The sequence below is a fragment of the Moorena sp. SIO3I6 genome (assembly GCF_010672095.1).
In genome coordinates, this window is record NZ_JAAHHU010000044.1 from 1 (window position 1) to 45,432 (window position 45,432).

The 45,432-nt window shown below is 42.8% G+C and carries 38 protein-coding genes and 1 pseudogene; 17 read left to right on the forward strand and 22 right to left on the reverse strand.

Features of this window, described 5'->3' with window-relative positions:
* On the forward strand, positions 1–215 hold a 215-nt coding region (locus F6K49_RS15025), incomplete at its 5' end, for a DUF697 domain-containing protein (protein WP_293097912.1).
* A gap of 435 nt (positions 216–650) precedes the next feature.
* On the opposite strand, the gene F6K49_RS15030 is transcribed toward F6K49_RS15025, so the two are convergent.
* The 3 genes from F6K49_RS15030 to F6K49_RS15040 form a co-directional block, all read right to left on the reverse strand.
* Entirely contained in the window at positions 651–1,967 is a 1,317-nt protein-coding gene (locus tag F6K49_RS15030; protein ID WP_366514187.1) for a TMEM143 family protein, read from the reverse strand.
* A 948-nt stretch (positions 1,968–2,915) separates the two neighbouring features.
* Positions 2,916–4,532 carry an iron uptake porin gene (locus tag F6K49_RS15035; protein WP_293097915.1) on the reverse strand — a complete coding sequence of 539 codons (1,617 nt, stop codon included), beginning with the start codon at positions 4,530–4,532 and terminating at the stop codon, positions 2,916–2,918.
* Between the two features lie 134 nt (positions 4,533–4,666).
* Positions 4,667–6,346, reverse strand: a complete 1,680-nt coding sequence (locus F6K49_RS15040; protein ID WP_293097918.1) for an ATP-binding protein — start codon at positions 6,344–6,346, stop codon at positions 4,667–4,669.
* 647 nt (positions 6,347–6,993) lie between these two features.
* Between F6K49_RS15040 and urtA the strand changes: the two genes are divergently transcribed.
* The 5 genes and pseudogenes from urtA to urtD form a co-directional block, all read left to right on the forward strand.
* Positions 6,994–8,283 carry an urea ABC transporter substrate-binding protein gene (gene urtA, locus F6K49_RS15045; protein ID WP_293097920.1) on the forward strand — a complete coding sequence of 430 codons (1,290 nt, stop codon included), beginning with the start codon at positions 6,994–6,996 and terminating at the stop codon, positions 8,281–8,283.
* Positions 8,284–8,470: 187 nt separating this feature from the next.
* Entirely contained in the window at positions 8,471–9,640 is a 1,170-nt protein-coding gene (locus F6K49_RS15050) for a branched-chain amino acid ABC transporter permease (protein ID WP_293097922.1), read from the forward strand.
* A gap of 160 nt (positions 9,641–9,800) precedes the next feature.
* Positions 9,801–10,967, forward strand: a complete 1,167-nt coding sequence (gene urtC / locus F6K49_RS15055) for an urea ABC transporter permease subunit UrtC (RefSeq protein ID WP_293023541.1) — start codon at positions 9,801–9,803, stop codon at positions 10,965–10,967.
* Positions 10,968–10,974: 7 nt separating this feature from the next.
* Positions 10,975–11,136, forward strand: coding sequence for a hypothetical protein (locus F6K49_RS15060; protein ID WP_293097924.1), 162 nt, complete (start codon positions 10,975–10,977; stop codon positions 11,134–11,136).
* A gap of 439 nt (positions 11,137–11,575) precedes the next feature.
* A pseudogene (gene urtD / locus F6K49_RS53385) lies at positions 11,576–12,313 on the forward strand (urea ABC transporter ATP-binding protein UrtD); the annotation flags it as partial.
* Positions 12,314–12,723: 410 nt separating this feature from the next.
* On the opposite strand, the gene F6K49_RS15070 reads toward urtD, so the two are convergent.
* On the reverse strand, positions 12,724–12,882 hold the full coding sequence (locus F6K49_RS15070; RefSeq protein ID WP_293064081.1) for a hypothetical protein: 159 nt from the start codon (positions 12,880–12,882) through the stop codon (positions 12,724–12,726).
* A 369-nt stretch (positions 12,883–13,251) separates the two neighbouring features.
* Here F6K49_RS15070 and urtE point away from each other — a divergent pair, with 369 nt between their 5' ends.
* A complete protein-coding gene (gene urtE / locus F6K49_RS15075; protein ID WP_293044592.1) occupies positions 13,252–13,953 on the forward strand; it encodes an urea ABC transporter ATP-binding subunit UrtE in 702 nt (233 codons plus the stop codon).
* Here urtE and F6K49_RS15080 read toward each other — a convergent pair.
* Entirely contained in the window at positions 13,932–14,096 is a 165-nt protein-coding gene (locus F6K49_RS15080; protein ID WP_293055749.1) for a hypothetical protein, read from the reverse strand. The genes urtE and F6K49_RS15080 overlap by 22 nt on opposite strands.
* 162 nt (positions 14,097–14,258) lie before the next feature.
* Between F6K49_RS15080 and F6K49_RS15085 the strand changes: the two genes are divergently transcribed.
* The gene (locus F6K49_RS15085; RefSeq protein WP_293044590.1) at positions 14,259–14,483 is read left to right on the forward strand and encodes a hypothetical protein; all 225 of its coding nucleotides are present in this window, start codon (positions 14,259–14,261) and stop codon (positions 14,481–14,483) included.
* A gap of 151 nt (positions 14,484–14,634) precedes the next feature.
* Here F6K49_RS15085 and F6K49_RS15090 read toward each other — a convergent pair whose 3' ends face one another.
* Positions 14,635–14,886: a UPF0175 family protein gene (locus F6K49_RS15090; RefSeq protein ID WP_293097926.1), complete on the reverse strand. Its 252-nt coding sequence runs from the start codon at positions 14,884–14,886 to the stop codon at positions 14,635–14,637.
* A gap of 290 nt (positions 14,887–15,176) precedes the next feature.
* Between F6K49_RS15090 and F6K49_RS15095 the strand changes: the two genes are divergently transcribed.
* Complete coding sequence (locus tag F6K49_RS15095; RefSeq protein WP_293097928.1) at positions 15,177–17,855, forward strand: COR domain-containing protein; 2,679 nt, start codon at positions 15,177–15,179, stop codon at positions 17,853–17,855.
* Between the two features lie 326 nt (positions 17,856–18,181).
* Positions 18,182–18,406, forward strand: a complete 225-nt coding sequence (locus F6K49_RS15100; RefSeq protein ID WP_293029159.1) for a hypothetical protein — start codon at positions 18,182–18,184, stop codon at positions 18,404–18,406.
* A 597-nt stretch (positions 18,407–19,003) separates the two neighbouring features.
* On the opposite strand, the gene F6K49_RS15105 is transcribed toward F6K49_RS15100, so the two are convergent.
* The 3 genes from F6K49_RS15105 to F6K49_RS15115 form a co-directional block, all read right to left on the reverse strand.
* Positions 19,004–19,216: a hypothetical protein gene (locus F6K49_RS15105; protein ID WP_158069537.1), complete on the reverse strand. Its 213-nt coding sequence runs from the start codon at positions 19,214–19,216 to the stop codon at positions 19,004–19,006.
* 817 nt (positions 19,217–20,033) lie between these two features.
* Entirely contained in the window at positions 20,034–21,461 is a 1,428-nt protein-coding gene (gene iscB / locus F6K49_RS15110) for an RNA-guided endonuclease IscB (RefSeq protein WP_366514189.1), read from the reverse strand.
* Between the two features lie 221 nt (positions 21,462–21,682).
* Positions 21,683–22,078 (reverse strand): glycosyltransferase, encoded by a 396-nt coding sequence (locus tag F6K49_RS15115; protein WP_293097930.1) that lies wholly within the window; start codon positions 22,076–22,078, stop codon positions 21,683–21,685.
* Positions 22,079–22,587: 509 nt separating this feature from the next.
* On the opposite strand from F6K49_RS15115, the gene F6K49_RS15120 reads away from it, so the two are divergent.
* Positions 22,588–23,430 carry a sulfite exporter TauE/SafE family protein gene (locus tag F6K49_RS15120; protein WP_293097933.1) on the forward strand — a complete coding sequence of 281 codons (843 nt, stop codon included), beginning with the start codon at positions 22,588–22,590 and terminating at the stop codon, positions 23,428–23,430.
* A 91-nt stretch (positions 23,431–23,521) separates the two neighbouring features.
* On the opposite strand, the gene F6K49_RS15125 is transcribed toward F6K49_RS15120, so the two are convergent.
* The 5 genes from F6K49_RS15125 to F6K49_RS15145 form a co-directional block, all read right to left on the reverse strand.
* A complete protein-coding gene (locus tag F6K49_RS15125; protein ID WP_293097935.1) occupies positions 23,522–24,079 on the reverse strand; it encodes a Uma2 family endonuclease in 558 nt (185 codons plus the stop codon).
* Between the two features lie 331 nt (positions 24,080–24,410).
* Positions 24,411–24,794, reverse strand: coding sequence for a DUF6516 family protein (locus F6K49_RS15130; protein ID WP_293029174.1), 384 nt, complete (start codon positions 24,792–24,794; stop codon positions 24,411–24,413).
* Positions 24,784–25,077, reverse strand: coding sequence for a hypothetical protein (locus F6K49_RS15135; RefSeq protein ID WP_293029176.1), 294 nt, complete (start codon positions 25,075–25,077; stop codon positions 24,784–24,786). The genes F6K49_RS15130 and F6K49_RS15135 overlap by 11 nt, the downstream gene beginning before the upstream one ends.
* An 82-nt stretch (positions 25,078–25,159) precedes the next feature.
* Positions 25,160–26,275, reverse strand: a complete 1,116-nt coding sequence (locus tag F6K49_RS15140; protein ID WP_293097937.1) for a glycosyltransferase — start codon at positions 26,273–26,275, stop codon at positions 25,160–25,162.
* Between the two features lie 123 nt (positions 26,276–26,398).
* Positions 26,399–26,551 (reverse strand): hypothetical protein, encoded by a 153-nt coding sequence (locus F6K49_RS15145; RefSeq protein WP_293097939.1) that lies wholly within the window; start codon positions 26,549–26,551, stop codon positions 26,399–26,401.
* Between the two features lie 2 nt (positions 26,552–26,553).
* Here F6K49_RS15145 and F6K49_RS15150 point away from each other — a divergent pair, with 2 nt between their 5' ends.
* The gene (locus F6K49_RS15150; protein ID WP_293097941.1) at positions 26,554–27,954 is read left to right on the forward strand and encodes a hypothetical protein; all 1,401 of its coding nucleotides are present in this window, start codon (positions 26,554–26,556) and stop codon (positions 27,952–27,954) included.
* Between the two features lie 201 nt (positions 27,955–28,155).
* Positions 28,156–29,190 (forward strand): sulfotransferase, encoded by a 1,035-nt coding sequence (locus tag F6K49_RS15155; protein ID WP_293097943.1) that lies wholly within the window; start codon positions 28,156–28,158, stop codon positions 29,188–29,190.
* Positions 29,191–29,302: 112 nt separating this feature from the next.
* Here F6K49_RS15155 and F6K49_RS15160 read toward each other — a convergent pair whose 3' ends face one another.
* Both F6K49_RS15160 and F6K49_RS15165 read right to left on the reverse strand, forming a co-directional pair.
* Positions 29,303–29,878 (reverse strand): DUF4276 family protein, encoded by a 576-nt coding sequence (locus tag F6K49_RS15160; protein WP_293097945.1) that lies wholly within the window; start codon positions 29,876–29,878, stop codon positions 29,303–29,305.
* The gene (locus F6K49_RS15165; protein ID WP_293097947.1) at positions 29,878–31,062 is read right to left on the reverse strand and encodes an AAA family ATPase; all 1,185 of its coding nucleotides are present in this window, start codon (positions 31,060–31,062) and stop codon (positions 29,878–29,880) included. Before F6K49_RS15165 ends, F6K49_RS15160 begins: the two co-directional genes overlap by 1 nt.
* A 510-nt stretch (positions 31,063–31,572) precedes the next feature.
* Here F6K49_RS15165 and F6K49_RS15170 point away from each other — a divergent pair.
* On the forward strand, positions 31,573–32,775 hold the full coding sequence (locus tag F6K49_RS15170) for a glycosyltransferase (protein ID WP_293097949.1): 1,203 nt from the start codon (positions 31,573–31,575) through the stop codon (positions 32,773–32,775).
* A 173-nt stretch (positions 32,776–32,948) separates the two neighbouring features.
* On the opposite strand, the gene F6K49_RS15175 is transcribed toward F6K49_RS15170, so the two are convergent.
* From F6K49_RS15175 to F6K49_RS15185, 3 genes are all read right to left on the reverse strand, one after another.
* The gene (locus F6K49_RS15175; RefSeq protein WP_293097952.1) at positions 32,949–35,192 is read right to left on the reverse strand and encodes an alpha/beta fold hydrolase; all 2,244 of its coding nucleotides are present in this window, start codon (positions 35,190–35,192) and stop codon (positions 32,949–32,951) included.
* Positions 35,193–36,708: 1,516 nt separating this feature from the next.
* On the reverse strand, positions 36,709–36,897 hold the full coding sequence (locus F6K49_RS15180) for a hypothetical protein (RefSeq protein ID WP_293097955.1): 189 nt from the start codon (positions 36,895–36,897) through the stop codon (positions 36,709–36,711).
* Between the two features lie 104 nt (positions 36,898–37,001).
* Positions 37,002–37,214, reverse strand: a complete 213-nt coding sequence (locus tag F6K49_RS15185; RefSeq protein WP_293097958.1) for a hypothetical protein — start codon at positions 37,212–37,214, stop codon at positions 37,002–37,004.
* 1,531 nt (positions 37,215–38,745) lie between these two features.
* Here F6K49_RS15185 and F6K49_RS15190 point away from each other — a divergent pair.
* Complete coding sequence (locus F6K49_RS15190) at positions 38,746–39,897, forward strand: DUF1972 domain-containing protein (RefSeq protein WP_293021589.1); 1,152 nt, start codon at positions 38,746–38,748, stop codon at positions 39,895–39,897.
* Positions 39,898–40,058: 161 nt separating this feature from the next.
* On the opposite strand, the gene aroA is transcribed toward F6K49_RS15190, so the two are convergent.
* Positions 40,059–41,411 (reverse strand): 3-phosphoshikimate 1-carboxyvinyltransferase, encoded by a 1,353-nt coding sequence (gene aroA / locus F6K49_RS15195; protein ID WP_293097974.1) that lies wholly within the window; start codon positions 41,409–41,411, stop codon positions 40,059–40,061.
* 146 nt (positions 41,412–41,557) lie between these two features.
* The gene (locus F6K49_RS15200; protein WP_293021591.1) at positions 41,558–41,947 is read right to left on the reverse strand and encodes a hypothetical protein; all 390 of its coding nucleotides are present in this window, start codon (positions 41,945–41,947) and stop codon (positions 41,558–41,560) included.
* A 140-nt stretch (positions 41,948–42,087) separates the two neighbouring features.
* Here F6K49_RS15200 and queA point away from each other — a divergent pair, with 140 nt between their 5' ends.
* A complete protein-coding gene (queA, locus tag F6K49_RS15205; protein WP_293097961.1) occupies positions 42,088–43,296 on the forward strand; it encodes a tRNA preQ1(34) S-adenosylmethionine ribosyltransferase-isomerase QueA in 1,209 nt (402 codons plus the stop codon).
* Between the two features lie 263 nt (positions 43,297–43,559).
* Positions 43,560–44,345, forward strand: a complete 786-nt coding sequence (locus F6K49_RS15210) for a Uma2 family endonuclease (RefSeq protein ID WP_293064035.1) — start codon at positions 43,560–43,562, stop codon at positions 44,343–44,345.
* 122 nt (positions 44,346–44,467) lie between these two features.
* On the opposite strand, the gene F6K49_RS15215 is transcribed toward F6K49_RS15210, so the two are convergent.
* On the reverse strand, positions 44,468–45,432 hold a 965-nt coding region (locus F6K49_RS15215), incomplete at its 5' end, for an efflux RND transporter permease subunit (RefSeq protein WP_293097965.1).

Sequence of the window (45,432 nt, forward strand, 5' to 3'; positions counted from 1 at the left end):
TGGGTGCCTTTGCTGGGGCAGCAATTACCCAAGCTGGAATTGCGGGTTATGGGGCTTATGCTGTTGGTCAAGCGGCACAGGTTTATCTCGAACAAGGTTGCTCTTTCGGACCACTAGGAGCAAGTACTGTCATTAAAGAAATTCTAGACCGGGTGGAGCCAGACACTATTGTTTTCCGTCTGCGGCAAGAATTGGAAAGACAGCTAGGAGAGTGATAAAACTTAATTCCTTAACCTTTTCCATAATTTTACCTAAATTTTATACCTGGTAAGTTTTTTACCGGACTCGTAGATTGGGCATGTGTAGATATTCAGTAGATATTCAACAGAGAAAAATCACTGCCAGCCCATCGCGATTCAGGAGAAGACCCATGTTCAAAAGACTAATTCAAGCCGCCATACTCACTTTATTGCTTCACCTAATTGCAAACCTGACACCACCAGACTCTCAACAGCCTGTCAATTTGTCACCCTCAGACGTGAAACTTGTCTATGTCTTGAGCTAGACCATCTGTCAGTTTTCCAAAGGGATTTTTATGGGGGTTGTGGGCTGGATAATTATCCATGGTTCATTATCCATGGTTCATTAGTGTTCATTAGTACAGTTGCCATGAACCATGAACCATGAATCTTAGAGGAGACTAAAAATGGTTAACCAAATGCATTATCCCAAACATAATCGATCAAGGTTTTAGCCTCCTGTAGAGGTAACACTTGACAACGACCTTGGTGATCATAGGTCAGCAGAGGGATTGGACATCTAGTCCCTTGTTCTAGGTTATCCTTTAGAATTTTGCCCTGTATCTCTTCCAGGTTACGCAGGCAATTATTGATATCAAAGTCAATTTTGGTGTCAAAATTATCATCCATCCATGCTTCAATTTGGTCATCCAACTCTTTAGGGTTAAGCAGCTTTTTACTAGTTAATAAGTGATAATAAACCAGAATAATTTCCTTACATTCTTCCTCTTCAGCGTCATCAATCAAAGACTTAAACACACCAGCATTAATGGCCAAATTTTTGAATAAAAGGGTCTCGGTAACAATTTTTTGAAATTTAATCTGCTTATTTTGATAACTTGTGTACTGCTTAAAGGCAAATCCCCCGAAGGCGATCACCACAGATAAAGTAGTGAGCAGTACAGCCATAATATCATGGGATTTTTCCTGATCAATTCTGAAGCTTTCGACCCCCAGAGCGAACAAAATTATCCCCAAGATAAAGATAAGTTGGGGAAGAACTTTGACCAGAAGAGGAATGGCAGCTCCAATGGCAGGTACACCAAATAATAGGCGGTCTTTCCAGGTCATTCCTATTTTAACATTTGGAAATAGGAATTCTAGATCAAATTTGGGAATATTGCCATAGAGATAAACATACATTTTTCCGGGAACAAAGTTAAGACGTTTGTTTTTTTTAGTCTTTTTTGAATCAAAATAAGATTTATCTTTGAATTTAATCAATAAAACGACTCGTTCATAGATTTCAATTTTTTGTTCAGTTTTTTGTAAAAGTTTGTTCAAAAAATGAATTTTAGCTCTCTCTCCTCTACCATAGCAAACCATTTCCTCAAAGTCATCAAAATCTATATCAGTCTTTAGTTCAATCAATGACTGTTCTGACACAGCTTGTTCCAGGAGGTTTTTCGGTAAGGGAAAGTAATTGGCACTTTTCAGGAGAGTTGTCAAGGTCGATATCAATTTAGCTTCCATCTGACTCTTCTGATCTGGAGTCAGTGCCTTGATCGACTTGGTGTCAGCATCAGGATTAAAGGGAGCAAAGTTATCCTTTAAATTCTCCAGGGTTTGATGGAACTGAAAATGATAATAGGCTGACAGAATTTCACAAAAATCCCGAAACTTCTGGGAGTTGGTAGGGTCAAGTTTTCCATCTTGAAGACAAAGTTCGATCAGATCGGTTCGACGGTAAGGGATAAAGGCTTCCCGGTCTTGATATATAGCCATCATTGTGCCACTAAACTGCTGTATAGTTCACATTAATAAAATTATGTTGGTTAGAGCATGAGCACCGGTTAACTAACAAATCGACTGGAGCTATAGTTATAGAGTTACCAGCCAATCCTGGAAAGGTAACAACTCGCCAGGACTAAAATTGATATTTTTTTAAATCAGTGGTCTAGGCTAGAAGCTTCCGAAAAGTTGTTCAGCCTTAGGATTGGAATTGTCTAGGATTGCTTAAGCGATGAGTAACTACTATCATCAAAATAACCCACAACCGCCAGACCAGGTTAGTCTGGGTTAGCTTATGATCTAACCAGCTGAGCTGTTTCCAGCTTTTCGATTGGGAAGTTATGTCAGAATTGATATCGGTAATTCGTTGACTTTTGTTAAGTTGATCCAACATTAATTGCTGGCTCGGTTTTTTGATTGTGATCATGTTGCTACGAACTTATCCTTTTCCCCTAAGCATGATCAGGGATGGCTACACCAGCCAAGTCGGCTTGGTGGGGATTAGGGTGAAAAGGATATCTGGATTTAAGTGATTCATTTATAGTAGAACCAAGGGTAAGCAGCTTAAACAGCAACAACAAAAATCTTAAAAAAGCTTAATACCCGGTATTGATTGACAAATGAGGAAGATTATGCATAGAGGACTTTGAAGCGATAGCAATTTTTGAGCGCAATTTCTTAGACAGTGAGCGCTCACTCCCTTATTAGTCAAAAGAATTGAAGTAATTTAATAATAAATAAATGTAAGCATTCAGCTATCAGCTATCAGCCTATGCGCGTAGCCCATAGGCTTACCAATAATCTGCTGATACCGAGCCCGGTTAAGTTCTTATAATTTTTGGCTTTTCGTGACTTTAAAGTTGATAATTTTCAATTTTCAATTTTTAAGTCACAGCCATGAGCTCTACCGTATTATAAGTAATTAACCGGACTTGGGATCAGGTCTTAGAATTTGAACGTAGTTCTCAGAGCACCAATCACGACATCCTCGTTATCACTGTCTCCAAAGGGAGCAGCAATCCAGATTAATCCGGGAGTAATCGAGATATTATCATTTACCTGATACTTGTAGAAGCCTTCAACATGAATGGCGGTATCATCATCACCACCAACATAAGGCTCAGAACCAGCGATTATACCAAGTAAGTTACCTTCTTTGCCAAAGTCTGGTAATGCTAGTCCTAGACCGTAGTACCAAATCTCAGCATCACCATTGCCACCAGAAGCTTGTTCAGCATCGGTGTAGCCACCATAGGCATTAATTACTAAATTGGGAGAGAATCGAAAAGAGGCTTCTACGCCGTAGGAGTTAGTGTTGGCCGTTACATCTCCTCCCTCACCAAAGGGTGCCCTGGCGTTTTCAGTTCCGACACCTGTATCAAAGATAGCGTTGCCATCATCAAAGTCATTGAAGTAGGCACGAACGTAGGTGAAGGCTAACTGGAAGCTGTCGCTAGGGGAAAATGTCAGCTGACCTAAGGCAGAAAACTCACCATTGAATAAACCCTGACCTTCAGAGGGGTCAAAGGAATTGCCACCAAAGTAACCTGCACTCAATACTACCGCATCGGCGAGGCTAAAGTTGATGCCTAGTCCACCACCTGCGCCTAAACCAATTTTATAGATGGGGCTAGATTCAGCATAGCTGGAAAGAACACCGCTAGCGCCAGTGAAGTCATCCAGGTAGGGGCTGACGGTGGGGACGAAATCTTGCCAAAGGGGAAAGGCAGCTGGCAGATAAACATCAATATTATCCCCAATCGGGAAGTAGTAGGCTAGCCAACCAATACCCAGATCGTTGCCGCTGTCAAAGCTGTAAGTAAAGGCACCTTGGTCTGTGCCATCAAAGGTAGCTGCATTACCGGCATCCAGACGGGTGTAGAGCGCATCTTTACCGGTGAAACTGGAGACAAACGCTAAACGTACCCGGTCTTGGAACACGACTTGGTTGTCACTGTCTTCACCAAAGGCGTTGGCAATAGAGAAGACCACTTCCCCTTCTAGCTTGGTGGTGGTAGAAAACTGATGGTCTTCTAAAAATGCCACCCGTCCTTCTAAGTTATCGACTCGTGCACCGAGAGTAGCCAATTCTGATTCAAACTCCTGAATCAGCCGTTGCAGGGTTTCTAAGTCTTCACGAGTGATAAAATCAGCGGTAGACGCAGCAATTAAACGCTCAATTTGGTTCAAGCAAGCATTTAAACCAGCGGCAAATTCATACCGGGTTGTTGCCCGATTCCCACGAAACGTGCGATTGGGGTATCCTGCAATACAACCGTAGCGCTCTACTAAACTCCGTAGCGCTTCATAAGCCCAGTCTCCAGGAGATACATCACGCAGTTGGGAAACACTGGTGACTTGACCCATGGAAGCTGACTCTTGTTTACTCTGTTTGATGAGTTTATCAACCGACACCTGCTTTGATTGTGCAGGCATTTGCGACCGGTTTACTGAATCAATGATTTCTGAAACCTCTTGTGCGATCGCAACCTCAGATGCTGCCCATTGGGATACCAACATCAATGGACTCATCAGCAACATCGAGCGTAATTGTTTATTCATTGTTCTCACTCACACCTGTCATCAGTCTAATGGATGAAAGTAACAAAGCTCTGACCAGGTGTTTGTAGTCTTTGATACAAAATATTACTTATATAGTTGACTCGTGACAGTACTCTGTCAGCACCTAGGCACAACTATATTGGCAAACTAATGACAAACTCGGCTCCCTGACCAGGTTCTGAAGCCACCTCAATTTTCCCCCGATGGTGGGTAATAATTTGGTAGCTAATGGCCAGTCCCAAGCCAGTTCCCTTACCTGGGTCTTTGGTAGTGAAAAATGGGTCAAAGATCCGGTCTTTAATTGCTGCGGCAATCCCAGGGCCATTGTCAGCGATTCGGATAACTACCCAGTTTTGGTCAACTAGCTCAGTTTGAATCCGAATGGTGAAGACTGGGGATGGGCAAGATTCGACACTCTTGTGTTCTATAGCATCAAGGGCATTTTCCAAGATACTCATAAATACCTGATTCAGTTGAGCTGGGTAGCAATCCACCAAAGGTAAATCCCCATACTGCTTGATCACCTCAATCCCTGGCTTGAGACGGTTGCTGAGCAGAACGAGGGTATTGTCAATTCCTTCATGGATGTTAACCGGTTTGATCTTGGCTTCATCCAATCGGGAAAAATTCCTCATCGAAAGCACAATTTCACGAATGCGCTCAGCTCCCCCTTTCATGGAAGCGATGATTTTAGGCAAGTCTTGGGCCAAAAATTCCAGATCAATCTCTTCTAGCTGATTTTGAATCTCTGGGTCAGGGTTGGGATAATACTGCTGATAGAGTTCCACCAGAGAGAGTAAATCCTCAATATAATCACTGGCAAAGAACAGATTGCCGTAGATAAAGTTGATCGGATTGTTCATTTCATGGGCAATACCAGCCACCATAGTACCCAAACTGGACATTTTTTCGTTTTGAATCAGCTGGATTTCCGTTTGCTGGAGTTCGTGGGTGTAGTCAGCCATACCGTGAATCAGCTGATTGAGAGAAGTCGCTAAGACACCCACTTCATCTCGGGTCGTGACTGGTGCTTGCAGGGTGAAGTTAGACTCCTGTTTGACCTGTTCGGTGATCTCAGTCAGGCTTTTGAGTCGCTGTGCGATCGCATTACTGGTATGAATAGCTAATAGGATTGCGATCGCAACTGAGAGGATCATACTGCTGACGATGATCCCAAAGCACAACTGATCACCACGGTTGAGGGTGCTCAACCCTTGCTGCTGTTTAACTTGAGCTGCTCTAATCAGCTGGTCTGACTTCTCAAAAAAGCTTTCTAGGGCAGTGGTTAATTCAGGATTGTTCTGTTCCAACAGTTGCCTTTGGGCAAGTTTAAGCTGATCATCGGGTGCGACCCATGGTGAATTTAATTCGCCAAGGTCAAGGGCACCTAAGGGTAAGTTTCCAGGCTCGATTTCTGGCAACAGGGATTGAATCAGAGTGTTGTAGGCATCAATAATGATCCTGTAGGTCTTCAGTAAATCCAGTAACTGATTGGTATTCGTATGAGAACAGGTATCAAACTCTGTGACAAACTCTTCCGCTTCCAACAGCAGTTGCTGAGCTTGGTCAATTTTCTTTTGAACCAGCTGTAGGTCTTCCATGGGAACAGCAACAGGAGGTGCGACCCGAACGCGCACCTTTAGGGAATTTAATTCGCCAAGGTCAAGGGCACCTAAGTAGGGATAGGAACGTAGGTCTAAAATCGCGATTTGTAAATTTTTCAGGAGATGTTCTTGTTTTTGGGAACGAGTGAGTTCAGCCAGTGCTGCCTTTTGGTAATGCTGGCCAATCCCTAATCCAGTCGTTGTTCCCAAAATTGCCAAACCAATGGAGAGTGCATACCCAACAAAAACTTTCTGCCTAATGCTTGCACTGGCTAGGAATTGATTGATCCAGCTGATTCTGGATGCCCCTGAGTTAGGGTGACATCCAGTGTGAAATCCTTGGAAATTCTCCCCTGACAAAGCTTAAATCTCGCCAAATGTTAGCCCATGAGTCGAAGCGTGTTTATTAATACACCTAATGGTCAATCTGTACAGTGACTTACAAGACAACAGTAAGTTTATAAGTTGAGCAATAAAACATGAATAGGTGATGCCTAATGACTTCAACATGCTATTTTTAGGCAAAACTATGCTTTTTTCGAAGTTATTGAACCATAGTAACAGGTACTGGCTTCGCTTGCTCTCTCTTGCTTTTGTAAAGGAGGTTTTGCTTATCCAGACTGTAAAGAGTTCATTAACAGAATGTGAATACTTAATGCTCACCATGGGTAGATCTGATCCAAAAAAATGTTAAAAAATGTTAAAAAATGTCAATCTTTCATGAACTGCTGGAAAATTTAGCTTGTTTGTATCCTACTTAACAGTTTACTTGCCATCCTAGGTCTAATATCACACCCTAGCTTCGCAATTTTTTCAATGAGGCTACACCTAAATTTGGTAGAGGATGGTACGAAAGTATGGTAAGTGGATTAGGACGACGTAAATTTCTGCTTTATAGCTCGGCGGCATTGGGAACCAGTCTTCTGTTGAAGGCTTGCGCTGACCCCGAGGCTACTTCAGAGGCTAGTGCTGGTGGGGAAGACACGATCAAAGTGGGTATTCTCCACTCCCTGACTGGCACCATGGCAATTAGTGAGACTACTGTGGTGGAAGCTGAAAAGCTTGCTATCAAGGAGATTAATGACGCCGGGGGAGTATTAGGCAAGAAAATTGTGCCTATTGTTGAGGATGGTGCGTCTGACTGGCCAACCTTTGCTGAGAAAGCTGCCAAACTGATTGATAAGGATCAAGTCGTTACTATTTTTGGTTGCTGGACATCCGCTAGCCGTAAGGCTGTGCTACCAGTGTTTGAATCCAAAGACCATATGCTGTGGTATCCTGTGCAGTACGAAGGGCAGGAATGTTCCAAGAATATTTTCTACACAGGTGCTGCACCAAATCAGCAGATTGAGCCAGCAGTAGAGTGGTTGCTGAAAAACAAGGGCAAAAAGTTTTTCTTAGTGGGCTCGGATTATGTTTTCCCTCGCACCGCTAACACAATTATTAAGGAGCAACTTAAAGCTCTGGGTGGAGAGACCGTGGGCGAGGATTACCTTCCCCTTGGTAATACAGAAGTTACCCCGATCATTTCTAAGATTAAAGCCGCCCTACCAAATGGTGGCGTAATCTTCAACAGTCTCAACGGGGATAGTAACGTCGCTTTCTTCAAACAACTCAAGGGTGCTGGACTCACTCCAGATAAATATCCCACGATGTCGGTGAGTATTGCAGAAGAGGAAGTCCGGCAGATTGGTCCAGAATTTCTCATTGGTCACTACGCGGCCTGGAACTACTTCCAATCCGTCGATAGCCTTGATAATAAGCAGTTTGTGGAAGCCTTCAAAGCCGAGTATGGCGAAGACCGGGTAACCAACGACCCCATGGAAGCGGCTTACATTATGGTTTACCTATGGAAGCAGGCGGTAGAGCAAGCTGGAACTACTGACCTAGAGCCTGTGCGCAAAGCTGCTATCGGTCAAAAATTTGGCGCACCAGAAGGACCAGTAGAGATGTATCCGAATCATCACATTTCCAAGACAGTGCGCATTGGTGAAATCCAAGCCGATGGTCAGTTCAAAATTGTCTCATCCACTCCTAAACCCGTTCCTCCCATCCCCTGGAATCAATATGTAGCGGAAACGAAAGGGTATGGGTGTGACTGGAGCGATCCCAATAAGGGAGGAAAGTACAAAAAGGAGAAAGCATAAGTGATCAAGGATGAATTATGACCTATGAAGTAAACTACTTAGCATTTAAAATCGAGTTTTGTTAGTTGAGTGTTGAGTGCTTAATGTAAACTTCAAAAACATAAAAATAAAGTAGTTTTCACCATTCATAATTCATCCTCAATAATTCATCATTTATCCTTCATAATTCATAGTTAATTATTAAATTGTGCTGCCACTTTTAGAAGGAATTTTTAACGGGATTAGTATTGGCTCCGTGCTACTGATTGCTGCCCTAGGACTAGCGGTTGTCTTTGGACTGATGGGCGTGATTAATCTTGCTCACGGCGAGTTAATGATGTTGGGCGCTTATACAACTTATGTTGTCCAAAATACCTTTAAAGCCTTTTTAGGGGATTCGTTGTTTAATGTCTATATATTTTTTGCCCTGCCCATAGCTTTTCTGGTGGCAGCGTTGGTAGGACTGGTATTAGAGAGGGGGGTGATTCGTTATCTATATGGGCGACCGTTGGAAACCCTTCTCGCTACTTGGGGGGTAAGTTTGATATTGCGGCAGTTTGTCCGCAGTGTAAATTGGGTATTGGTGATTGGGATTGGGGTATTTTGCCTGGTGTTTTTTGGGTCAAGGTGGGTTCTAAGCCGTCGTTTAGATTGGCAGAGAATTCGCAATTGGGCGATCGCTTTGATGGTATTCTTATCATTAGGAATTGCCATCGTAACTGGGGTGTTGTTAGGACAAACGGGTCAACGGGCAATTACTCGACCTTGGTTTAGTGCCAGAAATGTAGACGTGACTCCACCAGCATGGCTTCAAGGGGGATTTCCCATTGGTAACTTCCAATTGCCCTATGCCCGGATCTTTATCATTATTTTGACGATTATTTGTCTATTGGGAACCTACTGGTTCTTAAATCGCTCCAGTTGGGGATTAAGGATTCGAGCTGTTACCCAAAATCGCAGTATGAGTGCTTGCTTAGGTATCCCTACAGAAACGGTAGATGCGTTAACATTTGCCCTAGGTTCTGGTTTAGCTGGTGTAGCAGGTTGTGCGATTACATTACTAGGTTCTGTTGGTCCCAATACTGGTCAAAATTATATCGTCGATACCTTTATGGTGGTAGTAGTTGGCGGTGTCGGAAACTTATTCGGAAGCATAATAGCCGCCCTCGCAATTGGTACACTTACCTATCTGATTGGTTCGGGAAGCATAGCCTTTATGTTGATGCCAGTAGAGTTCCTGAAACCGGTAACGGACTTCTTTACCTTCTTTGCGACCACCAGTATGGCAAAAGTTATGGTCTTTGCTTTAATTATTACCTTTTTACAAGTGAGACCTTCAGGAATATTCCCACAAAAAGGACGCACGGCAGAATTATAGCGTTTCTCGTACTTATGAGGTACATTCAAGTTGATTCCCCCGATTCCCTACTCCCTACTCCCTACTCCCTACTCCCTACTCCCTACTCCCTGCTCCCTGCTCCCTTTGCTAAAGTACCTCACTAAATTGAGAACTGCTATAGTTGCTATTTTCATAAATTATGACGTATGTATCTAGAACACAAGCCATTAAAAAGCAGCGGCGACGAAAGTTAATCATAGAAATAGTAGCAATCGTAGCAATTGCTCTAGTTTTCGCGTTATTAATGCCAGCGATTTTGCCGGATTTTCGCCTCAAGCTGTTGGGGCGTTTTTTGTCATTATCTATTGTCGCGATTGGGATTGACCTGATTTGGGGGTATACCGGACTGCTGAGTCTAGGACATGGTATATTTTTTGCGTTGGGGGGCTATGCCTTTGCTATGCACCTCAAACTGCAATTACCAGAAGGAGAAATACCGGAATTCTTCACCCTCTATGGAGTGAAAGAACTCCCATTCTTCTGGCAGCCATTTTATTCGTTTCCTTTCACCCTAATTGCTATTGTTTTAATTCCCAGTATCGTGGCAGGATTGCTGGGTTATCTGGTATTTCGTAACCGGATTAAAGGGGTTTATTTCTCGATTTTAACCCAAGCCGCACTGCTGGTTTTATTCAATTTTTTCAATGGGCAGCAAAAGCTAATTAATGGTACTAATGGGTTGAAAACTGATACAGAAACCCTGTTTGGGATGTTAGTAAGTTCCAAACAAGCTCAGTTAGCTTTCTACGAAATTAGTATCCTGTGTGTGGTTCTGATCTACTTATTGTGCCGTTGGTTAACCAGTGGACGTTTTGGTCGGTTGTTAATTGCCATACGGGATGATGAGAATCGGGTGCGTTTCTCTGGCTACGATCCTACCGGATTCAAAGTCCTGGTATTTGCGGTTTCTGGGGGAATCGCTGGAGTGGCTGGAGCGCTTTATACCGTACAATCAGGGATTGTTACCCCCAGCTATATGGAAGTAGCGTTTTCCATTGAGATGGTGATTTGGGTGGCTGTGGGAGGACGAGCAACTCTAGTGGGAGCAATTCTGGGTACTTTATTAGTCAGACTAGCTCAAACCTTGTTGAGTGAGCAATTTCCTGAAGTTTGGCTATTTTTCCAGGGCGCGCTGTTCCTAATTGTAGTGACAGTACTGCCTAATGGTATTGTCGGCTGGTTGCGAGACGAGGGAATTGAACAAATGCGATCGCTTTTTGGTACCGAAAAACCAGTGATAACAACTTATCCCAGCCTAGAAAAAGACCCAGTAGTCCAACGGGAAAAAGAAGAGATTGGTCGTTAAACTGGTCTTGATTTACAGCGCTCTTCATTATCGGGAGTCGGGAGTCGGGAGTCGGGAGTCGGGAGTCGGGAGTCGGGAGTCGGGGGATAGGGTTTGTTTTATAGCAATTCTCTATGCCATGAGGTACAAAGGGATCCCCCTAAATCCCCCTTATCAAGGGGGACTTTGAGGTTGAGAAGCATACCTCTCTCTATGCCATGAGGTACAAAGGGATCCCCCTAAATCCCCCTTATCAAGGGGGACTTTGAGGTTGAGAAGCGTACCTCTCTCTATGCCATGAGGTACAAAGGGATCCCCCGTTTCCCTTATCAAGGGGGACTTTGAGGTTGAGAAGCGTACCTCATAAATCCTATAAACGCTATATAACTGAATAATATCCAATTTAAATACACAACAACTTAGTTATTATTCATTAGTTATTTCCCCCACTCGCTATGGCATCAAGACGACAATGATGTACACAGGATTTTTTCCCGATTCCCGATTCCCGATTCCCTACTCCCTACTCCCTACTCCCTACTCCCTACTCCCTACTCCCTACTCCCTACTCCCTACTCCCTACTCCCATTAACCCAGGACTTTTTACCTAACCCAATTGATAACTTCTAATGAACTCAAAAATTCTTGAAATTGATAACTTAACTGTAAGTTTTGACGGCTTCAAAGCAATTAACCAGTTTAACTTTAGTATGGATACTGGGGAATTGCGAGTGATGATTGGTCCTAATGGTGCTGGGAAAACTACGTTTCTGGATGTAGTGACTGGGAAAGTACAGCCAACGGAGGGACGGGTGTTGTTTAAGGGGCAGGATTTGCGAGGCTTATCGGAACACCAAATCTCTCGCTTCGGGATTGGTCGAAAATTTCAGACACCACGAGTCTACCTAAATCTAACTGTTCGGGAAAATTTAGATTTAGCTTGCAATCGCGATAAAAATGTGTTTTCCACCCTGTTTGGACGTACATTACCCGGGGAAAAACGGACAGTAGCTGGTTTGCTGGAAACCATTGGGTTAGTGGAAAAAGCGAATTTACTGGCCGAGTTACTCTCCCATGGAGAAAAACAGCGGTTAGAGATTGGGATGTTAGTGGCTCAGTCTCCCGATTTATTACTAGTAGATGAACCGGTGGCTGGTTTAACCGATGAAGAGACAGAAAATGTCGGAGATTTGCTGTTAGCTCTAGCTAAGAGTCATTCCATTATTGTGATTGAACACGATATGGAATTCGTACGCCAGATTGCTCGTAAAGTAACCGTGTTACATCAGGGTTCAGTGTTGTGTGAAGGCACAATGGATCAAGTCCAAAATGACCCCCGCGTTATTGAAGTGTATTTAGGACAAAAGCCATCGATTACAGCGGAACAAATGAAAATGCTACGGATTGTGTCTGCTATGGCTTGGTCTGATGGTAATCTGGCACGAGAAGAAGTTGATGTGATGATATCTCGCTTTAGCCAAGTGTTTGCGACAGATGCAGAACAACAGCAACAATTACAACAAGAATTACAGAATTATTTAGCACTTAATGTTCCTATCGAAGAGTTGACTAGTGAAATAGAAAGTATTGAAGAACGAAAACTAATCGTAAAGCTGGCTTATGAAGTGATTAAATCAAGTTCCCGTACACCTAGCGAACCAAAAATTAACGATGCTGAAGCAGCGGCTTACCAAAACTTAGTGAAGCTGTTGGATCTGCCAGCAGAAGTGGTAAAAAGCTTGGAAGCAGAAGTAGGAGAAGGGTAAAGGGTAAAGTGCTATATAGCAATTTTACGACTTGTGAGGTACAAATATCTAGGTTTTAGGGAGCAGGGAGCAGGGAGCAGGGAGCAGGGATTAGGCAAGAGTGAAACAATCCTGTATACCTCATGAGTCCTAGAAACGCTATAGCATTTAAGGCAATAGGCAATAGGCATGCTAGCAATAGTTAATCCACTATATAGGGATTTTTGCGATTCCCGATTCCCGATTCCCAATTCCCAATTCCCGATTCCCGATTCTAAATTCTAAATTCCCGATTATAACTTCCCGATTATAACTTCTAACTTCTAACTTCTAACTTCTAACTTCTAACTTCCCGATTCCCGATTCCCGATTCCCAATTCCCAATTCCCGATTCCCGATTCTAAATTCTAAATTCCCGATTATAACTTCCCGATTCTAACTTCTAACTTCTAACTTCTAACTTCTAACTTCTAACTTCCCGATTCCCGATTCCCGATTCCCAATTCCCAATTCCCAATTCTAAATTCTAAATTCTAAATTCTAAATTCTAAAAAACTCTTATGCTGCAAATTTCCAATTTAAATGTCTACTACGGTGAAAGCCACATTCTCAGAAATGTAGATTTGAATGTACCAGCAGGACAAATGGTTTGCCTGATTGGACGGAATGGTGTGGGCAAAACTACTCTACTCAAAACGATTATGGGATTACTGAAACCCCGCACTGGCACCATTACCTTTGCTGGTCAACCCCTGACTAAACTATCTACCGATAAACGAGCCAGATTAGGAATTGGCTATGTTCCCCAAGGGCGGGAGATTATCCCTCGGGTAACGGTGAAAGAGAATTTGTTGCTGGGTTTAGAAGCACGTCGAGGGGGTAGAAAGGCTGAAGACGACATCCTAGACACTATCTTTGAGCTGTTTCCAGTCTTAAAATCAATGTTGTCCCGGATGGGTGGTGACTTGAGTGGTGGACAACAGCAACAATTAGCGATCGCACGGGCATTAATGGGACGTCCTCAGTTATTAGTGTTAGACGAACCCACCGAAGGGATTCAACCGTCGATTATTTTGGAAATTGAAGCGGCTGTGCGCCGGATTATTAAAACCACTGGGATTTCTGTGCTCTTGGTGGAGCAGCATCTACATTTTGTCCGACAAGCTGACCGCTACTATGCCATGCAGAAGGGTGGCATTGTGGCATCCGGGGCGACTAGTGAACTGAGTCAGGATGTGATTCAGCAATTCTTAGCGGTTTGAATCGTTACATAGCGGTTTTTAATTTGGTGAGGTACAGAGTTTCTGGTTTTAGGGAACAGGGAACAGGGAACAGGGAAGAGTAAACCACCCCTAACCCCTCCCAGGAGGGGAAGAGGGAACAGGGAAAAAAATGTGTACCTCATTAAAGTAAAAATAGCTATAGATATACCAATCCTAAATGAATTGTGATAATTTTTGTTCCCTTTTCCCTACTCCCTACTCCCTACTCCCTGTTCCCTGTTCCCTGTTCCCTTTGGTATAGCATATAGAATATATTACAATACTAGTGTATTGACTTATAACTTATGTCTAACAATCCTTATTACAATCTTAGTGTTGATGACCAAACGATCATCATCAAGATTGATAAGACAGCAATTGATTATCAGCAACTGACCCAACTCCTCAACTATCTTGAATTCAAGTCAATCAGCCAGCGCAGTCAACTCACAGAAGAGGTAGCGGCTGAATTAGCTGATGAGATTGACTCTACCGTTTGGTCTAAGGTTAAGTCTAAACTTGATAAGTAGTAAATTGTGATCGGACAAAACCAAGCAGTTATAGTTGATACCAACATTTTGTTCTCAGCATTACTCTACAGATAAATCCCGTTTTAGTGAGTTACTACTCGACTCAAATTATAACTTTTTTATCTGTGAGCAGGTGTTGATAGCAGGAAGTTCAGCCACGGTTCATCTCGCGCTCTAGATCGTCAAAGTCAACAGCAAAGACATCAATTTGTTCCCGGGCTAGGGCGGCCAGAAAGTCCCTACGGTTTAACCCAGCGACGGAGGCTGCTTTTTCCATCGAGATTTCCCGCTTTTGATACCAGTAGATAGCAGCAGCAAGCCGCATTTCCTGCACAAATTCTTCTGGGGGAAGGCGACGGGCACTAAAAACCTCTTCAGGTAAGTTAATTGTGACTTCTGACATTAGTTATGTGCTAAAATTTGGTATTCTTGAAAGGGTGCATCTCATTTTTGCCGTTTGACCAGATGGTGCGTTACGGGAGGGATTATCCTAACACTACAATCATGGCTCCCCCGTCCCTAACGCACCCTACGAACTTGATAAGTATAGCAGTTTTTAGTTTAATGAGGTACAAAGGATTTTTTCCCTCTTGCCTCTTGCCTCTTGCCTTTTACCTGCTCCCTGCTCCCTACTCCCTGCTCCCTCAAAAAAATGTACCTCACCTAATTTAAAACCGCTATAATTGAATAAAAATGGCTGTACCAGAACATTTTGTTAAGAAAATAAGAGAAGCAAAAGAGAAGCAGCTTAAACAGTTAAATTTAAGCCGTGATTTTTTTTATTACGATGGTGACCAGTTAACTGAAATCCTAACTGAAGTTTCTAATTTATCACAGTTGGAAGTATTGATTTTAAGCGGAAATCAATTAACAACAGTCCCAGAATCCCTCACCAAGCTTACCAATTTAACCCAGCTTGATTTAAGCGGAAATCAATTAACAACAGTCCCAGAATTCATCGGAAAGCTAACTAATTTAACCGAGCTTGATTTAAGCGATAATCAATTAACAACAGTCCCAGAATTCATCGGAAATATAACTAATTTAACCGAACTTTATTTAAGCTTTAATCAATTAAAAACAGTCCCAGAATCCCTCACCAAGCTTACCAACTTAACCCAGTTTCATTTATACAAAAATCAATTAAAAACAGTCCCAGAATTCATCGGTAATTTAACTAATTTAACCGAGCTTTATTTAAGCTTTAATCAATTAACAACAGTCCCAAAATCCATCGGAAATCTAACTAATTTAACCGAGCTTTATTTAAGCTTTAATCAATTAACAACAGTCCCAGAATTCATCGGAAATCTAACTAAATTAACCAAGCTTATTTTGGGCAGAAATCAATTAAAAAAAGTCCCAGAATCCCTCACCAAGCTTACCAACTTAACCCAGCTTGATTTGGCTAAAAATCAATTAAAAAAAGTCCCAGAATCCCTCACCAAGCTTACCAACTTAACTCAGCTTGATTTAAGCGAAAATCCACTTGAAACTCCACCAATAGAAATTGCAGAAGATGGTATTGAAGCAATCAGAGATTATTTCCGACAACTGCTGAAAGAAGGAAAAGATTATATCTATGAAGCAAAACTCCTGATTGTCGGTGAAGGAGGTGCTGGAAAAACAACACTAGCCAAAAAGATAGAAAACCCAGAGTATCAACTACAGGAAAACGAAAAATCTACAGAAGGAATTGACATTATTCAATGGGAATTTCCACTGGATAACGGTCGAGACTTTAGGGTTAATATCTGGGACTTTGGGGGACAAGAAATTTATCACGCCACCCATCAATTCTTCCTGACCAAACGTTCCCTTTACACCCTAGTAGCAGATACCAGGAAAGAAGACACAGACTTCTACTACTGGCTTAATATAGTAGAACTCTTAAGCGACAACAGTCCTCTATTAATTATCAAGAATGAGAAACAAGATCGTCATAGAGAAATAAACGAGCGCGCCTTACGGGGACAGTTTACCAACTTGAAAGAAACGCTAGCAACAAACCTAGCGACTAACCGAAGTTTAAAGGAGCTTCTTACCCAAATTAAATTTTATATTAGCAACCTCCCCCACATCAAAGAAGCAGCTTTACCTACAACATGGAAACAAGTCAGAGAAGCTTTAGAAGAAGATAGCCGTAATCACATTAGTCTGGATGAATATCTAAACATCTGCTCAAAAAATGGGTTTACTTTATACAACGATAAATTACAGTTAAGCGGGTACCTACACGATCTGGGAGTGTGTTTGCATTTTCAAGATGACCCTCTATTAAAGAAAACGGTGATTCTCAAACCAGAATGGGGGACTTATGCTGTCTATAAAGTGCTGGATAACGATGACGTTATTCGCAATCTAGGTTGCTTTAACCGCGCTGATTTAGAAAAAATTTGGTCGGAAGAAAACTATGCTTATATGCAGGATGAGCTGCTACAATTGATGATCAAGTTTCAACTTTGCTATCGAATCTCTGGGAGTAAAGATAGCTACATCGCGCCACAACTACTAACGTTAAATCAACCTAAGTATGATTGGAATGAATCTGACAATCTAATTCTGCGCTATACCTATGAATTCATGCCCAAAGGTATTATAACTCGGTTTATTGTGGTAATCCATAAGTGGATTTACCAGGAGCAATATGTCTGGAGAAGTGGGGTTATCTTAAACAAAGATAACACCAAAGCAGAAGTAATTGAAGATTACGAACAGCGAGAAATTAAAATTAGAGTTACTGGTAGACATAAACGAGACTTGTTGACTACTGTTACTTACGAACTAGATCAGATCCATGATTCTTATAACCGATTGAGGTGTACTAAGTTAATCCCTTGTAATTGTTCTACTTGCAAAAACAGTCAAAATCCTTATTTCTATGAATTTGATAAATTAAAAGAGCGGATTGCTTATCGTAAGAATACGATTGAATGTGGTAGTCCTCCCTATAATATAGTTGAGGTATTAGGTTTAATTGATGATGTGATAGGTTTAAAGCAGTTCAATAAAGATGAACAACCAGATATCTATCGACAACTAAACAAAGCTGATAGATCTATTATTATTAATAATAACATTGAAGCGACAGGGAGTAAAACTATGTCTGAAAAAAACGAATTCAAGGTTGGAGACGGAAGTACGGTAATAGGAGCAGCAGGTAGAGAGTCTAACAACAATACTATCAACGCTACCGTCAATGAGTCACCCACAGAGGAGAAATGGAATCTCTCCAATAAACTTGCTCTGATCGGCATAATAGCGACTTTATTTGTAGGATTAGGGGCATGGCTGTTTAGCGGACTTCTTAATGACAAGGTAATAAAATTGTTTAGTCCAGAGCCAGCAACACAACAAGAGCAACTAGATTAATCGTAGGGTGTGTCTTCTTGCCTCGGAGATCCCCCTAAATCCCCCTTAAAAAAGGGGGACTTTGACTATGGCTCCCCCCTTTTTTAAGGGGGGCTGGGGGGGATCATAATCTTGCGGAAAACTTTGAAAACACGCCCTAGGGTGGGCAGTGTCTAGCAAGGGGCTTTTTAAGGTGATATCTATTTAGCACTGCCCACCCTACATAAGCTGATAGCTGACAATTTATCCTAAAATTACTTACCCAAAAAAAAGTTTTTCAAAACCCTTGACAAACTAGATCATAATCATTACAATAATCATTGTAAACGAAATTGATTTTTTTAATCATGTCTACAGACTTTATTCCGAATCACGACAATAATTCTGAGGATTCTAACCCAAAGAAAAAACGTATTAAGTACATTAAGGGCTCTCCTGAAGCAGTAACTAATACTATTTACAGCCTTTATGCACTGGGGTATGCAGATGTTTCCGAGTGGAGCCCTTTGCAGCCGACGGGCATTCCAGGGGAAGTAATTAGTTTTGCAACCAAGTCTTCGACTTGGCGTTAATAGGTTAAATTTCTGGGGGGGTTTCCCCCCTGGTCAAAGGCTCCGGTTTGTTCGGGTAGAATCACATCCGGATTGATTCGGAAACTGATAGACAAGACAATTGCGTTTACAGCAGTGAAATAGCCGTGGATAGTATTTCTACGGCTATTTTTTTTGGTTTTAATTTAATGGAATTGGGAAGTGCGAACGCGCCCCGCGTGACCTACGGTCAATCGCGTAGCGTGGCCAACGGCCAATCGGATCAGATTCCGATTGGGGCTACACCGATGGTGGGCAGTGCCTAGCAACGGACTTTGTCAGCTGATCTGATCTGTATCAAGCACTGCCCACCCTACATTAACTTTTACTGAGATTGATTATTAACAGCTATTCAGCAATGCTAAATCTTTAGCTGCTACTATTTCTAGCGTTTCTCATAGCTATGAGGTACACTTTTGATTGGCACTTATTGCCTTAAGACCTTCTTGCCTTGCTGCCTTCTGCCATTCCCCTCCTGGGAGGGGTTAGGGGTGGGTGCCTTCTGCCTTAAAAGGATAAGCAATGTCGCTCATGACTATGAGAATTGCTATATATATTGTGCAACTTATTATTTTAGCACTATTGATAACTACTATCCTGCCCCGGGTCTTTAGACCGGAGAGTGTCAACATAGACTTGTCTTAAATTTGTCAGATGATAGTCGTGTTTTAAGATTGAGCTGTCACGAACGTTGTACTTAATCTCTTCTAGGAAGAGCAGTTCAACCACGGACGGAGCCAATTCGGGGTTGTCCATGGCAGTTTCAAACAGCCACTTGGTGTCGCCGATCAAAAAGAAGTCCAACATAGTAATTTAGTAATCAGTAAGATGCACCTGTGCGATCAGCTGTGCGGGTATACACAGCTGCTAATGGTTTATCTCATATTTGTAAAAAATCAGGAAAGAATGTCCTGATCCGTGGGCTTAGTTTTGCTTAGCGTACGCCCTTGAGTTGGGATGTTGGTTTTTGCTACTGGTGCGATGCGCGTTTAGCGGCTCTTTCGGAGCATCGCAACGGTAGAAATCGGTTTCAGCTACAACCACCTATCCCTGGATGTCTGTCTGAAACATTCTGTGGGTTTATAAACACAACGAGGCGGGGTTTATTAAAAAATATTTCCAGTTTATTGACAATAAGTATTTATTATGATAAAATGCTATAGCTAAACTTGCCTAGTATACGTGGGATCAGTTTTAGCGATCGCACTAAAATCAATTAAATTGATCGTAATGACCACGTAAGCATTCAGCCGTCAGCCGTGAGCTAAAAGCTCACGCTACTTGAGGTGCCGTCAGCCGTGAGCTTATTTTAGTCAAAAGTACCGATCTAGTAGCACTATCTTTAGGGCATCAAATGTTGGCCTAGCCTGGCCTACGGCTAATAGCTGATATAGCGCTACGCGCAAGGCAAGAGGAATTCCCCCTTATTAAGGTGCATTAGCGTTTGAGATTTTATCAATGTCCTAACTTTAATGGGTAGTGCTATACCAATGTTAAGCTCAGCATTTGTAAGCCATGCATGGGTAATTTGGAGCGATATCCAGGTTGACCGGCTTCGCTTCTACTGCATGTGATAGGAAGAATATTTCCAGGTAATTCCTGGCATTTATCAGCAAAATCCATAACTATAGCCATCCTTTCTGTGAACTCTAAGTAAATTCTTGAGGTGTAAGCTTATCGCTTTTTTTCCGGGAGCAGTGTAATTAAAGGAGTTACTTTTACTTCTAGGATTAACCCTCCCAAACTCCCCCGTTAAAAGGTTTTTAGCTATATCACCACTAGACCAACCCTTGATGGGTTTCAATGGGTTATGTCTAATGGGGTAGCCATATTTATTGAGTGCAGCTTTTTGTCTGCCTCCTTGTCCTTTGCAGGTGACTAGTAGTGGTTGAGAGGTTCTCAATACCAAGGTTTTAATATCTCCAACACAAGCTGCATCAATCCAATGCTGTTTAGACAGTCCTAGCTTAGTCCGGTTGTATTTGGTCTGAGCGCCAGTACCAGTAACCACTGGTTTTACTTCTTTGAGCACCTTTACTATTCTGTTCCGAGTTGTATTCACCGCTGCTGCATCTGATAATGGTTGTTTCGCCTTATTTTTGATTTTTTGCAGCAAGCCTGGTTTCTTTTTTAGGAATTCCTCTATAGGTCTATTGCCTTTTCGTTGATTACATTTTTCGCAAGCTAGACAAAGGTTGTTAACTCGTTCGCGTAGCGTCGGCTTTGCCGAATCGCTTCCACCTTTAGATTTTGGGTGAATGTGCTCAATCTGTAGAGGGATATTTTGTTTGCCACAATAGGCGCACTCCCTTCCCCACTTCTCAAGTAAATACTCCCTCACCTCATATCCGGCCAAATCACCTTGTTGGTACTCGATTCCATTGATTTCATGATTCTGCATTTTTTGAGTGTCAAACTTGACTCTTTCAACCCAGATCTCATTGATTGGACAAAACTTAATCAGTCGCTTCACCCAGGTTTCAATAGTCAAAACCCTGTGTTCTAGGCTGGGAGCAATCCAACCCTCTGGACGTTTACGATTAAGAAATCTTGGCTTCCTGTAACGAGTATTGCGATTACGCCTCCCACGTCTAACAGCGCTTCTAGATTCTAATTTTTTCTTGATCAATCCTCCCCTGTGTTCTAATTCCATTCCCCAAATAACTTGGTCGTCTTGAACTAGAGCAAACCCAGTCACCTTGCTACCTGGATCTATCTTGATCTGACAAGGGGAGATAGTCGGGTTTGCGTTCGCGCAGCGTCGGCTTTGCCGAATCGCAGTCTTGAGGATAATCGTAAATGGATACATTCTAAAAACCGCCGCTTTACCTTTGTCCAATAATCGACGCGCTTTCTTGGGGGATATGGGGTTTAACGGTTGTTTATTCGTGTCAATGACAAATACATAATTTTGCATTTTTAGTGCGTCTCGATTCGGTAATGTTTTCCTCGACCATGTTGTAATGGCTTGTCGTGTCAACCACACATTTTGCCTTTGACTTAATAGTTGACGATAGGGCTGGGAGCTGGAGGTCACTCCCAGGTATCATGACCAAAACAACGTAGGAAATCAATCCTTGGTCTGCAACCTAGCTAGGTAATTTCCGAATCTTGCCGGAAATTACCAAGGCTTTTACTAGGTGCTAAACAGTTAGCTTGATGGAGTGGAATTTATTATAAACCAACTCACCTCAAAAATAATATTAAAAATTGTTAAGAGTTTTCTGAAGTAGTGACATGCTCCCGCTGCACCCTGCACTATAGTTCATTAATCGCATCAGCATAAGCCATTGCTGCTGTTTCCCACTTCGGCAAATTACTACTAATCTCAACTAATTGTTTTTCTTTCAAACCACCCATTACCTTCTCGGCTGCCTCCCTAGGCTGATCAGGATCAACGGTAATGATGGCAGACCCCCCTGCTTCTAAACCGGCTTGATTCCCTTGAGAGACCACCACGAAGCGACCAAATGATGCGGCTTCGGCAATCGGTAATCCAAAGCCCTCCCGGTCAGATAGAAACACTACCGCTGTTGCCTCTCGATACCATTGAGCTAGAATGCGATCGCTTATGTGGCCATGATACTGAACCCAAGGCAAGGTCTCAATTGACTTCAGGAACGCTTCACCGCTAGCTTGGGTCGAAGTATTCATCCCTCCTATGGACTTACGAAGTTTAGTTGGTGATCGGTAATTGGTAATTGGTGTACGCCAATTTTCCTGGAGTCCAGTTTTGGGTAAGTCCTGTTGCCTTGATGAGACCTAGGTGTATAAATTGGTTTCAGCTCAAGTGGGGCAAGGCTTTCATAATTATGCTATTTTTTTAGCATAATAAAGTAACTAATTTAACGTTTTTTTTGAATTCTTAATTAATTAGTTAAATATTTTTTTATCCCTGCTATTTTTTGATAATCCCCTAAATATTAATTAATTAGGTTTGAACAAATAATAAAAAAAAAACTTATCAAATTAGTTTCCACAACAATCTACTCATCTTCAAGATTTTAAAGTTTATGTATTCAGTGTTTAAGTTTATTTAATCCCAACGTTATATTCGTTATAGTCTATTGTGTGTACTCACAGTTTGGACAAGCTGGCTGATTATTATTGAACCCAGTCGAGCTATTTACAACCTGATTGAACATTGGGAATTTGCCTTCACAATGGTCTTTGGTTCGATGGTTGCAGGAGCCACAAGTATGGGAGGAGGCGCAGTTGCTTTTCCAGCTTTAACAAAGTGGCTTCACGTCTCTCCCCCCGATGCAAAACTCTTTTCTTTAGCTATTCAAAGTATTGGCATGAGTGCCGCCTCTTTTACGATTGTGGCTATGAAAACTCCAGTAGAATGGAAGTTAATTCGTTGGGTGAGTTTAGGGGGAATTCCAGGTATTTTTATGGGAACAGCTTTTTTGGCTCCTTTACTTCCTCCCGAAGTCATTAAAATTTCATTTACAATGATGGTGAGCAGTTTTGCCCTCATTTTAATTCACTTAAATTTAACTAAGACTGAACGGAAATTGACGATTGAACACTGGGGTAAACGAGAAAAAATTTTATCTCTAGTAGTCGGATTAATGGGCGGTATGATTAGTGGGTTAGTTGGGAGTGGAATGGATGTTTTTGCCTACTCTGTAATGGTGTTACTGTTTGGCTTGTGTGAGAAAGTTAGCACTCCAACGTCAGTGATTTTGATGGCAATTAATGCCATCACAGGCTTTTTAATTCATAACTTTATCCTGGGGGATTTTGTCACTCCCGTCAGTAATTATTGGTTAGCGGCGGTTCCGGTTGTGGTAGTAGGTGCGCCAACCGGAGCAATTCTTTGTAGTCTGATGAAACGCCAAATGGTGGTTTGGATTTTGATTAGTTTAATTGGAATTGAATTGCTGACTTCTTTACTGTTGATTCCGCTCACGACATCCGTAGTTTCGGCTGGATTGTTTGCCCTGATTTTATTTACTTCATTTTATTATCTGATGTATCGCACAAAACTGAGACGCGCTTAATTGAGTGATTCTTGGTTTTATCATTCTCTTAAAATCATTCTATTATTCAGCAACGCCAGACCGCTTCCTATGAGATGCACCCCATGTAACCTTACCCTAGGGTTAACCACCCAAAAACTTGCTCAACTGTTAGTTCTAACTCTACTCCATTGAGAATCGGTAACGTAGAGGTTGCTGAAAGGATTTCCAATCGTTGAGTCTGATCAATCACGATAATACTTTCTTCTTCCGGATCAATTAACCATCCTAGTTCGGTTCCATTACGCAAACAGTGGATGAGTTTGCTCAGGACTTTGGTTTGTCTTTGGTCTGGGGAAAGAATTTCGATTGCCCAATCTGGATGTATTTCAAAGCGGTTGGCAATTTTGCCAGTTGGTTCAATGGGGATGTTTGCCCAACGAAATACTGTGATGTCGGGAATAATTGATTCACCCCCAAAGGTACAGCGCAGTTCCGGGAAAGCCTTGGCAATTTTGTTGGGATTAGCGACTCGATTGATAGCTTGACACAATTCAATCTGAAGCAGACTATGTTGGCCTTGTGGCATGGGCTTAACAATGATTTCCCCATTGATAAATTCTGATCGGGGTTTGGTTTCTGGGAGTTTGAGGAACTCCTCTAAGCTTAGGGGTGGAGTGGCTGTGGTCATATATAGCGGTTTTTAATTAGGTGAGGTGCATTTTTTAGAGAGCAGGGAGCAGGCAAGAGGCAAGAGGCAAGAGGCAAGAGGCAAGAGGCAAGAGAAAAAAAATTCTGTGTACCTCGTAGCTATGAAAAACGCTGTAATAATGGTAAATAGCGAAAATAATGACACCCAACACTTTTAAAAATAATTGCTTGTTAATTATAGCAAGAGGTTTAATCTGTACTTTTGTTATTTGTTGGATTTCGTGGTATAAACCCAACCTACAAGATGGTGATGAACGCTCGTTCGCCGCTACAGGATTGACCGTAGGTCACGCTACGCGAAAGCACTAAAACTAAACTAATATTTTTTCAATCTCCTTAAGTACCTCAGCTAAAAAAGGAGCATTAGATTGAACAATATTATCCTCACTTCCATCATGTTTATGATGAGGAAAAGTAGCAAGATTTAATTTTCGATGGTGTTCGGTATTATCATAGCGGAAAATTAGATTATTATCGTAATTCATATATTGATAACTATACATTTTTCTATCGATTGAAATTTCTACATAGACAAATTCTCGGAAATGGAGCAAGGAATTATCTTGGAAATTTATCTTGCCTCTGATAAACCCTTCATACATTCCTCTTTTTTCCCGTTCAATAGTTAACCCTTTGACTATTAGCGATGATGACAATAAAAGATCAATCTGATCAAAATAGTCTTCAATCAACAAAATAAATATCCTCTATAGATTCTTTTGTTTTTTGTAAATGTTCCAACATTTTAGATTCTCCGATCCATTCATCAAAATCAAAACTATGGACTAATTCATCGTTATTAAAGCGAGTAATAAATTCCGCTGTTGATAATTTGTATTTAGTTTCAAATTCCTGAAGGCGTTGTTCTGTCCTTTGAATTCCTGCTTTAACACTCTGTAATCTTTCTGACAAGGCACTTTGAATAATTCGTTTTAGTGAATCTGGATCTTTTGATCTAATTTTGAGTTCAGCCATCATTTTTTTAAGTTTTTTTTTATTGACGTTAATAAGGTTTATAAGGGAACAGGGAATAACGAATCGCACCCCTATTTCCTACTCCCTACTCCCTATTGAGTTCATTAATCGCATCAGCATAAGCGATCGCTGCTGTTTCCCACTTGGGCAAATTACTACTAATCTCAACTAATTGTTTTTCTTTCAAACCACCCATTACCTTCTCGGCTGCCTCCCTAGGCTGATCAGGATCAACAGTAATAATGGCAGACCCCCCTGCTTCTAAACCGGCTTGATTCCCTTGAGATACCACCACGAAGCGACCAAATGATGCGGCTTCGGCAATCGGTAGTCCAAATCCCTCCCGGTCAGACAGAAACACTACCGCTGTTGCCTCTCGATACCATTGAGCCAAAATGCGATCGCTTATGTGACCATGATACTGAACCCAAGGCAAGCTCTCAATTGAGTTGAGGAACGCTTCACCGCTAGCTTGGGTGGAAGTATTCATCCCTCCCACTAAATGCAATTCCCAAGGTTCACCACTAAGCTCTCTAAGTTGAGAGGTTAATGCCACAGCTTCCGGTAAACGCTTGGCAGCTGGGTCGATCCGACCTACCGATAACAAGAATGGTCCAGTGGGAGCAGAAATCGAGACGGTCGGTAACTTAGCTAGGGGTGAGTCTACTCCATTCGGAATAGTTTTCAGCTTCTGTTGAAGCCTTGGGTTAGGGCGAAAGTGTAGCAGGTCATTCTCCGTAGCTTTGCTTACCACGATAATCTGCTGGGCAAAACGAATCGAGGCATCCAGGTAAATTAGCGATCGCAAAGCCGTTTTTATGCGATCGCCATACTTATTAGCCGCTTTCCATTCATTCACATCATGAAGCACTGCAATAGTAGGTGGATGCCACGGCAGCACGATCGGGTTAGATAGCCACACTAGAGCCTCTACTCCTGCTTGAGCACAATACCCATTAAAGCGAGTAGCCACCCAACCATATCGCTTCGCTGGGGAGTAATCCAGCGGTGGTAGGATATTAACACTATCTGCCAACTCCTGTAGGGTAGGAGTATTCTCAAACGCATTTGGAGAAGCCAAGATTTTCACCTTAGTGCCTCGGCTGATCAGTTCCTCAACTAGAGGTGGTAGTAATCGATTGAGATACTGCCCAATCCCTAAGCGAGGACCAAGATAATGGGCAATTAAAGCAACAGACATAACTTATAGCACAGGAAACAGGGAACAGGGAGTCGGGAATCGGGAATCGGGAATCGGGAATCGGGAATCGGGAGTAGGGAGTAGGGAATAGGGAACAGGCAAAAAATCCGTGTGTGTACTCCACTAATATGAAAACCGCTGTAGCTTAGATGTAGGAATAATTTCTAACTTAGTTACAATACCACTAAATAAAATCATAAAGGAACAGGCATTTAGAAAATTTTCCACTTTCCACTCCCGACTCCCGACTCCCGACTCCCGACTCCCTAATCCCAACAATGAACAAAATAATTTCCTGGTATCGATGGGCGATGCAAACAGGGCAGCTACCATTTGCGATAATTTTAACCATAACCATCTACCAACCCTTTGAAGACTTTGTTCTCAACTGGCTCCCCTTACCATCACCGTTAATTTCATTAATACGTTTTGTTCCCGAAATTATCCTTTACATCCTAATGGTAAGGGTAATTTACCTGCGGATCTCCTCTGGTAAAGGTATACGAAAAACCCCCCTTGATATCCTGATTATTGCCTTTTTCCTCGGTACCATGATTTCCATTGTTGTTAACCATGCTGGACTTGCAGGTAGCATTAAAAACTTACGCACTAATTTTCGGTATATCTCCGTTTACTATACTGTTGTTAATATTGACATTTCTATCGAACAGCTTTCTCTATTATTAAAAAGTATTAGACTAGCCAGTTTAATCCAGGCAGGTATAGCCTCCATCCAATACTTCTTACCGGCCAGCATCACTCAGAAACTATTCACCAGGCAAGTCATCCACTCCGCCACAATGGCTGCCAAAAATGCCAGCATTGGCACCTTTGGCGACAGTGCCATCCTTTCAGGATTCCTGATGTTAGCAATTTCAGTATTTATTAGCCATGTCTACACCCACTCTAGTCATCTTATTCCCACCTTCAAAGACTCCGCTAGTATTTTAGTGCTCTATTTCGCTAACTTTGCTTCCAAAAAGCGAGCTGCACTGATGATATCCCTACTAATTCCTATTCTAGTCTTAGTTCATCTCAAACGAAAAAGAGATACTGCCCTCATCCTCTGGTTTGCTACAGCACTTTTGATAACTGTAGTATTAATTTCTCCATTACTCAATCTTCAAACATCAGCTGCTTCAGTCTCTGAAGACGGAGAAATCCCTGATCTGACTTCTTATTTCTTCTCGATTTTTTCTCCAGATTACTGGCAACACAACTTAGAAGCTCAGCGGGGTTGGGCAGCCAAGACTATTGTTAATGGTTTGATGAATTCAGGAGGCTGGTTTGGCTTTGGTCCAGAGCCTGGTGCCTTACAAAGAGGAATAGAAAATTCCGTGATTCTCTCCCCAGATGAACAACGGCATTTATCCTGGCATGTGGAACTCTTAGAAGATGCCTACTGGTTTGCCTTCCTCGGATATTTTGGAATTGTTGGTTTGGGGATTTTTTGGATTATATTACTACGGCTTTACCAAACCTCTCAATCTCTGATTAAATCTTCTTCATCCCTGGAATACAAATCCCTTGGAGTGATGCTTTGTACTATAATTATTGTTTCTTTCTTTTACACCTTTGTGGAACGGACATTTAAACTGCGACCCTTTAGTTTTTATTTTTGGTTACTGGCTGGATTGGTAGTTAATTCCTGGTATGCTCAACAAGGAAATAGGGAATAGGGAGTAGGGAGTAGGGAGTAGGGAGTAGGGAATAGGGAATAGGGAACAGGGAACAGGGAATAGGGAACAGTATTAAAGAAAGACAAGCATTTTTTTGTTATGCTTAATCCTTACTGCTGATATACTGATCATACTGTTACCAATTCCCCCATCACCCTATCACCCTATCACCCTATCAACCTATCACCCCATCAGCCCATCATGATTGATCATCAACCAAGAGTGGAACAGATATTTGTAGTGGGAAACTCCCGTAGTGGAACTACTCTGATGGGTCTAATATTGGGATTAAATTCAGAGGTTTTCACCTTTGAGGAACTCCATTTTTTTGGGCAGTTATGGTCCGAGGAGCATCGGGACTCTTACCTAACTCAGGCAGAAGCAGAACAGCTAGCCGCTCGCCTCCTATCAATTCAGCATAGTGATGTTTTGCGTCCAGGAGATCCAAGTGACTTTAGTGAAGAAGCCAAAGCAATTATTTCCCAGTTTCCGGAGCAAAAGCTCAGCTCTGGGGATGTCTTTAAGGTATTTCTGGGATACAAAGCTGCCAAAAACAGTAAGAGGATTCCTTGTGAACAAACTCCGCGCAATGTCTTATACATGGCTGAAATCCTGGAACTTTATCCCGAAAGCAGGATTATTAATATGGTTCGTGACCCCCGAGACGTACTGCTGTCACAAAAATATAAGTGGCGAATCAAATTCCTGGGTGCCAAGAATATTCCCTATCGAGAAGCCTTCCGGTCTTGGTGCAATTATCATCCCTTTACCATCTCAAAACTTTGGAATGCCTCGATTAACGCTGCTGAAAAATTTGCCAATCATCCCCGATGTCGTACGGTGAGATTTGAAGATTTGGTAACAAATCCAGAGCAGACCGTGGCAGAAATTTGCCAGTTTCTAGGTCTGGAGTTCCAAGCTCAAATGTTGGATGTTCCTCAAAATGAGGGCGGTGTCTCATCCCATAAGCAAATCACACCAAAACGTCGGGGGATTGACCCCAATACCACAGGAAAATGGCGGCGTGGGGGACTTTCTGTGACAGAGATTCATATTTGCCAGCAAGTAACCAATACTAACATGCTCAACCATGGTTACTCCTATGCTTCGATGAAGCCCAACCCCTTCATGTTAGCATTAAGCTGGGCATTTTTACCGGTTAAATTAATTCTAGCCTTGTTAATGAATCTTCACCGAACCCGAAACATTGTTGAAGCGATTCGCAGACGCTTGTAGATGGTAGCCCTGCTATTAAAGTCTTGGGTTTTGGGAGCAGGGAGCAGGGAGCAGGGAGCAGGGAGCAGGGAGTGTCAAACAGCTTTTAGGAAATGCACCCAACCGGATTTGGTCATGGTGATACTTCTAGGAGATGTTTAATACCTTTAATAAAGACTTGAAAACTGTGGGATGTATTTTCAGTTAAAGATAAATGGGGTGCAATTTTTTTTGAATGGATTCCTGGATAGTATTCCTTAACTAAACGTTTAAGCTCTTGTTTGGCAGAGTTAAGCTTATCGGGGTTACGGTATTTCTCTTTACTTTGTTGTTTACTGAGGCTATTAGGTTTCATGTTATAGGCTTTTTCGACTGCGGCTAAGTCTCCTAAGAACCAGGATTCTAATTCATGGCAGACGATCCGAATCATCACATTATTGTCTTTTCCGGGAGTTTGACAAATTTTTAATAGTTCGGATTTGAGTGTTTTGCAATCATGGGAGTCTTGGTCATGGACGATAATGAATCTGGTGTCAGGACTATGTTGAAAGCCTTTAATTTTCTTGGGAATAGATTTCCCTAAGTCCTGTTTGCCTTGGTGGGTACTACAAATATAGGTAATTTCATTGGGGATAATTTTCGGTAGGAGTTGATCTAAAACGTTTTTCATTGAGGGTTCTTCTAGCATAAAAATCAGGTCATAACTCATTAGGGGGCAACTCCTTGAAAGAAGCCTTGAGTCCAGAGATAGCCAGGTAAGTCTCCAGCTTTGACTAGATTGACAAGGGTTGGATCATCTTTAGCCCTTGAGCATTTGGTGATCCCATCTTCTTTGGTCAGCCAAAAGATGCTCTCCAGGGGAACGGCATTTAAAAAGTCAGGGGAGTGGGTAGAGACAAAGACCTGGCCACCACGATGGGCATAACTGGCAAATTCTTCCGCGAGTTCATGTAAAAGGCTGGGGTAAAGTTGGTTTTCGGGTTCTTCGACACAGAGTAGGGGGTGAGGCTTAGGATCGAAGAGCAATATTAAATAGGCAAACATTTTCATGGTGCCATCGGAAACATAGCGATCGATAAAGGGGTCTTTAAAAGCTTGATCTTGAAATTTTAGGATTAGTCTGCCGTCTTCAGTATTTTTGGCTTCTACTTTGGAAATGCCGGGGACTCGTTGTTGCATTCGCTGGAGAATTTCCTCGAATATTTCGGGATGTTCTTGATAGATGTATTGGGCTACTAATGCCATATTATCTCCTGTGGGGGAGAGGTGTTCAGCATAGAGTGCGTCTTTGCTGCCTCTAGCTTCATTGATATGAAAGTCGGAAACATGCCAGTTTTCGATCAGGGAACGAAAGGCACTGGCGGCTTTGAAGCGTTGGAATTGTCCTAAGCCTTTTATGGCTAAAATGTCGCTGGAATCAAGTTCTTGTTTTTCCCGTTCTAGTTTTGTTTCAGGTTGGTCAAACTCTTCTTCGTTAATGATAGCGTCTCCTTTTCCTTTTTTAAAGTCTAGGAAATGAAAAGGTTTACCTTCTTTCCCACGTTTATAACGCAGAATTTCTCGTTTTATGAACGGTCGTCTATTCTCTTGTCCAATTTTAATAATATAGGTAACCAGGCGCTGAGTTCCAAGAATTTTCATACGGAACTGAAGTTCTATTTCGATATCTTCTTGCTCTTTACCTCGGGTGATAACTTCATTGAAACCGCCACGAACTTGGAGAGCTTGACGAATATTATTTTTGAGGGCATCGTGGATAAAGCCAAATATGTCAAAAAGGGTTGATTTACCGGTACCATTTGCACCAACGACAACAAAAAATGCGGGAATTTTTTCTATTTTCAGGTTTTCAAAGACACGATAGTTTTTGATTGTGATAGAAATAATTTTCATATTCTATGATTTACCTAAACAAAGATTTAAGGAGCATCCATCCCCAACTCATCATAAAACCTCCTCGATCGTGGCATCAATTTCTACCAAATTTCGATCCACTTGCTTCAACTCCGCCGCCACCACCCCTAGATTAATCTCCGCTCACTGTTGCCAAGTCTGCGATACAGCCATTACAGCCCAATCAGGTTATCAAGGCGGCGTTGCTTAATAATGGAATGATTTTAAGAGTTTCGTGGAACAGGCATCTTGCCTGTTTCTGATATTTTCACCCCAGGTAGGATGCCCACCCCACTCATATTCATTCCTTGATTCAGCAATGCCCTGTTTTTCGTGAGCATTAACCTACCGTTGGATATGTCTATGCTGCTTCAGGATCGTCTATCCTGTTATGGGAGGGGATCAATTTACCTAATTACAAAAGTAACATGCTCCCTACTAAGACGCCTAAGTCTGTTAACTGTTAAAATATAACTAATTATCAGCTGAATTAATCAGGGAAAAAGAATCATGAATATCCTGATTTCTGCTTATGGCTGTTCCCCAGTAAGAGGGTCTGAATATGGTATAGGTTGGAATGTCGTAAAACAAATAGCTAAGAACCATAGCCATAAGTGTTGGGTGCTCACTAACATAACTGATCAATCTCAGATTGAACAGGAATTGGCTAATTCACCTTTAGACAATGTTACCTTTATCTTTGTCGCAATGTCTGAAGGGTCTCGTAATTCAGGATTGTCCCATTATTTGTACTATATCGCCTGGCAGATTAGAGCATTTTTTGTGGCCAAAAAACTCCAGGACGAAATTGGCTTTGATTTGGTTCATCATGTCACCTATCAAAATTCCTGGTTGCCAACATGGATAGGCTGGCTAGGTGTGCCCTTGATTTGGAATGGTGGCGCTAAAGATAAAATTCCTTCGGTACTCTTGAAGACATTATCCCTAAAATCGGCCATGATGGAACGGATTCGGATGGTGTCGATGAATCTCCTAGGTCGCTTTACCCAGTGGTCTGTTGCTTCTCGCGCTAAATTAATTCTATCTCGGGAAGCGAGCCAATGGTCAGACAATTTACCAGTTAAAGCTTTTCCTCCCTTTGGTCTTAATCAAAAGGATATTGAAAGATTAGCTCAACTGCCCCAGCGCCAAGAAGAACCCTTTCGAGTGGTAAGTATTGGCAGATTTTTGGGTTGGAAAGGGTTTGCATTGGGCATCCGTGCCTTTGCCCAGTTCCATCGTGAACGGCCTACTAGTGAATACTGGCTGATTGGTGATGGTCCTGAAAAGGAGGGACTACAGAAATTGGCTAAAGAGCTTGGATGCGGTGATGCTGTGCGTTTTTGGGGGAAGCTTTCCCGTGATCAGGTGCTACAACGGATGGCAGAGGTGGACGTGTTAATGCATCCGAGCTTCCATGATCATTGGCCGACGGTGGTGTTGGAAGCAATGGCGTCTGGTAGACCTGTGGTTTGTCTCGATATTGGTGGACCCTCGTTGATGGTTCAAGAAGACTGGGGAATTAAAGTACCTGTGGATAACCTATCCCAAGTGATCAATGATTTAGATCAAGCACTGTTGCAGTTAGCAACTAATGGGGAAAAACGCATATCTATGGGACTAAAAGGACGAGTGATAGTCTCAGAGAATTGGTCATGGGAGATAATCGGTGAACAAATGCTGAGTTTATATCAGGAAGTTATCAATTCGTAAGCTTAAGCGCTACGCGCACGCGTGCGCGTTCAGTTATCAGCTATCAGCTATCAGCTATTTGCCTTGGCCAATGGCCACGTGAAGTCACAGGCTAGAAGCCTGTGCCACAAAGCTGACGGCTGACAGCTGACGGCTGATGGCTGATAGCTGATAGCTTAGGTTTAAATTAACCACTAACTAACAATTACCTGATCTATGGTATTCTTTATTTTTTGAGCAAGTCCCTCTACATGGGGGTCTTTGAGAAAACTCCCTGGTTGGTCATCTAAGTGCTTACCAGAGATTTCCTGGATTTCTAGGTTTCCAGTAACTAACTCTATCCAGCCTTTTTGGAGTTCTGGAGATTGGGCAATCCGCTCACTGGTCAAGAACATTGTTACTGGGTTTGGATAGTAGCGTTTGGCTACATAGTTTTTGGAAGCGAAGGTGTTAGCTTCTTGGACTTTGATGATTTGGAGAGATTGCGGTAATGAAATCCCAAGAGACTGATATAACTTAGAAACAAGCTTTAGGAATTGCTGCTTGAGTACGTCTTTAAAACCTCTATGAATCAATCGCTCAAACAGTCCCTTTAATCGGTCACTATAGCTACGTTGATAGGGACGTTGGTTTTCATTTGTGGAGAAGTGAACAGGGCTAGGTTCAAGCAGAGCTAGCAGAGCCACTGTCTCACCGTCTAAGCAGAGCAGCTGAGCAATTTCCAGAGCAATTTTACCTCCAAAGCAGTATCCTGACAGAAAATAGGGACCCTTGGGCTGAATAGTACGTATTTCCTGGAGGTAGCAGCGAGCCATATCCTCAACTGTGGTCAGGGGAGTCTGTTTGCCATCGAGACCCAATGATTGTAGTCCATAAAACGGTTGCTCCGAACCCAAGTAACGTGCCAAATCCCGAAAGCTGAGAATGTTACCACCGGCTCCATGAATACAGAATAGAGGCGGTTTGGAACCATTGGGCTGAATTGGTACTACTGAGGACCAAGGAGCAGCACTTTGGTCTTGGCGCAGCTGGTTTGCTAATTGGGCTACAGTGGGAGCTGTCAGCAGAGAAGCTAAGGGCAGTTTTTTATGGAAAACCTTCTCAATCTCAGCAAACAGGCGCACCGCTAGGAGAGAGTCTCCTCCTAGGTCATAGAAGTTATCTGTAACACTGATAGATTTGACTCCTAAGACGTTTTCCCAAATCTTGGTCAATTGACGTTCTAAGTCATCTCGGGGAGCAACAAAAGTGTTGGATGATTGTGGCTGAGGTTGGTCAGGGGCTAGCAGAGTGCTGTTGTGTTTTTGGGCATTCTCTTCTTGGCCTTTGTGCCTTAGGATGTCTTGCTGGTCAGGTGTCTGACCATGGCATCCATCCAAATCTACTGATAACCCTGCTGCCCTGAGCTGTTCTACGGTAGTGAGCAAGAAGGTTAGATCCGATTGCTGCTGTCGTGGATGACGTACCGACGTTAGCACCAGCTGCTCAACCGCTTTCTGAGAGTGTCGTTTAGTTAATGTGCTCAAGGTTCGCCCAGGCCCTACTTCTAGCAGGATGGTCTCTGGTTGTTTCAACAGCTGTTGCACACCTTGAGAAAATCGCACAGTTTGCCGCAGATGCTGTGCCCAATAGCCTGGATTGACTGCTTGCTCGGCTGTAATCCAAGTGCCAGTAACATTAGATAGGTAGGGAATTTGTGGGGGATTGAGACTAACCTGTTTTACCTGGTTGGTGAAGGAGTCCAAGATCGGTTCCATCATCTTGGAATGAAAGGCATGGGAGGTATGTAGCCTGCGGTACTCTAGCCCTTGTTGATCCAATTGGTTTTGTAATAATGCGATCGCATCAGTAGGACCAGAAATCACCGATTGGGATGGCCCGTTAATCACTGCTAAGGATAGTTCCTGACCCAACAGGGATTGCACCTCTTGTTCTGGTAAAGGAACAGCAAGCATGGAGCCACCAGGCAGTTGTTGCATCATCTGCCCTCGAAGAGCAACCAGAGATAATGCATCCTCTAAGGAAAAGACCCCAGCTACACAGGCTGCCACATATTCACCGATACTGTGACCAATCATCGCTTGGGGACGGACTCCCCACGACATCCATAACTGAGCTAGGGCGTACTCGATCACAAACAGGGCTGGCTGGGTAATACTAGTCTGTTTCAGTTGCTCTGTGGCCTGATTAGTCTGTTCCTGCTTTGGGTAGAGTACATGGCGCAGGTCAATGCCCAGATGGGGTTTGAGGAGTTCTGAGCATCGATCAATCAGTACACGAAATGTTGATATTTCATGGGTTAGTTCCAGCCCCATATTGACATATTGTGCTCCCTGTCCTGGAAACATAAATGCCACCGGCTGAAGCTTGGGCTGTTGGCCGTTTATCAATAATTGTTTCGGTAGTTGTTGGGGTTGGCGAGTACTCGGTTCTAACACATCCCTGATTTCCCAGCGTTGCTTAATAATGGAATGATTTTAACAGTGAGGTAGAATAGGCATCTTGCGTGGAACTGGCATCTTGCCAGTTTCATGCTTATTTCCGGGCGGGCAGGATGCCCACTCTACTCCTATTCATTCAAAGATTGAGCAACGCTGATTTCCCGGTTGCTGATTGGCTTACGTGCGGGAGCTATTACTTGCGGGAGCGATGATTGCTCAGATGTAACAGCAAACGTTAACTAATATAGCAAACCTTACTTATTAACCTCAACTATTTTAGCTTTTTTTTAGATTTTCTGCAAGACTGAGTCGGATTTAATCAAAGGTCGTTTAAATGGGCGACAGCGTAATCTCAAAGTATTAAATTCCACCGTTTGTGGGATGCACATGCTACGCTAACGAGGTTTATTTTCAGCTGACAGCTGATCCTATATCTTCAGGAGGCTACTTAAGCCCAGCCCAAGTAGCAACAAACAAGCATAAAATCACTATACCTATCATACTATACCATATCCTCCGGATTTGTTGTTTGTTAAGTTTATTAAAATCCTGAACTTTTTTTTCGATAGTATTCAGATAATACTGAAGGTTTTGGAGCTGATCACTATGGGCGTTTAATTTAGTTTGGGCTTTCAATAGTTCTGACTTCAGGTTTTCAACTTGGAGCTGATTATTATCCCTAAGCTCAGTAAAACGCTGCTCAAAACTTTTCTGGGCTTGCTCATGGCTCTCTGTCAGTTCAGTGAAACGCTGCTCAAAACTTTTCTGTGCTTGGGTGAGCTCCTTTATTATCTCCTTTGATTCTAACTTTAACTGTGAGGCTTATGCTAGATATTATTTTAGTTTGTTTTGGCTTTGAATCTCATCTAAGTCTACCCCAACTAGATCTACCTTTGACAAACGCCTTCCTAGTTCCTGTAGGTCTTGATCAATTCGCTTAAAACCGTTTGTAAAATCCATGAATTGTTTACTTATATAAATTTATTAATTAGGTGATTTATTCCATGATATAACCGTTAATTTTTAGTTTAATTATTCCAACTTGTTTATCTAGTTATAGGATAGGATATTATAAGGATAATGTTAAGTTTTTTTTTTGACAAATGCAAAACAAAATAGGCAGCCTATGAATCTATATATATCCGCAAATTTTAAAAATTGCTTGGGTAAAATTTCATAAATCCGATCTCAAACCATAACTCAACTTAAATTGATAACTTTAAAATACCTCAATTATACACCACAGACTCAAGTCTGTTAGTTGTTTTATAGGGATCCTCGGAATTGTGATAATTTTTGTTCCCTGTTGCCTACTCCCTACTCCCTACTCCGGTGATCTGCTGTTCCCTTTGAGATCATCCCCGCCGCTGTTGCGCAGGAGTTTTCAACTTCGACTATTCTGGTAATGATGTCAAAGAGTCCAAGATCGGTTCCATCATCTTGGCATGAAAGCGATGGGAGGTATAGCACTACGCATTCAGATTAGGAAATTTATAAACTCCGAAACCTAGTCCTAGCTTACTTTTGACTTCTGACTTTTAACTTCTGACTTGCGCGTAGCGCTATATGTAGCCTGCGGTAGTCTACCTCTTGTTGAGCCAACTGGCGCATGAATAATGCGATGTTTCTTTGGAACCGCTTCGCGATTGACCGTTTGCGCAGCGTCTGGCACTGCCAGTAAGGTCACGCTACGCGATCGCATCAGTAGGACCTTTAATCACCGATTGGGATGGCCCATTAATCACTGCTAAGGATATAGCGGGTTTTACCCTAATGAGGTACACATATTTTTTTACCTTTTCCCTCTTATGACTTCACTGCTACCTGCTCCGAAGTCCCTGCTTCCTGCTCCCTAAAACCCGAAAAATTGTACCTTACTAGCTTAAAAAACGCTAGAGTGGAATTGGTGAATCGAGCAATGAATAGGAGTAGAGTGGGCATCCTGCCCGCTCGAAAATAAGGAGGAAACTGGCAAGATGCCAGTTCTACGCAAGATGCCAGTTCCACCAAGATGCCCATTCCACCTCACTCTTAAAATCATTCCATTATTAAGCAACGCCAGGATAGTTCCTGACCGAGCTTGGATTACTTGCGGGAGCCATGATTGCTCAGATGTAACAGCAAACCTTAACTAATATAGCAAACCTTACTTATTCAAGTAATACAGTATAGCTTTTTTTCCCGGATTTATTCAATACTTAGCCTGAAAACAGGGTAAAACGATTTACTGTGAGCCAACTCAGCGCGCTGTTTGAGATTTTTTTTGAGATTTTTTTGATCAATCAGGACTTACCCATTGCCCCGATTGCTCCACCAAACTTAGTATATTTTTTGAGTACTACCCACCATATTTAGTGGGTTAGCCAGCCAAAACCAACTAAATTTCGTAAGTTCTATAAATCCTGGAACTTTAATCATCAAATCTACGTCACTAGGTAGTTTATTCCCTTAAAATAGCTAAGTGTTTCCCCTACTCGATAGATGAGTTCACAGTTTTTTCACAAAGTTTGATTAACTTGTTACCCAAGTCTGATCACTAAAGTCTGATCACTAATCAGATGTTGCTTCAGCTCAATTTAATTGTTGGAGGTTTTTCCATAAACTCGCTCAGTTCCACGTCGATCATCGTTGAGTTGATTGGATGGGATATACTACAATAATAATATGTAGCCGTTTATTTACAATTGATTGACCGCTGTTGACAACATTAACTTTTTTTAAAATCTCGACTTTTGACAGGGATTTTAAGATATAGCAGTCGAAGTAAAGCTTAAGACATCTTCTGCTCCCTGCTCCCTGCCCCCCTTACTAAGGGAGGGGGGATTCCTGCTCCCTTTCAACCAAAAGACTATGTCCTAAACTATACTTCCCTTGCTATACTGTGTGAAAGGCTGATTAAATAGCAAAGCCATTGTTAAACCGTTTGGAAAACTAATGGTGATTATTGGATCTATGTTCAAGTTATTCGTCATCAAAAATCCTGACATGCTAACAGATTATGGCACTTTTGACAAGTTGGCACAACCGCTTCAACGACCGCCTAAAGTTCAGAGACTATTTATCACACAAATCCTAAATGTGTAGGGGACACAGCGTGAAGCGTGTCACATCCCCTCTGCTCGGTGGTAGTGCGTTCCAGCAGTATTACAATCAAATCAAGTCTGACATTAACCTAGTCCCGGAACGTATTATACTTAATGGTTTTAAGGGTTTGTTGATAAATACCATCTCAGTGATGGCAGGTGATAGTCCATTGTCAAACTGCGCCAAACTAACAGAGTTTTGACAAATCATGGCCTAGGCTTATCCTGGGAATCTCCTTGATTGATAAAGCAGCTCAAGGTAGACCAAAAAATTATCGGGTTTATCTACCTCTCTTGATGCAGTCGCTCATGGGGGAAACCCCCAAGACCGCGCTGCATCGCTTTGATAGCCGTTTGTTATCGGCTGTTCGGTGCATTGTCGTTATTCAACTCAGTTAGTCTAAGTAACTTGTGAATTGGGAAGGCAAATTTTTGCCTTTGTATACTGTTAGACTGGGGCATCTAAAATGTTGAAATTATCAATTCTTGGTATCCGTGGCATTCCCGCTCAATATGGTGGATTTGAAACTTTCGCGGAACGGCTGTCAAAATATCTTGTATCTCAGGGATGGGAAGTCACAGTCTATTGTCAGGAAGAGCACAAAAATCAGATGTTTGAAGAATACTGGCATGGTATTCGTCTGGTTCATATACCGGTTCCCTATAGCAACGCACTGGGATCGATCATTTTTGACTGGAAATCTACATTACATGCCCTCAAGCAAAAGGGAATCGTGCTTACCCTTGGCTATAACACAGCCATCTTCAGTATTTGGTATCGCCTCAAAGGGATTACCAATTTTATGAATATGGATGGTCTGGAATGGAAACGCAGTAAATGGAGGCTTCCTGAAAAAATTTGGTTATATCTCAATGAATGGGCTGGGTGTTGGTTAGCTAACAGTTTAATTGCTGATCATCCAGAAATCAAGAGTCATTTATTGACTCGAAAAGTAGCTTCTGATAAAATTACGGTAATTCCTTATGGAACCGAGAAAGTTGTTAATGCAGACTCACAACTTTTAACCGCGTATAATCTGGCTCCGAAGGAGTATGCTTTGGTAATTGCTAGACCTGAACCAGAAAACTCGATTCTAGAGATTGTTTCTGGCTTTTCCAGGCGACCTCGGGGTCTTAAATTGGTGGTGCTTGGTCGCTATTTACCTGATCAAGTACCCTATCACAAACAAGTTCTAGAAGCAGCCAGTGATGAGGTTATCTTTCCTGGTGCTATCTATAATAAGTCAGTTGTTAATGCCTTGAGATTCCACGCACGACTGTATATTCATGGACATCAAGTTGGTGGCACTAATCCTTCTTTAGTAGAAGCCCTCAGCGCTGGTCAACCGGTTCTGGCAAACAATAATCGCTTCAATCGTTGGGTTGCAGGACCCGGTGCTCACTATTTCAAAAATGAAGCAGAATTGGACGAGAAACTGGAGATACTGCTAAATGATGGTGATGAACTGCAAAAAATGAAACTAGCGAGCAAAGAGCGCTACGATGAGGAATTTGCTAAGGATAAGGATATTAAAGCCTACGAAAGGTTGTTTTTATCCAAAGCTAAGCAGCTGCGTAAACTAGCTTTGTTAACTTCTCCAATCCCTGAAATAGAGTGATAGCCTTCATAAGTTGAGCTACTTAGTTGGGCTAGCTGCTCGGGGAAAAATTTGGGTTAAAGGGTAACGAGTAATGGGTAAAGGGTAATGTTAGAAACCTTTACCCATTACTTTATTTATTTTGAGCGGTGAGCTAAAAGCTCACGCTACGCGAACAGCGGTCAACAAGCCTTAATTACCTCTTCCAAGGTGGTAGTGAAGTTTGGATAGGAGATGGCAGCCGCTTCAGCACCGTGAATGGTAGTTGTACCTTGGGAATTTAGGGCTGCGATCGCTAAACTCATGGCAATGCGGTGGTCAGTATGACTATCCACTTCTGTACCAGTTAAGGGAGTACCACCGATAATCTCTAGACCATCGGGCAATTCAGTGACCTTAGCTCCCATCTGGTTCAACTGGGATGCCATCACCGCTAAGCGATCGCTTTCCTTGACTCGCAGTTCTGCTGCATCCCGAATGATAGTAGTTCCTTGGGCAAAGACTGCTGCTACTGCTAAAATTGGCACTTCATCAATCAGGCGGGGAATCAAGTCACCCGCAATGGTGCATCCTTTGAGGTTACCGTGACCTACCCGCAAATCTGCCACCGGCTCCCCAGCGACAACTCGCTGATTTAACAGCTCAATATCAGCCCCCATCATGGATAGGGCTTCTAAAATACCTGTACGGGTAGGGTTGACACCGACATTTTCCACAATCAGTTCTGAACCCGGTACAATAGCTCCGGCTACTAACCAAAAGGCAGCTGAGCTAATATCACCAGGAACAATTACGGTTTGCCCTTGCAACTGAGCCGGTCCTGTGACGGTAACACTATTGGTTTTTGGGTCAGTAATAATTTGAGCGCCAAAGGCTTTGAGCATCCGTTCGCTGTGGTCACGGGAGAGGGCTGGTTCAGTGACAGTTGTTTGTCCTTCGGTCATTAAACCAGCGAGGAGAATACAGGATTTTACTTGAGCTGAGGCGATGGGAGAGTGGTAGTGAATTGGTTTAAGAACCGAGCCTTTAATGGCCAGGGGAGCGAGCGTTGCACCTTCACGCCCCCAGATGCTTGCTCCCATTTGTTGTAGGGGTTTCACCACACGGGACATCGGACGCGATCGCAAAGACTTGTCACCAGTTACAGTAAAAAATCGGTCAGCAGCAGAGGCGAGTAGTCCTAGCATCAGTCGTAGGGTAGTACCCGAGTTACCTGCATTTAAGACATCAACGGGTTCTTGCAGCTTCCCTAGTCCTATACCCTTAACAATCACTTGTTCAGTATTAAGTTCCGAGATATCTGCGCCCAAAGCACGAAAGCAGCTAGCAGTGCTTTGGGGGTCTTCTCCCAAAAGTAACCCTTTAATGGTAGTTTCTCCTTGCGCGATCGCTCCCAACATTAAGGCTCGATGGGAAATCGATTTATCCCCTGGTATCCTTATAACTCCCTGCAAAGATAGACCAGATGTTGGGGGATTTATGCTTAAATTCTGTTGATTTTCCGTCGTAGTTAGGGTGACTAGATTGGCTGGCAAGGGCATAGACTTCGGTTACATTACCATGCTGCATCATAACCGATTTTACCAAAATTATAGGTATTACTAAGATCTGGCACCGTTGTGATTAATCCTAGGGTGGGCAGTGCCTAGCGACGTGCAAAGCCCACCCTAGGTGAAGTTGCTCATGCCAAGGTTTCTGGACAATATCCCAACCCCATGGTGAATTGTTCGCAAAAAGCTTCTATGTCGCTCTGGTTTGGACTACCATGAGAAACCACAGCAACTTGGTAGCGACGCATGACCTCTACCGGTGACTGTCCGGTTTCCAGACTCCACAGAGCCATTTGCACACGAATGTCTGGGCTGTAGGGAATCCCCAACTCGTTCATATAAGCCCGAAAGTCTCCATGTTGTTGAGCCGTTAAGGGTGTGTCCATCTTGACCTTAACCACCCAGCCATCAATCCGATGAATCACCGTGGCAAATTTTATAGGTAGCTGGGGCGAGTCTTTTATATACTCAACGACTCGCAGAGTTAGACTGGCATTAGCTAAAAAGTAAAGGTAATCCATAGAGAGGAGTTAGTTAGTAACCAACTGAGGCTTGATATCCTATTGCTGTATCTTTATTTTGGCAAGGCAGGATTGCTAACGGACAGGGGATATTCCCCCGATCTTAGATAGGGGATATTCCCCAATTTAGGAATAACAGCATGACAGGGATTGACAAACAGACATCCACGCACCAAATCGACCAATTAGTCTCAAGCTATGACTATGAACTACCCCAAGAGCAAATTGCCCAAACACCCTTGAGCGAGAGGGATGGTTCAAAACTGCTGGTGGTAGATTCACCAACTCACCATAGCCACCACATCTTTAGGGAATTACCTCAGCTATTGCAACCGGGTGACCTATTGATCCTCAATAACACCAGGGTTATCCCCGCTCGACTCTATGGGCGTAAATCCACTGGTGTGCCTGTGGAGATATTGTTGTTAGAAGAGCGACAACATCAGGGACAACACCAGGGACAACAGCAGGGACAACACCAGAGTTGGCTAGCTTTAGTCAAACCAGGTAGGCGTCTCAAGCCAGGAGCAGAGATTTGGTTTACTCCCTCATCCGACCTTGGGCTCAACGATAGTACCGTATCAAAACACCTAACTACCCCCCTACCTCCTCTGAAAGCAACTGTTCTGGCAACAGATGAAGCGACCAGTGGGCGGATATTGCAGTTTGATTTCCCAGAGGGAGTATCCTGGGAAACCCTGTTGGAGTTGTATGGTCAGGTTCCTCTACCCCCCTATATCCAAGACTCTCAAGCTACCCCAGACCAGTATCAAACCATTTATGCTCAAAAGAACGGTGCTGTTGCTGCTCCCACTGCTGGACTCCATTTCACCAATGAGCTGATGGAAAACTGCCGCCAACAGGGAATTCGGCTAGGGTATATCACCCTACACGTGGGGGTTGGTACATTTCGACCTGTAGAAGTGGAGGATATTACCGAGCACGACATGCACGGAGAGTGGCTAGAAGTCCCCCAATCAACTGTCGAGCAAATTCAGGAAACTAGAGCAACCGGAGGCAGAGTGATTGCTGTAGGCACAACCGTAGTCCGTGCTCTAGAGGGAGCCGTTGTGGATGGGGAATTACAACCCTATTGTGGTAAGACTAACTTATTTATCTACCCAGGCTATCAGTGGCAGGTAGTGGAGGGATTGATTACCAATTTCCACTTACCTCGGTCGAGTTTATTAATGTTAGTTAGCGCCATGGTAGGCAGGGAGCGGTTACTGACCTTATACCAGGATGCGATCGCTCTTAGTTATCGCTTTTATTCCTTTGGTGATGCGATGTTAATTTTTCCAGAAGCTAGAGATGTTCCCAGGGAACAGGGAATAGGGAGTAGGGAGTAGGGAATAGGGAGTAGGGAGTAGGGAGTAGGGAGCGGTGCGACCCGTGGCGAATTTAATTCTTAATGGGTCAAGCGCACTCCCTGGGAAGAGGTAAAAAATCCTTGTACCTCGTTACTATCAGAAACCCTATCAACAATAATTAAATTTTGAACTTCTATACCAGATTTTTAGCAAAAAAGATAGATCCAAGCGCTGGGTTTTTTACCAAATTTCAACGATATCGTAGCTGTGGGCGTTAAATTTGAGTAGGTAATGCGATCGCTATGTCTAAAACCATGACCTCTGCTGTTGTGCCTAATACTCCTTATCTGCCAACTCAGTATGACCTTCCCTGTGATGACGGTATTCCGATGGAAACTGAACGACATAAACTCCAGATGCAATTGCTGATTGATCCGTTATTGCCTTGGTTAGCCCAGCGGGAGGATGGCTATGTGGGCGGTAATATGTTTCTTCATTTCAGTGAAGCACAACTTAAAAATCAAGACTTCCGGGGTCCAGATGTCTTTGTAGTGCTTGGGGTTCCCAAAGGCGAACGACTCAGTTGGGTAGTTTGGGAAGAAGGTAAAGCACCTGATGTGATCATTGAATTAATTTCACAGAGTACAGCCAAGACCGATAAAACTACCAAAAAACTAGTTTATCAAGACCAAATCAGAGTATCGGAATATTTTTGGTACGACCCGTTTAATCCAGAGGATTTTGCCGGATTTAGCTTAGACAATGGTGTGTATCAGCCGTTAAGTGAAGATGAACAGGAGCGACTAATTAGCGAAAGATTAGGGTTAGCCTTAGTGCGTTGGTCAGGCTTGTATAAGGATGTAGAGGCCACTTGGCTGCGTTGGGCTACCTTGGAAGGAATTGTGCTACCTACTCCTGAAGAAAATGCAGCGATCGCTCAAGAACAAGCGGGGATCGCTCAAGAACAAGCGGGGATCGCTCAAGAACAAGCGGGGATCGCTCAAGAACAAGCGGCGATCGCTCAAGAACGGGCTGACAAACTCGCTGCTCGCTTACGAGCAATGGGAGTAAATCCAGAGGAAGTTTGAAGAATAACAAGAGGCAAAGGGCAAGAGTCCTCACCTAGTCGAGCCTTTAGCTGATAACTGATAACTGATAGCTGATAGCTTACACTAAAACCAACTTTTGCCTCTTGCCTGTTGCCTCTTGCCTATCTCTGATTTGGCGTCAACTGTAAATACAAACAGGGAATCACCAGTAACGCACTCAAGGTTGAGGCACATAAACCAAAGATAATTGCCATACATAAAGGAAACCAAATGGGATCACTTAGTGCTAAAGGAATCAAACCAACCATGGTGGTAATACTGGTGGTCAGTACCGGGCGCAGTCGGTCAGAAGCACCATGAGCTGCAGCTTGTCGCACTTTCATTCCACTTGAGCGATGCTTGTTCATGGTTTCTACGATCACGATGGAATCATTAACTACAATTCCCACTAGAGAAATAATCCCAATCATGGTAGGAAACGAAAGGGGTATCCCGAGCAAAGAGAAACCACTAAAGGTGCCAATCAAAGCAAAGGGGATAGAGAGCATAATAATGAAAGGCTGGGTGAAAGAGCCAAATTGCAGCACCAGTACCGAAAAAACTAAGAAAAGTGATACATAGGACATCTGAATTGCAGAACCAAAGGTCTCACTTTGAGTTTCAGCCTCTCCGCCGAATTTGTAATCATAACCTGGAGACCAGGTTTTCTTCATTTGCTCTAATTTTGGCTGTAACTCTGCCAAAATCTCTCCAGGAGTGCGACCTTTAGCTTTAGAATAAACAGTAACTGTGCGTTCAGTATCTGTATGGGTAATCGATAGGGGAGCCATGCTCTGCTCAATATCCAATATCGCATTTCCCGATATTGCTCCGTGGTCTGATGAAAACACTTGAAACATTCTCAACTCATCACGACGAGTGGGACCACCGACAGCGCCATTGCGGGAGGGCCAGGCAGTACTCAGGCGAATTTCTAAGTCGTCTTTTCCTGCTCTAATCGCAGAGTCTGTAATCTCGTTATCGGTCATAATGTAGCGTCCCTGCAGGGCTAGGTCATTTTCACTGATGCCATAAAAATCCATAGCTTCCCGTTTGGGTCGAAGTTTGATATCGTTGCGCAAGTCTC

Excerpts from the sequence above, each read along its gene's own strand:
- F6K49_RS15030 (WP_366514187.1), bottom strand. The coding sequence starts at position 1,967 with ATGATGGCTATATATCAAGACCGGGAAGCCTTTATCCCTTACCGTCGA.
- F6K49_RS15035 (WP_293097915.1), bottom strand. The coding sequence starts at position 4,532 with ATGAATAAACAATTACGCTCGATGTTGCTGATGAGTCCATTGATGTTG.
- urtA (WP_293097920.1), top strand. The coding sequence starts at position 6,994 with ATGGTAAGTGGATTAGGACGACGTAAATTTCTGCTTTATAGCTCGGCG.
- urtC (WP_293023541.1), top strand. The coding sequence starts at position 9,801 with ATGACGTATGTATCTAGAACACAAGCCATTAAAAAGCAGCGGCGACGA.
- F6K49_RS15070 (WP_293064081.1), bottom strand. The coding sequence starts at position 12,882 with ATGCCTATTGCCTATTGCCTTAAATGCTATAGCGTTTCTAGGACTCAT.
- urtE (WP_293044592.1), top strand. The coding sequence starts at position 13,252 with ATGCTGCAAATTTCCAATTTAAATGTCTACTACGGTGAAAGCCACATT.
- F6K49_RS15080 (WP_293055749.1), bottom strand. The coding sequence starts at position 14,096 with ATGAGGTACACATTTTTTTCCCTGTTCCCTCTTCCCCTCCTGGGAGGG.
- F6K49_RS15085 (WP_293044590.1), top strand. The coding sequence starts at position 14,259 with ATGTCTAACAATCCTTATTACAATCTTAGTGTTGATGACCAAACGATC.
- F6K49_RS15090 (WP_293097926.1), bottom strand. The coding sequence starts at position 14,886 with ATGTCAGAAGTCACAATTAACTTACCTGAAGAGGTTTTTAGTGCCCGT.
- F6K49_RS15095 (WP_293097928.1), top strand. The coding sequence starts at position 15,177 with ATGGCTGTACCAGAACATTTTGTTAAGAAAATAAGAGAAGCAAAAGAG.
- F6K49_RS15100 (WP_293029159.1), top strand. The coding sequence starts at position 18,182 with ATGTCTACAGACTTTATTCCGAATCACGACAATAATTCTGAGGATTCT.
- F6K49_RS15115 (WP_293097930.1), bottom strand. The coding sequence starts at position 22,078 with ATGAATACTTCGACCCAAGCTAGCGGTGAAGCGTTCCTGAAGTCAATT.
- F6K49_RS15120 (WP_293097933.1), top strand. The coding sequence starts at position 22,588 with ATGGTCTTTGGTTCGATGGTTGCAGGAGCCACAAGTATGGGAGGAGGC.
- F6K49_RS15125 (WP_293097935.1), bottom strand. The coding sequence starts at position 24,079 with ATGACCACAGCCACTCCACCCCTAAGCTTAGAGGAGTTCCTCAAACTC.
- F6K49_RS15135 (WP_293029176.1), bottom strand. The coding sequence starts at position 25,077 with ATGATGGCTGAACTCAAAATTAGATCAAAAGATCCAGATTCACTAAAA.
- F6K49_RS15140 (WP_293097937.1), bottom strand. The coding sequence starts at position 26,275 with ATGTCTGTTGCTTTAATTGCCCATTATCTTGGTCCTCGCTTAGGGATT.
- F6K49_RS15150 (WP_293097941.1), top strand. The coding sequence starts at position 26,554 with ATGAACAAAATAATTTCCTGGTATCGATGGGCGATGCAAACAGGGCAG.
- F6K49_RS15155 (WP_293097943.1), top strand. The coding sequence starts at position 28,156 with ATGATTGATCATCAACCAAGAGTGGAACAGATATTTGTAGTGGGAAAC.
- F6K49_RS15160 (WP_293097945.1), bottom strand. The coding sequence starts at position 29,878 with ATGAGTTATGACCTGATTTTTATGCTAGAAGAACCCTCAATGAAAAAC.
- F6K49_RS15165 (WP_293097947.1), bottom strand. The coding sequence starts at position 31,062 with ATGAAAATTATTTCTATCACAATCAAAAACTATCGTGTCTTTGAAAAC.
- F6K49_RS15170 (WP_293097949.1), top strand. The coding sequence starts at position 31,573 with ATGAATATCCTGATTTCTGCTTATGGCTGTTCCCCAGTAAGAGGGTCT.
- F6K49_RS15180 (WP_293097955.1), bottom strand. The coding sequence starts at position 36,897 with ATGCGATCGCGTAGCGTGACCTTACTGGCAGTGCCAGACGCTGCGCAA.
- F6K49_RS15185 (WP_293097958.1), bottom strand. The coding sequence starts at position 37,214 with ATGGGCATCTTGGTGGAACTGGCATCTTGCGTAGAACTGGCATCTTGC.
- F6K49_RS15190 (WP_293021589.1), top strand. The coding sequence starts at position 38,746 with ATGTTGAAATTATCAATTCTTGGTATCCGTGGCATTCCCGCTCAATAT.
- F6K49_RS15200 (WP_293021591.1), bottom strand. The coding sequence starts at position 41,947 with ATGGATTACCTTTACTTTTTAGCTAATGCCAGTCTAACTCTGCGAGTC.
- queA (WP_293097961.1), top strand. The coding sequence starts at position 42,088 with ATGACAGGGATTGACAAACAGACATCCACGCACCAAATCGACCAATTA.
- F6K49_RS15210 (WP_293064035.1), top strand. The coding sequence starts at position 43,560 with ATGTCTAAAACCATGACCTCTGCTGTTGTGCCTAATACTCCTTATCTG.